Below are 57671 nucleotides of genomic sequence, written 5' to 3'. Positions count from 1 at the left end.
GGAGTTCCCGAGCGGGCACACGTGCTGTGGCTCTCCGGTTTCCTGGCCCTGGTGCAAGGAGACCTGCCCGCTCACCGGTGCATGCTGGAGCGGGCGGCCGTCGAAGCCGAGACCAGCGGTGACGAACTCGCCGCCGCGTACGTGCTCCACGTCCGCGCCTACGCCGCGCTGATCGGCAACGACATGGCCGAGGCGGCCCGCCTCTTCGGCACGGCCATCGACCTGTTCCGCGCACACGGCGACCAAGGCGGGGACCTCTGGGCGAGTTACAACCACGGGCTGGCCATCTGGCTGAACGGCGACATCGACCGCGGCCGGGCGGTGCTCGCGGAAGCCGTCGAACGCTGCGAGCGGCAGGGCGAGGTCTTTTGGCGAGGCTGGGCCCTGTGGTCGCGCGCCGCCGCCGAATACCTCCAGGGTGATCTCGCGGTGGCGAGCCGCTGCTGTGAACAGGTCCTGCGCCTGCACGCCCGCGTGGACGACCGGGTCGTCGTCGGGTTCACGCTCACCGTGCTGGCGGGCTGCGCCGCCCGCACCGGACGGCCCAACCGGGCCGCGATCCTGCAGGGCGCGTCGATGAACGTCTGGCGGACGGTGGGCGCGTGGCCGACGCGCTACGAGGCGTTCACCGAACCGCTGCTCGCCGACACCGAGGTCGTGACGGCGGCGCTGGGCTGGGAGGTCGCGGTCAAGGAGTTCGCCGACGGCGCCGCGATGCCCACCCGGGACGCCATCGCGTACGCCCTCGAAGAACGGTCGCCCGAACCGCGGAACCAGGCCGCGCGGGTGCTCACCAAACGCGAGACCGAGATCGCGCACGTGGTCGCCGAGGGGCTGACGAACCAGGAGATCGCCGACCGGCTCGGCATCGCCCGGCGGACGGTGGACACCCATATCGACCACATCCTCACCAAGCTCGGCTACTCCAACCGCGTCCAGGTCGCCACGTGGGTGACCCGGTCCGCGGAATCCGCCTGACGCTCACGCCACCTTCATCCCGGGCGCCTGGCGTCCCGGTTCGGGCGTGAGCAGCTCCGCGCGCAAGGCGATCCTCAGGTCCAGCCGCGCCTGCGGGTCGTCGAGCCGGGCGCCGAACAGGCCCCGGAGACGGCGCAGGCGGTTGCGGACCGTCTGCGGGTGGACGCCGAGGTTGTCCGCGATCTCCGGTGCCCCGCCACGGGCGGAGAGCATGGCGTCGAGGGTTTCGGCGAGCTTGGCGCGCTCGTTCGCGGGCAGGCCGTCGATCGGGGCGAGGCTGCGCTCGACGAGCGCGGTCGTCAGCACCTCGTCGGCGAAAAGCCAGTGCGTGGTCAGGTGGTCCGACCAGCGCACGAGCGGGCCTTCCTCGATCACCTCGCGCCGGACCAGCTCGAGCGTCCGGCGCGCCCACCGCAGGGAAACGGCGGCCTCGGCGGGAGCCACCGCGGGGCCGACCGCCGCCCTCGCCCCCGCCAGGACACCACCGATCTCGACGTCGTCCGGAACGAGCAGGTGCGGATACTCGCCGGTGAGGTCGGCCAGCACCTCCGGGCCGAACGAGGCGCGGACCGCGCCCGGCTCCGCGGCGACGGCCACCACCCGGGCGGGCGGCACCCAGCCCGCCTCCGCCGCGAGGCTCGCCCATTTCGACGGCGGACGGCCACTCAAGATCTCCCTCAGGAGTTCTTGACGTACTTCGGCGATCGACGGAGTGTGCGCCGCGCGGTAGGCGGCGGTGGACAGCCTGATCAGGACGTCCGCGCAGCGGAGCAGCGCCTCCACCCCGGTGTCCATCAAAGCCGACCCGGCCCCCGGCTGGCGGGACAGCGAGGCCAGCGCGGGCAGGGCGGCCCGGCCCGCCGAGTGGTAGGCGCGAGTGAGCCGTTCCAGCTCCTTGCCTGCCACGTACTCGGCCACGCCGACCTGGCGGAAGGCGTCCGCACCCGCCGCGATGCCCAGGTTCATCCCGTCGTGCTCCAGTACCGAGGCGACGAACTCCGTGGCTCGCGCGTCGAACAGCGGCGCGTGCTCCGGCAGCGAGTGCCGGATCCCGTCGACGACCACGCGGGCGATCACGAGGGCGGCGGTACGGGCTGGGGCGTGGGACGCGGTCAGGGTCATCATCGACCTCCGGAGCAGCGGGAATCGTCGGGCCGCCGAGTCTGCTACTCCGGAGTAGCGGGGCACATCGGGTGAATTACGTACTCGGGCCTCTCCGCCCTACGCATCACCCGTTCGTGGGGGGCTGAAGGGGCCCTTCGCCGCATGCGATTCGACGAAGGGGCCCTTCACCGCGTCGCACGCGGTGAAGGGCCCCTTCAGCCCACGGGGCAAGGGCTGGTGCCTACTCGCAGACGGCTCCGTGCGCGGCGCTGCGGACGACCTTGGCGTACTTCCCGAGAACTCCCCGCGTGTACGCCGGCGGCTTGGGGGTCCAGCCCTCCTTGCGCGCCTCGATGTCGTCGATCTCGACTTCCAGCGTCCGGTTCGCGACGTCGAGGGTGATCGGGTCGCCGTCGCGCACGAACGCGATCGGGCCCGCGTCGACGGCCTCCGGGGCGATGTGGCCGACGCAGAGCCCGGTCGTACCGCCGCTGAAGCGCCCGTCGGTGATCAGCAGGACGTCCTTCCCGAGCCCGGCACCCTTGATCGCGCCGGTGATGGCGAGCATCTCCCGCATCCCCGGCCCGCCCTTGGGGCCTTCGTACCGGATGACGACGACGTCCCCGGCGACGATCCGGCCCTCGGCGAGCGCGTCGAGAGCGGCCCGCTCGCCGTCGAACACCCGCGCGGTGCCGGTGAACGTCGATTCGTCGAAGCCCGCCGACTTCACCACGGCGCCCTCGGGCGCCAGCGATCCCTTGAGGATGGTCAGCCCGCCGGTTCGGTGGATCGGGCGGTCGAGCGGACGGATGATCTCGCCGTCGACCCCGGCGGGGGCGATGCCTTCGAGGTTCTCCGCCATGGTCTTGCCGGTCACGGTGAGCACGTCGCCGTGCATGAGCCCGGCGTCGAGCAGCGCCTTCATCACCACGGGGATGCCGCCGACCTTGTCGACGTCGTTCATCACGTACTTCCCGAACGGCTTGAGGTCGCCGAGGTGCGGGACCTTGTCCCCGATCCGGTTGAAGTCGTCGATGCGCAGATCGACCTCCGCCTCGCGCGCGATCGCGAGCAGGTGGAGGACGGCGTTGGTCGAACCGCCCAGCGCCATCACGACGGCGATGGCGTTCTCGAACGCTTCCATGGTCATGACCTGCCGCGCGGTGATGCCTTGGCGGAGCATCCCGACGACGGCCTCCCCCGACCGGTGGGCGAAGCCGTCACGGCGCCTGTCGACCGCCGGCGGAGCGGCCGATCCGGGCAGCGACATGCCGAGCGCCTCCGCGACGGACGCCATCGTGTTGGCGGTGTACATCCCGCCGCAGGCGCCTTCGCCGGGACAGATCGCGCGTTCGATCCTGTCCACTTCGGCGCGGGTGATCTTGCCCGCCAGGCAGGCGCCGACGGCTTCGAAGGCGTCGATGATCGTGACGTCCTGGCCGTCCACCTGACCGGGCATGATCGAGCCCGCGTAAAGGAAGACCGAAGCGAGATCGAGCCGCGCCGCCGCCATCAGCATGCCCGGCAGGGATTTGTCGCAGCCCGCCAGCAGCACGGAGCCGTCCAGCCGCTCGGCCATCATCACCGTCTCGACCGAATCGGCGATCACCTCACGGGACACCAGCGAGAAGTGCATTCCCTCGTGTCCCATGGAAATGCCGTCGGACACCGAGATCGTGCCGAACTCCAGCGGGTAGCCACCGGCCGCGTGCACACCGTTCTTGACCGCCTTGGCCAGCCGGTCGAGGGACAGGTTGCACGGCGTGATCTCGTTCCACGAGGACGCCACCCCGATCTGCGGTTTGGCGAAGTCGTCGTCGCCCATCCCGACCGCGCGGAGCATGCCGCGGGCCGCCGCACGCTCCAGGCCGTCGGTCACGTCGCGCGAACGAGGTTTCAAATCCGGCTGGTCTTGCGGCATCGGGGGCACCTTCCTTCGTGGCGGGACACCGGGCACGCTGCCAACCCGGCGCGCCCCGCGCAACTCACCGCTCCGCGACGACCGCGGCCGCTGGCTACTGACACGTCGTTCCGATACCTTCGAGGGGGAACCCGCACGGACGGAGTCCTGATGTTCGCTCTCAAGACCGCCCCCTTCCGGCACAAGGCGCAGGCGATCGCCAAACCGGTCACCCGCTGGAGCATCGGCCACGCCATCCCCCGCGTCGCCCTGCGGGCCGCGGCGCGCCGGGGCGATCTCCAGGGCAGGCTGTCCGTCGAGGCGAGCGGCGGGGCGGATCTGAGCGCGCTGTTCGACGAGATCCGCGCGCACGGCGCCATCGCCACCACCCGGGTCGGCCATGTCAGTACCCGGCACGCGGCGTGCAAGGAGGTGCTGTCCAGCGACGCGTTCAAGACCGTGCGGTTCGTCCCGGACCACCCGCTGCTCAACCGGCTGGTCGCGTGGTCGTCGTCGGGTTTGATCCATCCGATCGAACCGCCCTCGCTGCTCGCCAGCGAACCGCCCGACCACACGCGGTACCGGAAGCTGGTCACCCGCGTCTTCACCGCCCGCGCCGTCGAGCAGCTGCGGGAGCGCACGCAGGCGATCACCGACGAACTGCTCGACGGCCTCGACCCGGCGAACCCCGTCGACCTCATCGAGCGGTACTGCGGGCTCCTGCCGGTCACCGTGATCAGCCAGATCCTCGGCGTCCCGCCGGAAGAACGCGACAAGGTGCTCGCACTGGGCGGCGCCGCGGCCCCGAGTCTCGACCTCGGCCTGCCATGGCGGACGTTCCGGACGGTGGAGGCGACGCTGGCCGAGTTCGACTCGTGGCTCACGCTGCATCTGGAGAAACTGCGGAAGAACCCCGGCGACAATCTGCTGAGCAAACTGATCGCCGCCCGCGAGGACGGCGTCGGCCTGACCGAGCGGGAGCTCAAGGCCACGGCGGGGCTGGTGCTGGCGGCAGGCTTCGAAACGACCGTCAACCTCCTCGGCAACGGCATCGCCCTGCTCACCCGGCATCCGGGCGAACTCGCGAAACTACGGGCGAATCCGGACCTGTGGAGCAACGCCGTCGACGAGGTCCTCCGCTACGACCCGCCGGTGCTGCTCACCGGCAGGCTGTCCGCGCGGGACACCGAGATCGGCGGGACCCGCATCGAGCGCGGCGCGATCGTCACCACCGTGCTCGCGGGCGCCAACCGGGACCCGGAGATCTTCGACGACCCGGCCACCTTCGACGTCGAGCGGGCGAACGCGCGGGATCACGTGTCGTTCGGCGCGGGACGGCACTACTGTCTCGGCGCTTCGCTGGCGAGGATGGAAGGCGAGATCGGGCTGCGGTCGATCTTCGAGCGCTTTCCGGACCTGCGGCTGCTCGGCGGGGCGCGCCGGCGCGAGACCCGGATCCTGCGCGGCTTCGAGACACTTCCCGCCGCACTCGCCTGACCGCCTCGTGAGTGGTAGGGACGGTTATTGAGCCGTAGGGCAAAGGTGTCCCTGTCGGGTGGCGAGTCCGTGAAGGCCTACCCTCAAGGTAGGGAAGGAGGTCTTCACGGACCGGCGCTCGGGGGTGCTCGGCGAGGTGAAGGGAGCTTTCCCCTCATCGCACGCGAGGAAAGTCCCCTTCACACAGGTGGTGCGGTCCTTATGGGCGACGGAAGGCTCGGTCACGTCGCGAAAGCCACTTTCGCGACGTCACATGTCCCGAAAGTGGCTTTCGCGACACCGAAGCCCCATCCAGCAAGGACCCGAACACGCCATAATTGCCTTACAGGTCAATAACCGTCTTTACCACTCACGAGAGGCGACGGGATGGCTTCCGCGGCTCTGTCGGTCCTGGACACCTCCCCCATCGTCGAGGGCTCGACACCGCGCCAGGCGTTGCTCAACACGGTCGACCTCGCGCGGCTCGCCGAAGAACTCGGCTACCACCGTTACTGGGTTCCCGAGCATCACGGCATGCGCGGCGTCGCCAGTTCCGCGCCGGCGGTCCTCATCTCCCACCTCGCGAACGCCACGAAACGCCTGAGGGTCGGCGCGGGCGGTGTCCTGCTGCCGAATCACCCGCCGCTCGTGATCGCGGAACAGTTCGGGACGCTGGCCGCCTTGCATCCGGGGCGGATCGATCTCGGGATCGGCCGCGCGCCGGGTGGTTCGAAGGCCGCCTCCGCCGCGATTCGTCCACAAAGGACGAAGGATTTCGGCGAGCAGCTGGCCGAACTCCGGCACTACCTGAACCCGCCCGAGGACGCCGAGGTGAAGGCGATCCCCGTCCTCGGCGGCAATGTCCCGGCGCTCTGGCTGCTCGGCCGCTCTCCCGAAAGTGCCGCGCTGGCGGCGGAACACGGGCTCGAGTACGCCTTCGCCCACCATCTGGCGCCGGTCGCGCCGGTCGAGGCCGACCTGGTCAGCGTTTCCGTCATCGCGGCCGAGGACGACGAACGCGCCGAGTGGCTCGCGGGTTCGACCCGGCTGAAAGTACTCAGCCGGATCCGCGGCCACCGCATCCGGCTGCCCAGCCCCGAGGACGCGGCGGCTTTTCCTTACACCGCCGACGATCGCGCCGAGATCGCGAAACGTTCCGGCGCCGTGCTCACCGGCAGCCCGGACACGCTGGTCCCGAAACTCCAGCGGATCCTCGACGAGACGGGTTCCGGCGAACTCATGGTGACCACGCCGCTCTACCACCACACCGACCGCCGTCGCTCCTACGAGCTGGTCGCCTCGCTGGCCGGACGGCTCATGGCGTGTTCGAACAGGTCGGCCAGCTCGCGCGCGTAGGCCGCCACCTCGGTGTCCGGCCGGGCCATCAGCTCGGCGGGAGCGGCTTCCATCGCGGCGATCACGGACACGGCCATCACCCGCGGGGAGAATTCCCGCAGCTCCCCCGCCTTCTGGCCTTCGCGGAACATGTCCTCCAGTTCGGCCAGCGTCTTCGCGTTCTGCTCTTCGAACCAGCTTCGCGCGGCCTCGGCGTCCCTTGACGCCGAGGCGATCTGGCCGATCGCGATGATCTCTTCGGGCCGCTCGGCGGAATAGAGCACGAACCCCTCGATCAAGGCGCGCAGGGCGGCGGCGCAGCTCTCGGCGCCCTCGGCTCGCGCCCCGAGTGCCTGGTCGATCGAGGTGTACACGGTCAGCATGACCTGTTTCATCAGCTCTTCGCGTTTGGTGAAGTGATACGTGATCAGCCCCGGGCTGATCCCCGCCCGCCGCGCGATCCGCACGAACGACGCCTTCGCGTAACCGATCTCGGCGATGGTCCCGATGGTCGCCGAGACGATCTGCGCGCGCCGCGCCTCCTCGATGAACGAGCGCCGCTCCTGGCCGCCCGGCTCATTTTCTGGTTGCATGAACAGTATTCTAGTCGAGCAACTAGCGAGGACAGTCATGATCACTCGCAAGACGTTCTTGAAATCGGTCGCGGGAGCGGTGGCGGTCACGAGCCTCGGCGGGGGCATGGCCGAGGCGGCGGGCAGGCCCCGGCGGCTGCGAGGCGGGGTCGCGTACGACGTCGGCGTCCTGCACGCCGCGGGCGACCCGCTCAGCCGGGTGCGCTGGAGCGGAAGGCAGCTGGAGCACGAGATCGGGGTGATCGCCGACCACCTGCGCTGCCCGTCGATCACCGCGTTCGGCACCGACGTCGGCAGGCTCGCCGAGACGACGGCCGTCGCGTCGCGCCGCGGATTGGAGGTCTACGTCCAGCCCCGGCTCTACGATCACCCCCAGGATCAGGTCCTCGACCATCTGGCCGAGTCCGCCCGCCAGGCGGAGCGGCTGCGCCACGGGGACGACGTCAAGTTCGTGGCCGGCTGCGAACACCTCCTCTTCACTCCGGGCATCGTGCCCGGCGAGACCTATCTGGACCGGATCGCGAACATGGCCACGATCCCGCCTGGCGAATGGCCGAAGATCATGGACCGGCTGGCCGATTTCCTCGCGCGGGCGGCCGAGGTCGCGCGCCGGAACTTCCGCGGCCGGATCACCTACGCCTCGATCGGCGGAGCGGAGCCGGTCGACTGGACCCTCTTCGACATCGTCGGAATCGACTACTACCCGTACTTCGCCACGGATGCCGAGTACACAAAGGACCTCGCGCAATACCGGCGGTGGAACAAACCCGTGACGGTGCTGGAGTTCGGCTCGTGCACGTTCACCGGCGCCGCCCAGGCCGGCGGGATGGGCTGGGACATCGTCGACTACGAGCAGGTCCCGCCCAGGATCAAGCCCGGCCACGTGCGCGACGAACGCGAACAGGCCGACCATCTCGCCCGCCTGCTGCGCGTGTTCGACGCGGCCGGCCTGCGAGGCGCGCACGTGTACACCTTCATCGCGCCGAACCTGCCGCATCATCCGGCCCGGCCGGAGTTCGATCTCGACCTGGCCTCGTACAGCCTGGTGAAAACCTTGCGGGCGAGGCACGAGGACGAGACCTCGCCGTATCGGTTCGAGCGCAAGCTGTCCTTCGACGCGCTGGCCCGGCACAACCGCGGGTAAGCGGGGATTTTTACCGGACCGGCGACGGAAACCGGCCGGTAACCTCACGCCCCGTGAGGACGGACCGCGAAGGCAAGGAAGCACCGGAGCTGCCCGCCTTCACCGTCATCGGCTGCCTTCTGGGCTTCTTCATGACCGTCCTGGTCCTGATCGGCCCGGCCCTGCTCTGGGTCGGCACCCGCTTCGCTCCCGGCGACGACGACCGTCTGGTCGCCATGGTCATGGGCGCCGTGTTCACGCTCGGCGGGCTGGGCACCGTCGGATCGCATCTCCGCCGGAACGCCAAGGCCCGCGAGGTCCACCGCGGTCTCGACCGGCAAGGCGTCCGCGCGAACGCCGAAGTCGTTTCCAGGAAACGCATCTGGGTCGGCGAAGTGAGCACTCCCGCGGACGACGTCGACCTCGTCGTCACCGGCCCGGGAGTGACCCCGTTCAGCGCGCGCGTCCTCACCGAAGACGTCGGCCGCTACGAAACGGGCACGACGGTGCCCGTCGACGTGGACCCGAGAACCCTCCTGTTCCGCCTCGCCGACTGACCTCGTCACGATCATTGCCCGGCAGCATCGTATCGCTTATCGTATATGAAATTCACCCCCCGATGCTGCGAGGTGACCCCGTGACCACCGCCACCGCCGACCCGACCACCACCACGGTCGCGCGAGATTTCACCGATTTCCGCACGGTGGTGTCGCAATCCTTCGTGCCGCTGCACGTGACGAGCGAGCACCGGGACCACTTCCGCGGCCGCATCCGCTCCTGCGGCGCGGACGACGTCCAGCTGACCGAGGTGACCGCGTCGGCGCACGTGGTCGAACGGACACCCGAGCTCATCGCCAGGGCCGACAGGCACTATTACAAGCTGAGCCTGATCCTGTCCGGGACCGGGCTCCTGGTGCAGGACAACCGCGAGGCGATGCTCCGCCCCGGGGACGTGGCGTTGTACGACACGCACCGGCCGTACACCTTGGCGTTCGAAGAGGATTTCCGCACGCTCGTGGTGATGTTCCCGCAGCGGCTCATCGATCTCCCCCGTGACCTGGTCGGCCAGCTGACCGCGGTGCCCATGTCGGGCAAGCGGGGCATGGGCAACGTGGTGGTGCCCTTCCTCGCGCAGCTCGGCAGCAACCTCGACCAGCTCGGCGGGCCGGCGGGTGTCCGGCTCGCGCATACCGCGGTCGATCTGCTCGCCACGCTGTTCGCCAGCGAACTCGACCTCGCCCGTTCGACCGCCGGGCCGCATCACGAACTGATGCGCCGGGTCCTCGCCTACATCGACGCGAACCTCTCCTCCACCGACCTCGGCCCGGCGCAGATCGCCGCCGAGCACTACATCTCCACCCGGCATCTGCACGGCCTCTTCCACGAACAGGGCACGACCGTCTCCGGCTGGATCCGCACCCGCCGGCTCGAACACTGCCGCCGCGAATTGCTGGACCCGGTGCACACTTCGCGACCCGTCGCGGCCATCGCGGCGAAGTGGGGTTTCGTCGACGCGCCCCATTTCAGCCGGGTGTTCAAGACGGAATTCGGCTGCTCGCCGAGCGAACTGCGCCGTGGCTTGACCGTGAGCGACCGGTTGTTGCCGCCCAGCGCGTGACGGCTTCCCCTGTCAGGGCGGTCGCCTCGACGATGACCGCATGCCCGAAGCACCCGAGGAACAGTGGCGCACCTATGACGAGTTCGCCGCCGGAATAGCCACCTACCGTCTGCCGAACGCCGACCTGTCCGGACGCGAGCTCACCGTCACCCTCGACGACGGGAAGACACTCGCATTGCGGTTCGAAGACGCTGAAACCGTCACCTGCAACGGCATCAAGGATCCGTACGACGCGGTCGCCGTCCGGGAAGACGTCATCTTCGTGAATCTCCCCCACACCAGCGTCGAAGGTGAAGCGCTCACCGTCGTCTTCTCCACCACGACGCATCGCGCGCTCGCCGTGCGTTCGGTGATCGGCGCCGAAGACGTCGAAGGCGTTCCCCGTGTCTCCCAGACGTTCTGGTCCGGCATGACCGACGCGGGCACGCCGACCGGCGAGGTACCGGGCCCGTCGCGCGACCTGATCGGCAAACGCAACGTCTACCGCTACAGCCCCGAACACCTCTACGAGCACGTGTACGTGTCTTCGCAGCGCTATGCCTGGCAATGCCTCGAAGGCGTGCAGCGCGGCCACGGTGACATGGACTTGTCGACGGTGTGGAAGTTCCAGGACGGGCTCTACCTGTTCTGTTTCCGCGAGTTCCGCATCGCCGTGGCCAGTGTGTGGTTGCACGACCTCGGGTACGCGCTGAAGACCACCGGCGTCTTCCTCGGCTTGACCGGCGACGGCCGGTCGGAACACTCCCGCGCGGGCGGGCACATCTACCCACTCGGCGCCGTCGCCTATCCCGACGCGCAACCGGTTTAAGGAGTCCCAGTGTCCAATCTAGACATCATCGCCGCGCACTACGCCGCGAGCGACCGGGGTGATCTGGCGGGCATGCTGGCCCCGCTCGGTCCCGCGACCACCTGGACGGAGGCCGCCGGTTTCCCTTACGCCGGCACCTACACCGGCCCGGAAGAGGTGCGTGACAACGTCTTCGGTGCGATCGCGAAGGACTGGGACGGCTACACGTTCACCCTCGGCGAGCTTCTCGACGCCGGTGACACGGTGGTCGGTATCGGGACCTACCAGGGCAAGCACCGTGAGACCGGCCGTTCGTTCACCGCCCGCGTCGCGCACGTGTGGAAGTTCGACGGCGGCGAGGTGACGTCGTTCGAGCAGATCGTCGACTCGGCGCCGGTCGTGAACGCCCTGGAGAACCGGTGAAACCGGGGCGGCGCCTCGTCGCCGTCGCCGCGGCCGTCCTGCTCGCCTCCGCGGGCTGCGCCGGAGCCGGCAGCGGTTCGAGCGGACCGATCGTGGTCGGTTCGGTCAACGCGCTGAGCGGCGCGGCGACGTTCCCCGAGGCCTCGCAAGCGGCCAAGGCGGTCTTCGACGCGGCCAACGCGAACGGCGGCGTGAACGGCAGGCAGATCCAGTACAAGGCCCTCGACGACAAGGGCGACCCGGCTGCCGCGGCGGCCGCCGCCCGCGAGGTCGTCGGCCGGGACGAGGCGGTGGCACTCGTCGGCTCGTCCAGCCTCATCGAGTGCGAGATCAACAACAAGTACTACGAACAGCAGAAGATCCTGTCCATGCAGGGTATCGGCGTGGACCCGGCCTGTTTCTCCAGCCCGAACATCGCCCCGGTCAACGTCGGGCCGTACCACGACATGACGCTGACCCTGCTCTACGGCTCGGAAACGCTGAAGCTGAACGACATCTGCGCGCTGCTGGAGATCGCGGGCAACACCCTGCCGTCGTACCAGGCGGCGATCGACGAATGGTCGGCCATCACCGGCAAGAAGCTCAAGTACCTCGACGCCACCGTGCCCTACGGCGGATCCGACTACACGTCCTACATCGTCAAGGGCGCGCAACGCCGGGTGCAAGGCGATCACGGTGAACCCGGTCGAGCCGGATTCCATCGGCCAGCTGAAGGCCGCCGCGGCGCAGGGCTGGAACGACGTCACCTGGCTGCTGCTCACCAGCGTCTACAGCGAGAACTACGCCAAGGCCATCACCAACGCGGGCGCCGGGGTGTACGTGCCCGCCGAGTTCTACCCGTTCACCGACGCGACCAGCCCGCAGAACAAGGACTGGCGCGAGCTGATGACCAAGAACAACATCCCGCTGACCTCGTTCAGCCAGGGCGGTTATCTGGCGGCGAAGTACTTCCTCGACGTGATCCGCGGGATCCAGGGTGACATCACCCGCGAATCGGTGACCAAGGCACTGCGCGAGATGAAGCCGATCACCGATCCGATGGTCGGCACGCCGTATGTCTTCGGCCCCGGCCAGACGCACCACGACAACACCGCGGGCTGGCCGATCAAGCTCGCCTCCGGCACCAACAAATGGGAGCTCGTCGCCGACGACTGGCTGCGGATTCCGAAGAAGTAGGTCGTAATGGCCGGGTCTCGTGAGTGGTAAGGACGGTTCTAACCGTCCTTACCACTCACGAGCCTCCCTCACACAGGAGGAAACATGCTGCAGGGAGCGCTGGCAGGCCTGGCCGCCGGCGGACTGTACGCGGTGCTGGCGGTGTGCCTGACGCTGATGTCGCGCCTGGTGCGGGTGGTGAACTTCGCCCAGTCGGCCACCGGGATGTTCGGCTGCTACGTGGCGGTGTTCCTGTCCGTCGATCTGGGCCTGCCGATGTGGCTCGCCACCGTCGCCGGGATCGTGCTCGGCGGGCTGCTCAGCGCGCTGCTCGGCTGGATCGTGTCCACCTGGCTCGCCGAGGCGGACACCGGCACGCGCTCGGCGGTGACCGTGGCTGTGCTGCTCCTGCTGATCTCGTTGTCGTTCATCCTGTTCGGCAACAAACCGCAGCCGTTCCACCCGATCCTGGACGGTCCGGCGGTCACCGTCGGCGGTGTGGTGATCAGCCAGGTCACCGTGGTCACGGTCGCGTTGGCCGTCCTCGTGGCGCTGGCCAGCCGGATCGTGCTGAGCCGGACCGCGGCCGGTGTCCAGCTCAGGGCGCTGTCGGAACGCCCGACGACGGCGGAACTGCTGGGCATCCCGGCGAAGCGGCTCAGCGTCGCGGTCTGGGCGGTCACCGGGGTGGTCAGCACGCTGGTCATCTCGATCGTGGCGCCGTCGCAGTCCAACGACGCGACGTCGCTGGCGATGCTGGTGGTCCCCGCGGCCGCGGCGGCCCTGCTCGGCGGATTCCGCCGGCTCGACCTCGCGGTCGGGGGCGGGCTCGGCCTCGGCCTGATCCAGGGCGCGGCCGCGCAGGTCGACGGCCTTTCGGTGGTGCGGTACTTCCTGCCGTTCGCAGTGATCGTCGCGCTGCTGCTGTGGTCGCAGCGCAAGGAGGTGTGGGATGCGGCTCGCTGAACGCGGGATTCCGTTCGCGGTCGCCATCGTGGCGATCGCCGTCGGTTACGGCCTGAGCGTCGGGCTCGACGGGTACTTCGTCTACCTCGGCATGAGCGCCGTCGTCGCCGGGATCTCCTTGCTCGGGCTCGGCGTGGTCACCGGCAGCGCGGGCATGATCTCCCTGTGCCAGCTGACTTTCGGCGCCGTCGGTGCCTGGACCGTGTCGGCGCTGAACGAGGCACAGGCGCCGGGTGGGTTCCTCACCTGGCTGGTGCTCGGCGGTCTCGCCGCCGGGGTGGTCGGGGTGCTCGTCGGGCTGCCGGCGCTGCGGCTGCGCGGGATCAACCTCGCCGTCGTCACGCTGGGGCTCGCCGCGGCGGCCGACCTCGCGCTGGTCCAGCTCCAGTTCCCCGGTGTCTCCGGCGGGATCTCGGTCGAACGGCCGGACGCCTTCTCCGACGACCGGTCCTACTTCCAGCTCGCCGTCGTGGTGCTGGTGCTGTGCTGTCTCGCCGTGTACTTCCTGCGCCGTGGACGCTGGGGCAGCGCCTGGCAGGCGGTGGCGTTCTCCGAACGCGGCACGGCGGCAGCGGGCACGAGCGTGCGGATGTCGAAGCTGACCGCGTTCGCGGTGAGCGCCACCCTCGGCGGGATCAGCGGCGGCCTGCTCACCGGGCAGGTCGGGCTCGCCTTCCCGGCGAGTTTCACCGCGATCCAATCGCTGGCGCTGTACGTGCTGGCGATCATGTCGGGCGCGCATCTGATCGACATGGCGGTGTTCGGCGCGGTGCTGTGGGTCGGGGTGCCGGAACTGCTCAAACGCTGGGGAATCCCCCAGGACTGGGGTTTCGTGGTGTTCGGCGTGCTCGGTGTCCAGGCGCTGGCCGGTGGCGGGAACCTGGGCACCACGGTGCGGCAGGTCTGGTACCGGCGGGCCAAGAAGGAACCGGCGAAACTCGATCTCGCCACCAAGACCACGGAGATCGAGGCCAGGTCGCCCGGCCCACCGGTCCTGACCGTTCGTGGCCTGAGCGTGAACTTCGGGCACGTCGCCGCACTGTCCTCAGTGGACATATCGGTCCCCGAACACGGGGTGCTCGGCGTCATCGGGCCGAACGGCGCGGGCAAGTCGACGCTGGTCGACGCGATCAGCGGCTTCCTGCCCAACGCCGAGGGCTCCGTCGAGCTCGGGGGCGGCCCGCTGACCGGATCGCCGTCGGACCGGGCCCGCGCCGGACTGCGCCGGACGTTCCAGCAGGACCGTGTCCCGCCGGGGCTGACGGTCGGGGCGTACCTGAAGTTCCTCGCCAGGCGGCGGCTCACCGCCGACGAGATCGGTGACGCGCTGGACTTCTTCGGCTGCCCCGCCGCCCGCACCCCACTGTCGCAAGTGGACGTCGGCGCGCGGAGGCTGGTCGAGGTGGTCGGGCATCTGCTGGCGCGGCCGCGCGTCCTGCTGCTCGACGAGCCGGCCGCGGGTCTCCCGCACGAAGAACACGTCGCCTTCGGGGAACGGCTGCGCCAGGTTCCCGCCCGGTTCGGGGTGTCGGTGCTGCTCATCGAGCACGACCTCGACCTGGTTCGCTCGGTCTGCGACACGATCACCGTCCTCGACTTCGGCCGCGTGCTGGCCTCCGGCCCCCAGGCCGAAGTGCTCGCCGATCCCGCCGTGCTCAAGGCGTACATGGGTGAAACGGAGATGCTGTGAACGCGTTGCGGATAGCGGGGCTGACGGTCACCCGCGGTGCGGGGCCGGTGATCCGCGACGTCGACCTGACCCTGGAACCGGGCCGGATCACGGCGCTCGTCGGCCCGAACGGCGCGGGGAAGACCAGCCTGCTGGAAGCCGTCTCCGGCGTGGTGCCCGCCGCGTCGGGGACCGTCCACATCGGATCCGACGAGATCACGAAACAGTCGCGGGTGGCCCGCGCGCGGCGGGGTCTGGCGCATATCGAGCAGGGACGCGCGGTGTTCGGCGGCCTGACCGTGCTGGAGAACCTGATGCTGACCGCCCGCACCCGCGCGCGGACCGACGAGCTGTTCGAGCTGTTCCCGGAACTCGAGAAACGCCGCGACTCACCGGCCGCGCTGCTCAGCGGCGGCGAGCAGCAGATGGTGGTGCTGGCCCGCGCGTTCGCCGCGCGGCCGTCGTTCCTGCTGATCGACGAGATGTCGCTGGGGCTCGCGCCCGTGGTGTTCACTCGGCTGCTGCCGATGGTGACCCGGTTCGCCGAGGAGGGCGCGGCGATCCTGCTGGTCGAGCAGTTCACGCAGCTGGCCCTCGGGGTGGCGAGCGACGCTTTGGTGGTGTCTTCGGGGCGGGTCACCTACGCGGGTTCGGCTCAGGAACTGCTGGCCTCCCCCGGCACCCTGCATTCGGCCTACCTCGGGGAATCCTGACCGGGTCGGAAGGTCGCCTTCGCGGCTGCCCGGATGTCATGAAAGGGGCGTTCAGGACACATTCCGTCCTGAACGCCCCTTTCATGACATCCGGTACCGGACAATCACCCTCCCAACTCGCGTGAAGGCCTCCTTCCCTCGGCTCAGCCGAGGGAAGGAGGCCTTCACGCGCAACACCGCGCTAAGAACCCATCCCCGCCCGTTCGAACGCCAGCGTCGGCAGATCGACGGCGTGCGCGCCGCCGTCCGCCACGATCACCGCACCGGTGATGTACGAAGACTCCGAAGACCCCAGGAACCGCACGATCGACGCGATCTCCTCCGGTTCGGCGGGACGCCGCAGCGGGACCTCGGCGGTGACCCGCCGGTAGCCCTCGTCGTGGCCGCCGTCGAAGCCCGCGGCCTCGGCGAACTGGTCCATTTCGCCGTCCGCCATCGGGGTCCGCACCCAGCCGGGGCAGACCGCGTTCGCGCGCACACCCTTCGGTCCGTAGTCGCGGGCGATCGAGCGCGTCAGTCCGATCAGCGCGTGCTTCGCGACGGTGTAGCCGGCGACGTTCGGCCCGGCGAACAGCCCGGCCAGCGACGACACGATGACGACCTGTCCACCGGTTTCGACCAGTGAGGGCAGCGTGGCCCGGCAGAACACGAAAGCACTCGACAGGTTCGAGCGCAGCGCCAGTTCCCATTCCTCGTCACCGGTGTCGACCACCGAGGACAGCCCGTGCCCGCCGGCGTTGGCCACCACGACGTCCAGCCTGCCGAACTTGCCGACGATCTCCGCCACGGCGTTCTCGGCGGCCTCGCGATCGCTGGCGTCGCACGAGACGACGTGCGCGCCGGTTTCGGCGGCCACCTTCTCCAGTGGCTCGAGCCGCCGTCCGAGCACCACCACCTGGGCACCCTCGTCGGCGTACCGGCGGGCGACCGCGGCACCGATGCCGGTACCGCCACCCGTGATCGCGACAACCTTCTTCACTTGCGGAGTCCTTTCTAAGCGGGAAAACCGGACCGGGCCGAGACGCCGAAGTCGGCGAGCACCGCCTGGCCGTTGACGGACCGCGAACGTGCGGACGCGAGGTGGAGCACCTGCCAGGCGACCTCTTCGGGAGCCTGCACCGGGAACGCGGGATCGTCGAGCACGTCGCCGAGATCGCCGCGCGCCATCGGGGTGTCGACCACCGAGGGGCAGACGCAGTTCACCCGGACGCCGGGCAGATCGACCGCGAGTGCCCTGGTCATCGCGACCACGGCGCCTTTCGAAGCGCAGTACGGCACCATGCCGGGCGCGCTGGTGAACGCCGAGTCACTGGCCAGCAGCACGACCGAGCCACCCGACGCGGTGAGCCACGGAGCGGCGTGTTTGACCAGCAGGAACTGACCGGTCACGTTGACCGCCATCAGCGCGGCGAATTCCGCCGCGGAGGTTTCGGTGACCGGCGTCCCCACCGGACCGGAGATCCCGGCGCAGCCGACCACGACGTCGAGCACGCCGAAGCGGCTCACGACGGTGTCAATCGCGGCGGCCACCGACGGCTCGTCGGTCACGTCGGCCCGCACGGCCAGGAGACCGTCGGCCAGCGTGGGTACGGGCGCCCGGTCGAGGGCGCCGACCCGCGCGCCCTCGGCGAGGAAGGCCTGGACGCAGGCAAGGCCGATACCGGACGCCGCGCCGGTCACCAGCACGGCCTTGCCCGCGAGCTCCAGTCCCATGGCGTCATCCTCCGGTCCGGACCTTTCACGGAGCTTGGCCGTCAGTGCAGCCTTCTTGTCGGCAGCCGCACGACGGCCTTTCCAGTCCCGGCCGGACCGGCAAGACTGCGAACCATGACCAGGCCGCACCCACTCGACCCGCTGACCGCCGACGAACTCACCGCAGGCCGCGGGATCCTGGCCGCCGAAGGCCTGCTCACCGCGACGACGCGGTTCCCGGCCGTGCTGCCGGTCGAGCCCGAGAAGGGCGACGCCGCCCCCGACCGCCGTGTCCAGTACACGCTGCTCGACACGGCGACCGGCCAGGCCCGCGACGTGGTCGTCTCGCTGCCGAAGCGCGAAGTGGTCTCCGCCGAGGACTGTGGCCCAGGCCAGCCCGCGTACCTGTTCGAGGAGTACGACCTCGCCGCGTCGATCACCAAGGCGTCACCCGAATGGCAGGCCGCGATGGAGCGGCGCGGGCTCGGCGACCGGATCGGGCACGCCTTCTGCGCTCCCCTGGCGCCCGGGTTCTTCGCCAGGCCGGACGAGACCGGCCGGGTCATCCGCTCGCTGACCTTCCTGCGCGATGACTTGTCCGACAGCCCGTGGGCGCATCCCGTCGAGGGCCTGATCGTCCACATCGACCTGACCGAGCAGCGTGTCCTCCGCGTCGAGGACGAGGGCGACGTCCCCGTGCCGCCGGAGCACGGCCGCTACGACGGTGTCCCGGCCCGCACCACGCTGAAGCCGATCGAGATCACCCAGCCGGAGGGTCCGAGCTTCGCCGTCGACGGCAACGAGGTCACCTGGGAGGGCTGGAAACTCCGCGTCGGCTTCAACGCCCGCGAAGGCCTGACGCTGCACGAAATCGGCTTCCAGGGCCGGTCGGTGCTGCACCGCGCGTCGGTACCGGAGATGGTGGTGCCCTACGGCGACACCGCGCCCGGCCGGTTCTGGATCAGCTACTTCGACGCGGGCGAATACCTGCTCGGCAAGAACGCGAACGACCTGCGGCTGGGCTGCGACTGCCTCGGCGTCATCCACTACTTCCCCGCGTTCGTCGCCGACGACCACGGCCACCCGGTCGAGATCCCGCGTGCGATCTGCATGCACGAGGAGGACTACGGGATCCTCTGGAAGCACACGGATCTCGACGGCCGCGCCGAGGTCCGCCGGTCGCGGCGGCTGGTGATCTCGTCGATCTCCACCATCGGCAACTACGACTACGGTTTCTTCTGGTACCTCTACCTCGACGGCACCGTGGAACTGGAGGCGAAGGCCACCGGAATCGTGTTCGCCGGCGCCGCGCATCCGGGCACGGATCACCCGCACGCCAACGAGATCGCGCCAGGCCTGTTCGCGCCGGTGCACCAGCACCTGTTCTGCGCGCGGCTGGACGTGGCGATCGACGGCGAACGCAACTCGCTCGTCGAGGTCGACGTCGAACGGATCCCCGTGGGCGAACAGAACCCGTACGGGAACGCGTTCACCTGGAAGGAAACCCCGCTGCGGACCGAGCAGCAGGCTCAGCGGCTCGCGGATCCGGCCAAGGCGCGCGTCTGGGAGATCCGCAGCTCGGAGCGGACGAACCGGCTCGGCTCCCCCACCGCGTACCAGCTCGTGCCGCGTCCGTCCGCGACCCTGATGGCACAGCCGGAATCGACCGTCCACCAGCGGGCGACGTTCGCCACCCGCCATCTGTGGGCGACGCCGTACCGCGCCGACGAGCGGTTCCCGGCGGGCGACCGCCCGAACGCGCATCCGGGCGGCGCGGGGCTGCCCGCCTGGACCGCCGCCGACCGCGACCTCACCGACACCGATCTCGTGCTGTGGCACGTGTTCGGGCCGACCCACATCCCGCGTCCGGAGGACTGGCCGGTCATGCCGGTCGATTATTCCGGTTTCTCCCTGCGTCCCTACGGCTTCCTGGACCGAAACCCGGCCCTCGACCTGCCTTCCGGCGCCGCCGACAATCACTGTTCCGCCCACGAGCACTAGGAGCCTGTCGGCGGAGCGCGAAACCGGCCAACACGGGAAACCCGCCTGGCCGAAGGCCCCGCCATCGCGGTGGCAGGGCGCCTGACCCGACAACTTGAGATGGATGCCGACCGCCCTGCCGACGCCGATCGCGGACGCGGGGTTCACTACCAGACCTTAGGACTGCACCGATGCCCGAACTGACCCTGTCCGACACCTCCACCTGGCTGCCGCTGGACGGACTCGCCCCCGGCTTCGACGCGAACAAGGCACCCACGGTCGGCGATCTGCACGGCCGCGCCTTCGAGCTCGCCTGCGAAGACGGCACCACCTTCACCGCCGCCTTCTCCGGCACCCGCATCGAGTGGGCCTACCACGGCACGGGCACCGACCGCTGCGAGACCTTCCTGGTCGACGACGACCTGTACTACGTCCAGTTCCATCCGCAGGCCCGGCAGGACGAGGCGTTCACCCTGCTGCTGGATCTGCGCCGCGGCCGGGCCCTGCTGGTGCTGAGCAAGATCGGCGACACCTCGCCCCGGGTCACCCAGTCCTTCGTGGCCGCCACGATCGGCGGTATCGAGCCGACCGGGGAATCGCTCGCCCCGACGACGTCGCTGGTCGGGCGCCGGGTGCTGTGGGTGTACAGCACCGAGCACGCGTACGAGCACGTGTACCTCAGCCCGCACTGGTACACGTGGCAGTGCCTGGCCGGTCCGGAACGGGGACTGGCGGACACCGACGAGAACTCGGTCTACGAGCTGCGGCCGGGGATCTACGTCTTCGCCTGGCGGGAGAAGGTGATCCCGTGCGCGTCGGTGACCGTCGCCGACCACCGGGACGCGAAGCGGCTGCGCTCGCACGGTGTCCTTTTCGGACTCGACGCCACCGGCAGCACTCCGACCCACTTCACCTTCGGCGCGCACGGCAAGCTGCTCAGCACCACCGTGCACCCCGAGGCCTACGACCCGGCCGGGAGCTGAGCCTTGACCGCCGACATCGTCCTCACCAACGCCACGGTGTACACAGTGGACGGTCACCGGCCCTGGGCGTCGTCACTGGCGATCAAGGACGGGAAGGTGCTGTCGCTGGAGGACATCGAACGCGGGCCGAGCACCGAGGTCGTCGACCTCGACGGCGCGTTCGTCATGCCCGGTCTGGTCGACGTGCACAACCATCACGCCCTGGCCGGGCGCGCGGCCCTGTTCGAACTGAACTTCGGCCTCGACGCGGGCCTGGACGACATCCTCGCCGCGGTCCGCGAGCGGGCCGCGGGGCTGGGACCGGACGAGTGGGTCGTGGGCGGCGCTTGGGCGTCCACCCTGGTCGGCACACTGTCGCGGGCTTCGGCCCGGCACGCGCTCGACGAGGCCGCCGGCGGACGTCCGGTCATGCTTTCGGACGACAGCAGGCACAACCGCTGGGTGAGCAGCCGCGCCTTGGAACTCGCGGGGGTCTCCGCCGCGACACCTGATCCGGCGGGCGGGGAGATCGTCCGTGATCCCGCCACCGGGGAACCCGTCGGCGTCCTGCTCGAAGCGGCGGGCGTCGCCGTCGAGCGGGCGCTCAGCGAGACCCGGAAGCTCACCGCCGAGCAGCATGTGGCGGCGTCGCGGCACGGGATCGGCACCTTGCATTCGTACGGGGTCACCGCGTTCCAGGACGCCGGGGTCTCCGCGGACATCCTGGGCGCGCTCAAGGCGCTCGACGACGCGGGCGAACTGCACGCCTGGGTGGTTTCGTCGCTGCTGATCAACGACCCGATCTTCGGGTTCGACCCGATCGGGGCACCGTTGCTGGAGGTCGCCGGGCAGTACCGGAGCGAGCATCACCGGCCGGACTTCGTGAAGATCTTCCTCGACGGGGTCCCGCCGACGCGGACCGCGGCCTTCCTGGAGCCGTACCTGCCGGACGCCGCGCACGGAGCCTGCCACCACGGCGCCACCACCATGCCGGGTGACGAACTCGTCGGCTGGTTGCGCACGGCGGCCGCGGCGGGGCTCTCGGCGAAGGTGCACTGCACCGGGGACGCGTCGGTACGCGCGACGCTCGACGCCGTCGAGAAGGTGCGTGCCGAGGGCTTCGCCGACGCGCGGTTCCAGGTCGCGCACGGCCAGTTCGTGCATCCCGACGATCTCCCGCGCTTCGCCGCGCTGGGGGTCGCCGCGGACATCTCGCCGTTCCTGTGGGTCCCCGGTGTCATCCCGGCGGCGATCGCCGAGGTGCTGCCCGGCGAGCGTGCCGGGCGGATGCAGCCGAACCGGTCGCTGCTGGACGAGGGCGCGCTGGTCGCGGGCGGTTCGGACTGGCCGGTCAGCGAGTCGCCGAACGCGTGGGAGGGCATCCACGGCCTGGTCACGCGCCAGGATCCGACCGGCACGTTCCCCGGCGCGTTGTGGCCCGAGCAGGCGATCACCCTGGCCGAGGCGATCGAGGTCTTCACCCTGGCCGCCGCCCGCGCGATGGGGCTGGGCGACGTCACCGGCTCGCTGGTCCCCGGGAAGTCGGCGGATTTCGTCGTCCTGGACCGCGATCCGTTCAAGACCGATCCGTCGGCGCTCGTCAAGACAAAGGTGACGCAAACGTGGTTCGCCGGGCACCGCGTGTATCACCAGGCCTGATCTCCTACACTGGTAGAAGAACCAGTGCGGGAGGTCTGCCGATGCCGAAGATCATCGACCACGACGAGCGGCGCAGTCACATCGTCGACGTCACCTGGGATTTGATCACCCAGGGCGGGATCGAGGCCGCCACCATGCGCGAGATCGCGGCGGCCGCCGGCTTCGCCAACGGCGCGCTCAAGCTGTACTTCCCGAGCAAGGAAGACATCATCCAGGCCACCTACGAACGCGCGCTCGGCATGATGCGCGAGTACGTGGAACTGGACGAACTACGCGGGCTGACCGCGCTCCGCGAGCTGTGCGTCTCGTCGATGCCCATCGACGAGGACCGCATCGCCGCGGGGCGCGTCCTGCTCACCTTCTGGCAGCTGTCGCTGACCAATCCGAAACTGCAGGACAAGTACCTCGAGCACATCCGCTCGTGGCGGGGCCTGCTCCACCGGTATCTCACCGAGGGCCGGGAGGACGGCGACATCGTCACCGAAACGCCCGACGAGCAACTGGTCGACGAGGTCGTGCTGATCAACGCCGGGGCGAACGTGATGAGCCTGGTCGCCGGGGAGTTCTCGACGATCGCCCTGCAGCGGCAACATCTGGAGTCCTTCTTCGCGCGCCTGACCCGCCCCTGACCCCTACGTACTACCGCATTTCGTCCTCTGAATGCGGTAGTACGTAGTGCGAACAGGCGCATTTAGAGGACTAAACGCGGGGGGCGAAGGTCCGGGTCAGGAAGCTCGCCACGTGCCGGTGCGAGCGCGGCGAAGCGGGAAGATCCGTGTAGAGCCCGTAGAAGCCGTGGATCTGGCCCGAGTAGCGCGTCATCTCCACCTGGGTCCCGGCGTCGGTCAGCCGCCGAGCGAACTCCTCCCCTTCGTCCCGAAGGACGTCGTACTCGGCCGTGAGCACCAGCGCCGGCGGAAGCCCGGTCAGGTCGTCGGCACGCAGCGGCAGCAGGTACGGGTCGTTCAGCTGCGCCGGATCCGACACGTACTGCTCGAAGAAGAACCGCATCGCCCCCGCCGTCATGCCGAAGCCCTCGGCGAAGTCCACATAGGACCGGAAGCCGTCGTCCGGGTGCCCGAAGACCGGGCAGATCAGCACCTGCGCGGCCAACGACGGACCACCACGGTCACGGGACATCATCGAGACCACCGTCGACAGGTTGCCGCCCGCGCTTTCGCCGCCGATGGCGATCCGCGCGCCGTCCACCAAAGGACCGGCACCGCCCGCGGCGAGCCACTCGACGACGGCGTAGCAGTCGTCCGGGGCCGCCGGGTACGGGTGCTCGGGCGCGAGCCGGTAGTCGACCGCGACGACGGCGACCCCGGCCGCGTTGCACACCGCCCGCGACGCGACCTCGTTCTCGTCGATCGAGCCGATCGTCCATCCCCCGCCGTGGATCCAGACGAACGCGGGCACCGGCGCCGTGGCCTCCGGCAGATAGATCCGCACCCGAACACCGGAAGGCAGGACATGGTCGGTCACCGAAGCGACCTCCTCGACCGACTCAGGACGTCGCCACGAAGCGGCGAATGCGGCTCGCAACTCGGGAGCCGTCAACGGTCCGGCCGGCGCCTCCGACGGAGCGCTCCGCGCCAGCAGTTCCTTGACCGCGGGATCGAGGGTCACGGTCACACCGCTTCCGCGACGAGCACCCGCGGGCTGCCCGGCAGCGCGAGCCGGTCGGTGACCCGCCAGCCCGCCGCGCTGAGCCATTCCCGGACCTCCGCCTCCGGGTAGACGACCGTCCCGTCGATCACCAGGTACTCCCCCGCGTGCAGCGCGTCGATCGGCCGCTGGACGGCGTCGTCGTCGAGGAAGAAGTCGAGCAGCAGCAACGTCGCCCCCGGCGCGGCGGCGGCACGGGCGTTGCGCAGGATCTCCGCGTTCTGCTTCGCGTCGAAACGGTGGACGACGTGGTTGACCATCACCAGGTCGAACTCGCCCTCGGGACGCGCGGTGGGCGTCTCCGCCCCGATGACGGTCGTGCGGTCGGCAAGCCCGGCTTCGGCCGCCGCGGTGGTGACCGACTCGGTGAAACCCGGATCGAAGACGAACGTGGTGTGCAGTCCGTCGTTGGTCTTCATGGCTTCCACCGCGAACGCGCTCGACAGGCCGCCGAGGTCCAGCACCTTTCGATGGGAGCCGAAATCGTAGGCGCCGGCCAGCATCTTGGCGTGGAGGGCGTTGTACGTCATGACGCCCGCCATGAACGTGCCCCAGCGCGCGTCGTCCATCTCCAGCTTGCCCGGCTCGCCAGTGTCGGCCGTGTGGCCGAACTGCAGCCAGTGCGGATAGCTGATCGAGTCCAGGAACGTCAGGAACGGGGCCAGATCGAGATCTCCGCCGCCCAGGTACGCCGCGGCGTCTTCGGCCAGCGCGTAGCGTCCGTCCACACGGGACAGCAGGCCGAGGGATGACATGGCGTCACCGAGAATGCGGGTGATCTTCGCCGGCTTGCCGGTCTTCTCCGCCAGTTCCGCGGCGGTCAGCGGTCCGTCGGCGAGCGCGGTGAACAGGCCGGTCCGGCTCGCCGCGAAGAGTTGCTTGGCCGCCATGTAGCCCACGGCGATGTCCACGATCCGCTCGGGACCGGCAGTCTTGGTCGACCCGCTCACGGGTGCCCTCCTTAGCTCGTTTCCGCCGAGAGTCTACAGGTGTAGACAAAAGAATCCAGTGCAAGTTTTCGCCCACTGCCAGGGAAAACCCGCCGGATATCAACTTCCTACATTCGTAGAATATACCCATTGACAGCACACTCCCCCAGTGTCAACATGCGTAGAACTACCCCCGCCGGAGGTCCGTTCCCCGGCAGTGCGGTCCGCTCCGGGCGGGCTCGGGAAAGGGGATTCATGACCCTGCTCGAATTACGAGAACTCACCGTCGGCGTCATCGCCGACGAGACCGAACGCGAACTGGTCCGCGAACTTTCGTTCGATCTCGACCAAGGCCGGACACTCTGCGTGGTCGGCGAATCCGGTAGCGGTAAAACGGTGACGGCCTTGTCGATCATCCGGTTACTGGAGTTCGTCGCGCCGGTGTTCACGCGCGGCGGGATCGCCGTCGACGGCGTGGACGTCACCCGGCTTTCCGCCGACGAGATGCGCGCGTACCGCGGCCCGCGGATCGGCATGATCTTCCAGGAGGCGCTGGATTCGCTCAATCCCAGCCAGCGGGTCGGCAAACAGCTGATCGAGGCCTACCGGAAGCCCGGCTCCCTGCCGCGCCAGGCCGCGCGCAAGGGAACGCCGTTGCACCGCGAGGCCGAGGCGAAGGCCCGAGGCCTTTTGAAGGAGGTCGGCCTCACCGACACCGACCGCGTGCTTTCCCTGTACCCGCACCAGATGTCGGGCGGGATGCAGCAGCGCGTGATGATCGCGCTGGCCTTGATGGCCGACCCGAGCCTGCTGATCGCCGACGAGCCGACCACGGCGCTGGACGTGACCACCCAGGCGGAGATCCTCACGCTGCTCGACCGGGTCCGCCGCGACCACGGCACCGCGTGCGTCTTCATCACGCACGACATGGGCGTGGCCGCGCAGGTGGCGGACCGGATCGCGGTGATGTACCGGGGCGAACTGGTCGAGCTCGGGTCCACAGAGGACATTCTTCACGCGCCGAAGCATCCCTACACCAAGGCGTTGCTCGACTGCGTGCCGCAGCTCGGGGTCAGCAGGCGTGACGGCTTCCCCACCATCTCCGAGACCCTGCTCCAAGCCGCGATGAACGGCGAATCGGCCGTCGCGACCGAGACCAGGTCGTTGAGCCGTCCGCAGACCGAAGCCACCGGCGAGGGCACCACGCTCGTCATCGATTCGGTGTCCAAAGTGTACGGACGACGCGGCCGGTTCTCGCTGAGCCGCGAGCCCGAGGTGCAGGCGGTCAAGGACGTCTCGCTGGAGATCGCACCGGGTGAGTTCTTCGGTCTGGTCGGGGAATCCGGTTCGGGCAAGACCACGCTCGGCCGGCTGGTGAGCGCACTGGAGCCGCCGACCGCGGGCAGCATCGCCTTCGGTGCGCACCGGTGCACGCCGTCCGGTCTCGAAGGCGACGAGCGCGCGTTCCGTCGTCGCGCGCAGCTCATCTTCCAGGATCCGCAGAGCTCGCTCGATCCCCGGCACACCGCCGCCAGGATCATCGCCGAGCCGCTGCGGGAGCTCACCGGCCTCCGCGGCGCGGAACTCGACCGCCGCGTCACCGAATTGATCGACGAGGTCGGGCTTCCCTCCGACACCGCGAAGAAGCTGCCTTCCCAGCTCTCCGGGGGTCAACGGCAGCGCGTCTCGATCGCCCGCGCGATCGCGGCCGAACCCGACCTCATCGTCGCCGACGAGCCGACCTCCGCGCTCGACGTCTCGGTGCAGGGACAGGTGATGAACCTGCTGCTCGACCTTCGGCGTACCCGCGCGCTCAGCTTCCTGTTCATCACGCACAACCTCAGCCTCGTGCTGTCGGTCGCCGACCGGGTCGGCGTCATGTACCGGGGCGAGCTGATCGAAATCGGCGAACCGGACGAGATCCGGCTCCACGCCCGGCACGAGTACACCCGCCGTCTCCTCGCGGCGAACCCCGAAATTGGAGTGCGGAACCCATGAGACGAACCCTGACCAAGGCCGCGCTCGGCCTGGCGACCGTCCTGATGCTCAGCTCGTGCATGGGAAGCCAAGCGGGTGGCGGGGCGGCCGACGGGCCACCGAAGCCCGGCGGCAACCTGAACGTCGCCGTGCCGACCGATCCGCAGTCGCTCGACATGGTCGCCAATCCCGGCCAGGTGACCGCGCATATCGGCAACATGATGTACGAGAAGCTGTTCGAGGTGGACCGCGGGTTCACCGCCCGGCCCATGCTGGTCGAGGACTACACCACCAGCCCGGACAGGCTCACCTACACCTTCAAGCTCCGCCAGGGCGTCACCTTCCACGACGGCAACCCGCTGACGTCCGAGGACGTCGTGGCGAGCCTGAAGCGGTGGCAGCAGGTGCACCGCACCGGTCAGCTGGTCACGCCGGACATCGAGGCGATCACGCCGGCCGACCCGGCGACGGTGACCATCAAGCTCAAGCAGCCGCGCTATCCGCTGATCAACGAACTCGCCGGCGCGGGCACGGAGATCTACGAGGCGAAGAACCTCACCGGTGTCGCGCCGACCGGGTTCGCCCAGGACAAGGCGATCGGGACCGGACCGTACAAGCTGAAGAGCTGGGATATCGGCCGTGAACTGGTGCTGGAGCGGTACACCGGCTACAAGTCCCGGTCCGAAGAGGACTGGGGCGGGCAGGCGGGCGCCAAGCACGCGTACCTCGACACCGTGACCTACAAGGTGGTCTCCGACCAGGACGCGCTGATCAACGGCCTGCAGACCGGCCAGTGGGACCACATCATGCCCACGAACGACCAGTACGAACCCCTGCGCAACAACCCGGCCGTGGTCGTGCACAACCTGCCCGGCGGCAACGACAACGTGGTGATCCCGAACTTCAACACCGGTTCGAAGTTCGCCGACCCCCGTGCCCGCGAGGCGCTGAACCTCCTGCTGGACAAGCCCGCGATCAACGCGGCCACCGGCGGCAGCAAGGACCTCACCGTCGAGACCGGCGCCTTCGCCTCGCCGGACAACAAGCAGTTCTATTCCACCGCGGGCGAAGAGGTCTACAAGGCGCACGACCCGGAGAAGGCCAAGCAGCTGCTGGCCGCGGCGGGGATCACCGCCGGCGCGACCATCCGCATCGTCACCACGAACTCGTACCCGGAGTTCGGCAAATGGGCAGTGCTGATCCAGGACAGCCTCTCGAAGATCGGCATCAACACCAAGATCGACACCTTCGACTTCGCCACCATGCTCGGCACGCTCACCAAGGAGCCGGGCGGCTGGGACATCACCACCCTGTTCTTCGACTCGGCGCTGACCTCGCCCGCGCAGATGCCCGCGCTCACCCTGGGCACCCTGAACGGTTCGACGTCGCCCGAGCTGGACGGGCTCATGGCGGAGTTCAACGCCTCGACCACCCCCGAGCAGGCGAAGGCGGTGGTGGACAAGCTGCAGGCGTTCACCTGGAAGCAGCTTTCGGTGATCACCCTGAGCCAGTCGAAGCTGTACGCCGCCTACTCCCCCAAGCTCAAGGGCTACGGCGATTTCTACCGCGTCTTCTGGAACACCTGGCTGGCGTCATGACCGGTCTGCTGCTGCGCAGGCTGCGCGATCTGGTCATCATCCTGGTGATCGTCGGGACGATGATGTTCTTCGTCATCCGGCTGATCCCCGGCGACCCGGCGCAGGCCATCCTCGGCCCGACCGCGCGACCGTCCGATGTGGACGCCCTGCGGGAGAGCATGGGACTGAACGGGACACTCTGGGAGCAGTACTTCAGCTGGGCCGGGAACGTGCTGCAAGGCGACTTCGGCACGTCGATCACCTATCACGCGCCGGTGCTCGGCGTGGTCGCCGACCACATCCTGCCGACGCTCACGCTGGCCGTGCTGTCGACGGTGATCAGCTTCTTCCTCTCGGTCGCGATCACCTCGTGGCAGGCGGTGTCGCCGCGCAACCCGGTGGCGCGGGCGCTGGACCGGCTCTCCGCGCTCGGCATGGCGATGCCGGACTTCTGGATCTCGCTGATGCTCGTGCTCGTCTTCTCGGTGACCCTGCGCTGGTTCCCCTCCAGCGGCTACGAGAACCTCTTCACCGATCCGGCGACGGCGGTGCCCGCACTGGTGCTTCCGCTGACCGTGCTGGTCATCGGGCAGACCGCGTTGTTCGTGCTCACCCTGCGGGAAAGCCTGCTCGGCGAGCTGCCGCTGGCGTATCTGCGCACCGCGCGGGTCAAGGGCCTGTCGGAACGACAGGTCATGACCAAACACGTCCTGCCGAACGCGTTGATGCCGCTGATCACCCAGCTGGGCAGCAACTTCGCCATGCTGGTCGGCGGGATCGTGATCATCGAGTCCATCTTCGTCGTGCCGGGGCTCGGCCATCTGCTGATGGGCGCGGTGTCCACCCGTGACTTCCCGCTGATCCAAGGTGTGACGCTGTTCGTCGCGGTGCTGTTCGTACTGGTCAACCTGCTGGTCGACCTGTCGTACGCGCTGCTCGACCCGAAGGTGCGTGTCTCGTGAGCGTCGCTCTCGTGGAAAAGACTTCGCAGGCGCGCGAAAAGCCGGCGTCCGGCCGCGCGGCCCGGGTGTTCCGGCGCAACCGGATGCTGGTGATCACCACGGCGATCCTGGCGGTGATCGTCCTGGCCGTGATCGTGCTGCCGTTCTTCCTGCCGAGTGTCAGCGCGACCGACCCGGTGAACCGGCTGCTGCCGCCGTCGGCCGCGCATCCCCTCGGCACGGACTCGTTCGGCCGCGACGTGCTCGCCCGCCTGGTCTCCGGCGGGCGGGCGTCGCTCGGGCTGTCCGCCCTGATCACCCTGTGCGCGGCCTTCACCGGCCTGGCGATCGGGCTGATCAGCGGGTTCTTCCGGGCGGCCGACGCGGTGCTGATGCGGGTGATGGACGCCTGGATGTCGTTCCCGGCGATCATCCTCGCGATGGCGCTGGCGATCTCGCTCGGCGCGAGCATCTGGACCGAGCTGATCGCGCTGACGGTGATCTTCACGCCGTTCACCGCCCGCGTCATCCGCAGCCGCGTGCTCGGCATCGCCGGCCGTGCCTACATCGGCGCCGCCCGGGTCTCCGGGATGAGCCGGTGGAAGATCCTCGTCGTGCACGTGTTCCCGAACGTGCTGCCGCTCGCGCTGGTGCAGGTGGTGATCCTGTCCGCCGCGGCGATGCTGGTCGACGGGGCGATGAGCTTCCTCGGCCTCGGCATCGCTCCCCCGACCCCGACCTGGGGCAACATGATCGCCGAAGGCCGGTCGTACCTGGTGCAGGCGCCCTGGCTGGTGATCGCGCCCGGCGTGACGATCATGGTGTGCGTCTTCCTGCTGAACCTCGTCGGATCGTCGCTGCGGATCGCCGTCGACGCCCGCGCTCGGACGCTGAGCGAGATGCAGCGCCTCCGCACCCGCCGCCCCTCCGGCAGCTGAGAAAGGATCCCGTTGTCTGCCACTACTTCCCTGGCCGTGCGCCGATTCGCTCCCGAAACCGTCTCGGGACCGCCGGTCCTGCTGGTCCACGGCTTCGCTTCCGACGGGCACACCGACTGGATCACCACCGGGTGGCCGGCCGCGCTGACCGCCGCTGGCCGCGAGGTGCTGATACCGGACCTCCCCGCGCACGGCTCCAGCCCGGCGCCCTCGGGTTCGCTCGGTGCCGCCGCGATCTCCGCCGAACTGTCGCGGCTCGTCGCCGATCTGTCCGAAGTGGACGTCGTCGGGTATTCGCTGGGCGCGCGGCTTTCCTGGGAACTGCCCGTCCAGGCTCCGGTGCGGCGGCTCGTGCTCGCCGGGGTGAGCCCGTTCGAACCGTTCGGCGCCGTCGATGTGGCGGCCGCGCTGGCCTTCGCCGGTGGCGGTAAGGCTCCGTCGGATCCGCTGACCGGGATGATCGCGCAGATGATCACCGCTCCGGGCCGGAACCCCACCGCGCTCGCGCGGTGCATCGAGGATCTGCGGGCCGAGCCTTTCGCGCCGGTTCTCGGTGCGGTGTCCGTGCCCACCCGGTTCGTGGCGGGGGTGGAGGATCCGGTGAGCCAAGGCATCGAGACATTGGTGGAGCTGGTGCCGGGTTCCTCGCTGGTGCGGGTGCCCGGGGATCACGGCGGTGCCCTGCGGAGCGCGGAGTTCAAGGCGGCCGTGCTCGATTTCCTCGGCTGAGGATTGCGCTTGTGTCATGAAAGGGTCGTTCAGGACATCTTTCGTCCTGAACGACCCTTTCATGACATCTGGAGCGTGGCGCGGGCGGCCCCGTCGCGTTGCGAAAGCCACTTTCGCAACGTTGAAGGTTGCGAAAGTGGCTTTCGCAACGTCTCCCCTCACGACGCTCCCTTCCCCTCCCCCGCGACGCTCCCTTCCCCTCCCCCGCGACGCTTCCCGAGACAAGACCGACGCCATGAACGGTCCGTTCCTGGCGAATTTCGCAAGGAACGGACCGTTCATGGCATTCCTTCCTGGCCCACGCTCCCCAGAGCACGTCGCAAAAGTGGCTTTCGGGACACCACCGGGAGATCAGAACGTCCCATCGGCGGCGACCGAGCGGTCCAGCCAGAGATCCTCCAGAGCCGCCCGCACCTCGGCACCGCGGGAAGCGGCCAACGCGACAGCACCCAGGTTGTCCTCCAGCTGGGCCATCCGGCTCACCCCGAACAACACGTTCGCCACCGGCTCGTAAGCGAGACAGAACGCGAGAGCCAGCTGCGACGAGCTCGCCCCGAAGTCCCCGGCGACAGTGGCGACACGCGCGGCGGCGTCGCGGATCGAGTCCCGGATCTCACCCGGATCCGCCCCGATCTTCCGTGACGGGGTCTTCCCGAGCAGCACACCGCCCTCGAACACGTCCGACGCCTGCAACGTCAAGGTTCCAGCCGAAAAATGCTTGCCGTAGAAGGAACCTTCGGCCATCGATCGACGTGCGATGCTGTACTTCAACTGGGCGAAACGAGGCGCCGGAAGCCCTTCACTCGCGGCGAATTCCAGCGCCAGGTCGAGATCCGCGACACGCCAATTGTTCACGCCCCAGACATCGAAGCGGCCGAGGCGGATCTGTTCGGCCACCTCGGTGACGATACGTGGAATGTCGGGCCGCTCGAAGTAGTCGCCGACCACGACGGCCTCGGCGCGCTCGACACCGACGCGGTCGAACGAAGTGGCGAGCTGCTGGGCGAAACCGGTGTTCGGGTAGTCCCACAGCCAGAGTTTGCCGCACAGCTGGTACTCGTCACGCTGGATTCCGGCGGCGCGGACCGCCTCGCCGAACAGGAGATCCGTGCGCGACTGTTCGGCATGCGGCCCCATGTCGTAGTGGGCCACGTCGAACAGCGTGACGCCGGAATCGACGGCGTGCCGGATCAGGCGTACCGCGTCGTCGAAGTCCATGCGGTCCCACGTGTTCCAGGATCCCAGGCTCAGCGCCGAAGTGGCGAAGCCCAGTCCGTTCTGTTTCTCGTCCACGAGATTTCCTTTCACTGGCAACGGAAACAAGTTTTAGTCTACGATCGTAGAATGAACAAGAGACTCGTAGTGGTGACCGGCGGTGCCAGTGGCATCGGCCGCGGAGTCGCCGAAGCGTTCCAGTCCGCGGGCGACCGCGTGGTCATCGCCGACGTCGACGTCCGCGCGGCGCACGACCTGGCCGGCGAGCTCGGCGCGGAGCATGTCGAACTCGACATCTCCGACCCCGGATCGGTCGACGCGGCGCTCGCGCTCGTCACCGATCGGTTCGGCCCGGTCGAGGTCCTGGTCAACAACGCCGGTCTCGCCGGCGGCGGCGGACCGTTGGTGGGGCTGGACATCGGCGTCTTCGATCTGTGCATGCGGGTGAACTTCCGCGGCACCTTCCTGATGACCCGCGCGGTCGGCGCGCACATGCTGGAAACCGGCACCCGGGGCGCCATCGTCAACATCACCTCCATCGGCGCCCGCCAGCCGACCCCGGGGCTCGGGCACTACGAGGCCACCAAGGCCGCCGTCGAGGCGCTCACCCGCTCGGCCGCGCTCGAACTGGCGCCGCACGGTATCCGCGTCAACGCCGTCGCGCCGGGCCCGGTACTCACTCCGATGACCGCCGGTTTCGCCTCGGACACCGCCGCCCGCGCGGCGTGGGAAGCGAGGATCCCTTTGGGCACCATCGCTTCCGTCGCCGACGTGGTGCCGTCAGTCCTGTTCCTCGCCTCCGCCGACGCCGGCCATCTCACCGGGGTGAGCCTCCAGGTCGACGGCGGGCAACTGCTCACCTGAGTACACGACGCGGCCGCCGGACACGGTGAGTTCCACATCGACGTCCGGCAGGTCCGCGAACGCGACCTCGAGCGGATTCGCCGCCAGCACAAAGAAGTCTGCGACACGGCCGACGGTCAGCGATCCCTTCCAGTCCGCCGCGCCGTCCTGTTCGGCGGCCGCGACCGTGTAGCAGCGCAACAGCCGGGTCATCAACACGGGGTCCACTTCGGACGCTTTCAGCATCCGCGCGGCCGCCGCGATGTGCACCCGCCAGTCGGGGGTCACCACCGGCGCGTCGCTGCTCAAGGTCAACGGAACACCCGACGCGAGCATTTCCGCCAGCGGCCAGGCGCGGGCGCCGACCTCGGCACCGAGCGCGTCCGTCAGCATTCCCCGCATCTCCACCGCGATCGCGGGCTGCGTGGTCAGTCCGACACCCGTCGACGCCATCCGTGCCAGCTGATCCGGCGTCACCAGATCGCCGTGCACCAGGTGGTCCCCGCGGCGAAGCGATCCGAGCGCGGCTTCGATGCTGCGATCCCCCGTGGCGTGCACGGCGACCGTCATCCCAGCGTCATGGGCGAGCCGGATCATCGCGGCCAGGTTGCCCGCGCGGCCCGGATCGTCGTCGCCGTCGACGAGGAGCGCGCCGTGCGAACCGTCGGCGTAGCAATGATGTGTCCACGCGGATCGCATCGGCGGGATGCCGTCGGCGAAGATTTTCACGCCGGGCACGGTGAGCCACAACGGATCAGCGGACGGAGCCGGGGTCGCCAATCCTCGCTGGAAATCCGCCAGTGAACTGGCACCGTCGAGCAGGCCGAACAACCGCAGCGCGGTCACCCTCGCGCGCAGCAAGCCTTCCTCGGCCAGCGCCGCGTACTCCTCCAGCACTTCGGCGCCGAAACAGCCCGTCTCGCCGGGACCCAGACCGGGTTCGGTGTAGCTCGTGATTCCCAGTGACGCGCACAGCTCGCCCGCGCGCAGGATGGCGGCCCGCCGTTCGGCCGCGGTCCGCACCGTTTTCTCTTCTCCGCCGGTGAATCCGGAACCGCCGATGAGCGTGTCCGGCCACCGTGCGCCGAGCCAGGTCGCGTGCAGGTGCGCATCGTTGATCCCGGGCAGAACGGTTCTCCCCGCGAGATCGATCACCTCGGTGTCCGGGCCGATGTGGTCCAGCGCGACGTCACCGAGGGCGACGATCCGGTCTCCTCGCACGGCCATCGCCCGCACGACGGTGCCCGCCGGGTCGAAGGTGAGCACAGGACCGCCGCGAACCACGAGCGAAGCGGGACGAATACGTTGCGACGGCATGGTTTCCTCCAGGATCTGGACTTTTTCTCCTACGACTGTAGACTAAAAAGATGGTCAACAGAACCGAAGCGGCGGTGCTCACCGAACACGGCTCCGCGCTCACCTTGCGGGAACTACCGCTGCCCGAGGTGCCGGAACCGGGTGCCGCGCTGGTCCGGATCACCTGCACCACGCTGTGCGGCACCGACGTGCACCTCTGGTCCGGCCAGATGACCTTCCCCGGCATGCTCCCGATGGTGCTGGGACACGAAATGGTCGGCGAGGTGGTGGCCGTCGGACCAGGTACCACCGACACCCTCGGCCGTGAGATCGCCGAGGGCGACCGCATCGGCTGGTCCGAGTCGACCTGCGGAAAGTGTTACGGCTGCACGATCTTGCGCGAACCGGTCGCCTGCGAGAAGCGCGGCTACGGATTCCTCCAGCGCTCCGACGTCTTCCCGTACGCCACCGGCGGGCTCGTGCGGTACTGCTACGTGACTCCCGGTGCGGCCAAACTCCTGCTTCCCGGCGACGTCAAGGACACCTGGGCGTCGATGTCGGGCTGTGCGGGCAAAACCGTCCTGCGCGCCGTCTCGCGTTCGGGCGGGATCCGTCCCGGTGCGACGGTCGTGGTCCAGGGCGCGGGCGCGCTGGGCGTGTTCGCCACCGCGGTCGCGCGGATCTCCGGCGCAGGCGACGTGATCACCATCGGCGGGCCCGGCGACCGGTTGAAGACCGCCGAGAATTTCGGGGCGACGGCGACGATCCCGGTCGACGGCACCGTCGAAGACCGCATCGAACGGGTCAAGGAACTCACCGACGGCCGGGGCGCCGATCACGTCTTCGACTTCGCGGGCGGGCCGACCATCGGCGAGGAGGCCGTCGCCTTCGCCGCCCAGCGCGGCACGATCGCGATCGTCGGCTCCACCGGCCCCGTGCCCTCCCCCGTGGCGCTGGGCACGGTGATGGGCAAGGAACTCACGGTCGTCGGTTCGCTCAACGGCGACATCGCAGACTACCACCGCTCGGTGGACTTCTTCCGCACCTTCGCCGATCGGCTGCCGTGGGACGAACTGTTCAGCGAACCGGTCGGTCTTTCCGAAGCCTCCCAACGTGTCGAGTCGATGTCGCGGCTCGGCGAACTCAAAGCCGTCATCGATCCCCGCCTCCCCTAGGAGACCTGAATGACCATCCCCCAGCGTCGCATCGGCCGCGACGGCCCGCTCACCGGCGTCCTCTCGCTCGGCTCCTGGCACACCTACGACCGGATGGACTTCCGCGAGGCGGTCGACCTCGTCCGCACGGCGGTCGATTCCGGCATCACGCTCTTCGACGTCGGCGTGTACGGCTTCCCCGGCGCCACACCGGTCTTCACCGACGTGCTGTTCTCCGCGATGGTCCGCGCCGCCGGCCTCCGCCGCGAGGACTACCTGCTTTCGGCCAAGCTCTGGCTGGAGGGCTACCCGGAGCACAACCTCCGCGACCAGCTGGACAACGCGTTGTTCCGCGCGGGCGTCGAACACGCGGATCTCGTGGTACTGGGCGATCTCCGGCGCGACGACACCGACCTGCACCGGCTCGTGCTGGATCTGAACGAGCTCCGCGAGGCCGGGCTCATCCGGCACTGGGGCGTCAACAACTGGTCCGCCACCGCGATCCGGGCCCTGCACGATTTCGCCGCGGCCGAGAACGTGCCCGGTCCCGCGATCGCGCAGCTGAAGTACAGCGTCGCGCGACGGTCCATTCCGGACGGTGAACCGTTCGCGAAGGTCTTCGGCGAGCTCGGCGTCACGCTCCAGTCTTCGGACATCTTCGAGGGCGGGATCCTGCTGGGCAAGAACAGCGGCGCGCGCCAGGTCGGCCGCGACCCCGGCGACATCCGCGAGCGCATCGCCGCCTCCGCCCCGGCGCTGGCGAAGATCGCGGCCGAGCTGGACGCGACACCGGCGCAGCTGTGTCTCGCGTTCACCCTCACCCACCCGGCCAACACGACCACCCTCTTCGGTGCGACGAGCACCCAGCAGCTCAAGGACAACCTGGGCGCGGTCGAACTCGTCGAGCGCGTGGGCGCGGAACGGCTCCGCGAGCTCGTCGAGCCGTACTGGGCGGACCGGGGCGTCGTCGATCCGGAGGGACCGTGACGGACTTCGATCCCGAGCTCGCCGAAGCCTTGACCGGACTGCCCTCCGGGCCGGCACTGGGCGCCGGATCCCTGGCGGAGATCCGGCGGGCGATGGCCGACGGGAACCTGACCTGCGCCGAGGCGATCGGCGACCGGGATCTCGTCTGGGAAGATCGCGAGGTGCCCGGCACCGACGTGGTCGTCACGGTCGTCAAGCCGCGCGAGACCAGGAACGCGCCGGGGTTCTACAACATCCACGGCGGCGGGATGGTGCTGGACGACCGGTTCGCCGACCTGCCCCGGATGGTCGCGCTGGTCGAGGAATTCGGCTTCGTCGCGGTGACCGTGGACTACCGGCTCTCCCCCGAGCATCCGCATCCGGCGCCGATCGAAGACTGCTACGCGGGCCTGACCTGGATGGTCGAGCACGCGAACGAACTCGGCTTCGATCCGGCGCGGCTGATCGTCGGCGGTGGCAGCGCGGGAGGCGGACTCAGCGCCGGAATCGCCCTGCTCGCCAGGGACCGCGGCGGCCCGGCGCTGGCCGGGCAGCTTCTGCTGTGCCCGATGATCGACAGCCGCAACGACTCGGCGTCCACAGTGGAATTCGCGGAACGCGGCGTGTGGGGACGCGAGGCCAACGAGTTCGGCTGGCGTTCACTCCTCAAAGGACAGACATCGCCATACGCGGTCCCCGCCACCGCGGAAGATCTCACCGGGCTCCCGCCCGCGTTCATCGAGGTCGGCGCGGCCGAGATCTTCCGCGACGAGGACGTCGACTACGCGCGGCGGCTCTGGCGGTCAGGGGTGCCCACCGAACTGCACGTCTGGGCGGGCGCGTACCACGGTTTCGACCGGATCGCCCCGGACAGCGAGGTGACCCGGGCCGCGCTCGCCGCCCGGGCCTCCTGGCTGCGCCGCACTATCGGCCGAGCATGAACCTGGCGGCCTGTTCGCCGACCAGTACCGCCGGCGCGTTGGTGTTGCCCGTGGTCACCCGCGGCAGCACCGACGCGTCGGCGATCCGGAGCCCGCTCAGCCCGTGCACGGCCAGCTTCGGGTCAACCACCGAGTCCGCGTCGGTGCCCATCCGGCAGGTCCCGACCTGGTGGTGGTAGGTGATCGCGGTCCGGCGGACGTACTCGCGGACATCGGCCTCCGGCCCCGGATACAGCTCACGGGCACCCCACTCTTCGGCCAGCGCGGACGCGCGGCCGATCTCCCGGCACTGCTCGACCGACGCGACCAGGCTCTCGAAGTCGGCTGGATCCTCCAGCGCGGCGAGATCGATCAGCGGTTCGTCGAGCGGGCTCGGCCCCGAAAGCCGCAGGCTGCCCCGGCTGCGCGGCGTGACCATGCCCGCCATCAGCGAGAACCCGGTCTCCGGGCCGGTCATCCACTCCTCGTACATCGGCACACTGAAGTGGATCGGCTGGGTGTCGGGCACCGGCAGGCCGGGGCGGCTGCGCCAGAACAGGTGGGTCTGGGTGACCGATCGGCCGGGTGCGGGTGGATCGACCTGGCGGCGATCGGTCGCGAAGATGACCGGCGAGAGCAGATGGTCGTGCAGGTTCTTCCCGACGCCCGGCAGTTCCGCGACGACGTCGATGCCGTGCACCTCCAGCTCGTCGACCGGGCCGACGCCGCTGCGCAGCAGGATCGCCGGGGACGCCAGCGCGCCGGCGGCGAGCACGACCTCGTCGGCGAAGACCTTGCGCAGTTCGCCGTCGACCTCGGCCAGGACACCGGTCACCTTGTCGCCCTCGAACAGCAGCCGGTGGACCAGTGCTCCCGTGTGGACGGTCATCCGTTCGGCGGCGGGCTGTCCGTAGGCGAGCCAGGTGTTGAGGCGTTTGCCGTCGCGGGTCGTGACCCGCTGCACGGACACGCCGTCGAGTTCGTCGCCGTTGTAGTCCGGGTTGAACGGCAGCCCGATCTCCACCGCAGCGTCCACAATGGACTTCTGGATCGGGTGCAGCGGCTCGTTCGGCACGACGTCGAGCAGATCCTTCTCGATCCGTTCGAACACCGGGCGTACGTCGTCCCAGCGCCAGCCGGGCAGGTCCCAGCCGTCGTAGTCGGCCGGGGCGCCGCGCACCCAGATCATCGCGTTGAGCGAATGCGACCCGCCGAGCACCTTGCCGCGCGGCAGATGCAGCCGCCGGTTCGCCGCGTGCGGCTGCGGCACGGTGTAGTAGTCCCAATCCTCCGGCCCGTGCCACAGCTCACCGGCCCGCGAAGGGTCGTGAATGGCCGGATTCGTGTCCGGCCCGCCCGCTTCGAGCAGGGTGACCCACGCCCCGGAGTCGGCCAGTCTCCTGGCGACCACCGAACCGGCCGAACCCGCTCCCACCACGATGACGTCCATGTCCACCACCCTCGCAAGGCGCGACGGCGTCCGGCGGATTCGGTTCGCTGGCCGACAATCGGCGTGCCCTGGCGGGCAAGACCGGAGCCCTCACGGCGCCCGATACTCGATCACACACCGGTCGAGGAGGAGCTAGCCATGGCCACACGCCTGTTCATCGACGGACAGTGGACCGCCGCGGGAGGCGGGTCCCTGCCGACGTACGATCCGGCCACCGGCCAGGTGATCGAGGAGGTCGGCACCGCGTCGGCCGCCGACGTCGACGCCGCCGTCGGTGCCGCACGGAAGGCACTGAACGACCCCGCCTGGGCGGGACTGCTGCCGGTCCAGCGGGCGGCGCTGCTGTTCAAGCTGGCGTCGCTGGTCGAAGAGCACCACGAGGAGCTGGCCGCGCTCGAAACCCGCGACCAGGGTCAGCCGATCGGGATCTCCCGTCAGGTCAGCGTCACCGGCGCGGCCGAGCACCTGCGGTACTTCGCGGGCTGGGTCACCAAGATCCAGGGCACCACCAACCCGGTGTCCTTCCCGGACACGTTGCACTACACCCGCCGCGAGCCGGTCGGGGTGAACGCGCTGATCACGCCGTGGAACTTCCCGCTGATGATCCTGGTGTGGAAGCTCGCGCCCGCACTGGCCACCGGCAACACCGTGGTGATCAAGCCCAGCGAGGTCACCCCGCTGACCAGCGTCCGGCTGGTCGAACTGGTGGAACAGGCCGGATTCCCGCCCGGGGTGGTCAACCTGGTCACCGGCGACGGCGCCGTGGGGGCGCTGCTGAGCAGGCACGACGACGTCGATCACCTGTCCTACACCGGATCCACCGCGGTCGGGAAGCTGATCACGGCGGCCAGCGCGGAGTCCAATCTCAAACGCCTCACCCTCGAACTCGGCGGCAAGGCGCCCAGCATCATCTCGGGCGACGCCGACATCGACGCCGCCGTCGCCGGCAACCTCGCGGGAGCGACGCTGAACAGCGGCCAGGTCTGTGCCGCGTACACCCGGTTCTTCGTGGACCGCAAGCGGGAACAGGAGTTCGTCGCGAAGCTCGCCGCCGGGCTCGAAGGTCTCAAGGTCGGTCCGGGGCTGGACGAGTCGACGCAGCTCGGGCCCCTCGTGTCCGCCAAGCATCGCGAGCACGTGGACTTCCTCGTCTCCACCGGCAGCGAGCAGGGCGCGGAGCTGGTCACCGGCGGCAAACCCGTCGACCGCGACGGTTACTTCTACACTCCGACGCTGTTCGCCGGCGTGGCCGACGACATGACGATCATGCGCGAGGAGATCTTCGGCCCGGTCCTCGCCGTGACCGCCTACGACGATCCGGACGAGTTGCTGGCACGGGCGAACGACACCGAATACGGGCTCGCGGCCACCGTGTGGACTCGCGACCTGGGCGTCGCGCAGCGGTTCGCCAACGGTATCCGCGCGGGCGCCGTGTTCGTCAACATGCCGCCGATCCCCGACATGGCCGCGCCGTGGGGCGGGTACAAGGCGTCGGGCTGGGGCCGTGAGATGGGTCCGTGGGCGATCGACGCGTACACCGAGACCAAATCCGTCTGGCTGCACTACTCGTGACCACGGGTGACGCGGTCAACTCGACCGCGATGAGCAAGTCGCAGATCGCCTACCACTGGATCAAGGCGAGGATCGACGACGGCACCTTCTCCCCCGGTTACCGCCTCGTGTTCGGGCAGATCGCCCAGGAACTCGGGGTCAGTACCGTGCCCGTGCGCGAGGCGGTCCGGCGGCTGGAGGCCGAGGGCCTGGTGACCTACGAGCACAACATCGGCGCGCAGGTCGCGATGGCCGACGAGAGCGACTACCAGCACACCATGCAGACGCTCGCGCTGGTCGAGGGCTACGCCGCCGCGCTGGCGGCACCGTCCCTGCCCGGCGAGGCGCTCGACGAGGCCAAGGGACTCAACGCGGAGCTGACCGCGTGCCTCGACAACTTCGAGCCGTCCCGGTTCACCGCGCTGAACCGGGACTTCCACCGCGTGCTGTTCGGCACCTGCCCCAACCCGCAGGTGCTCGATCTGGTCAACCGCGGCTGGAACCGGCTGGCCGGATTGCGCACCTCGACGTTCAGCTTCGTCCCCGGACGCGCGCACGAATCCGTGCAGGAGCACCAGAAGATCCTCGACCTGTTCGACCGGAACGCGCCGGCCGGGGAGATCGAACTGGCCGTGCGGGAGCATCGGCTGACCACTTTGGAGACGTTCCTCGCCTGGCGGCATCCTTAGGCCGGGCCCGCTCGGTGCCGCCCCGATTGGTCACGCGGCCCCCGCCCCACCGCCATAACCGTGTCGCGAAAGCCACTTTCGGGACGTCTGATGTCCCGAAAGTGGCTTTCGCGACACCACCGCCCCAGCCCAGACCGAACCGGCCGGGAAACCGGGCCGGACGGTCTCCGTCACACCATGATCACGCCGCTGGAGAGGGGCGGTATCCGGGATTCTCCTGGTCAGGCTCGGGGTCCGCCGACCGGACCAACTTCCGCGAAACCCGCGCGGCGCACGGCCCGCCTGGTCAGAATCGGTCCATGCGATCGAAGACGCTCGTTCTCGCCGCCGTCCTCGCGTGTACCGCCGGGCTCGCCGGGCCGGCCGCCGCTTCGACCGCGGGACCTCGGCTGCGCGACGCGCACACCTGCGCGCACGACGCGCGGTTCACCTGTTCGACGCTGACCGTGCCGCTCGACCACCGCGGCCGGACACCGGGCACGCTCAAGCTCCAGGTCGCCACCGCGGACAACGCGAACGCGGCCAAGGGGGTGCTGCTGTTCCTCACCGGCGGGCCGGGACAGCCCGGCGTCCCGTTCAGTACCAAGCTCCTCGACCGGATGCCGGAAGTGTTCGCCGACCACCGGCTGGTGATGATCGACCAACGGGGCACCGGCGCGAACGCCCTCGACTGCCCGGACCTGCAAGCCCAGGTGGGCAGCTCCGACATCGAGCCGCCGACTCGTGAAGCGGTCACGCGCTGTGCCGCGATTCTCGGCGACAAGGCCGAGTTCTACGGCAGTGACGCGACGGTCGCCGACCTCGATCTGCTTCGCCGGGCACTGGGCGTGCCGAAAATGGTGGTGGACGGGGTTTCCTACGGTTCGTTCACCGCGGCGCGGTACGCCATCGCGCATCCTCGCAACGTCTCGAAGCTGATCCTCGATTCGGTGCTTCCCCACCACGCGACGGCCGACCAATCGCTGTACCTCGAGGCGCTGAAGGCGACCGCGCGCGTCCTGCGTGACGCCTGCGCCAAGCCACCGGCCTGCGGCTCCGACCCGGCGGAGGACCTCGCATGGCTGGTCCGGAACCGGGACGCCGCGGCCGGTGTCGCGCTGTTCGACATGATCGTCACCTACGAATTCGTCGACCCGAGCTATCGGGACCCGTCGGCGCTGGGCACGGATCTGATCACCGCGCTGCGGTCCGCACGCGGCGGGGACACCGCGAAACTCGATTCACTGCTGCGGAATCTCGCGGCCGGCGGCGACCCGCTCACGTCGTTCAGCTCGGGCCTGCACGCGGCGACACTGTGCGCGGACATGCGTTTTCCTTGGGGTGACGCCGGAACCCCGGGTTTCGTCCGCGAGCCGCTGCTGCAGGTGACCGAGAAGCGGCTGACCGCGCGGGACACGTGGCCGTTCAGCCCGGCCGTCGCGACCGGCGTCGGGTTCGTCCGGACGTGCCTGTCGTGGCCCGTCGTCCCTCCGAACTCGAACCCCGGCGGGAAACTTCCGGACGTCCCGGTGTTGCTGCTCAACGGCGACCACGACCTGTCGACCCCGTTGGAGTGGGCGTACGCGGAGGCGAAAGCCGCGCCGCGGGGCGAGGTCGTGATCGTCGAAGGCGCGGCGCATTCCATTCAGAACCGGGAGCCGGGCGAGGCCGGGCGGAAGGCGGTGGCGTCGTTCCTCGCCAGATGAGCGGGCCTTGAGTCTCCACCCACTGGAGCCTTTACCGTCGCTCCCATGACGATCACCGTTCTCGACACCTACCCCGCGATGCGAGCGATCCTGCGCGCGCCACGAGCGGACCGCGCCGCGATACTCAAGGCGATGGTCGAACCCGCCGCCGGGATGTACCGCTACTTCCCCGGCGAGGTGGATCTCGTCGCGATGCACGCGATGGGGTCCGGATTCCCGCTCGACCGCGACGAGGAACGCTGCCTGGAGGCGCTCGAAGCCCTCCATGAAGCAGACGCCTGGAACCGGATCCGGCGGGCGCTCGACGACGCCGTCACCACACAGCTCGCCGCGACGCCCGGGCTGACGGTCCCGGACATCACCGTGCTCACCGTGCTGGGTGATCCCGGCGACGAGCACTTCATGGGCCCGAACCTGGGGATGACGGCCAACGGCAGCGTGTCCGGCTACATCTACCTCAACTTCTGGCCGTATCCGGAGAATCTGGCGCGGCTGGAGGCCACCGCGGTCCACGAACTGAACCACAACCTGCGCTACAGCCCCGGAGGGGTGATCTGGGATCCGGCGACCGTCACCGTCGGCGAGCAAATCGTGTCCGAGGGCCTGGCCGACGCGTTCGCCCGCCAGTTGTACGGCGACGAACTCGGCTACGCCCGCATCGGCGTGCCGCATCTGCACGACGACGCCGTGTTCGCGAAGGTCGTCTCCGGGCTGGAGATCACCGGCATGCAGAACTTCGCGGCCTGGGTGCACGGCGACGAGACGGCCGCCCGCTACGGCGGCACTCCCGTCGGCCTGCCGACCGGCGCCGGGTACGCGGTCGGCAACCGGCTCGTCGACGCCTACCTCGCCGCGACCGGCCGGACCGCCGCGGAGGCCCTGCTGGTGGACCGCCGCGACGTCATCGACACCGCCCTCAGGACTCGCGGCGCCTCGACCGGATCGTGAGCGCCACCAGCGCGCCACCGACGAGCAGCAGGAACAGGCCGGAAACCAGCAGACCCCGGACCTCGCTGCCGGTCGAGGCCAACGGGCCGCTGTCGGACGGGCCGCCGCCCGGTGCGGTCCCGCCGGGCTGTCCGGGGGTGGTGGTCACCGTGACCCCGGGGCCGGGAGTCGTGGTCGACGTACTGCTGCTGGTGGTCGGCGAGGTACTGCTCGCGCTGGAGGACGACGGGGCGCTGCTGCTCGGCTGGCTCGACGAGGTCGCGCTGCTGGAGGAGCTACTCGTCGAGCTCGACGAGGTCGCACTGGAACTGCTGCTCGACTGACTCGAAGACGTCGCGCTGCTGGAGCTGCTCGGCCGGCTCGAAGACGTCGGCGCCGTCGACGTGGAAGTGACCGACGTGGTCGTGGTCGAGGTGGGGCTGGTCGACGTGGACGTGGTCGAAGTCGGGCTGCTCGTAGTGGTGCTGCTGGTAGTGGTGCCGCTGCTCGTGGTGGTCGAGCTGCTGCTCGTCGGCGAACTGCTCGTCGGGCTCGTCGAAGACGACGACGAAGACGACGTGGACGTGGACGTGCTCGGCGTGGTGGTCGGCGTGCTGACGCATTCGGGCAGGTCGCCGTCGAACGGATACGCGTGGAACTCCTGCCCGCCACCGCCGGTCGCCTCGGAGCTGTGCACCAGCGAGCCCGTGGTGAAGAAGCGGCCGTTCATCCCGGACGCGGTCACGGTCGCGGTGCTTCCCGGCTCACCGATCAGCACACTCCCCTGGAACTGGGCGCCTCCGGCGATCTTCACCGCGGTGGCGTCCGGAAAGTTCCACAGCAGCCGCTCGCGCAGCTTGTTCAGCGGGTCCTGGTCGTTGAGGTCGCCGGTGTAGGTGTTGATGGTCCGGTTGGCTCCCACCATGTTGACCAGGATCGTCGCCCCGGCCGGAATGCCCTCGAACTCGATTCCCTGCATCCCGCCGGTGGCGCCGGTCAGGTCGAAGTCCACAGTGAACACCTGCAGCGCGGACTTCCCGTCCCCGGTGAACAGCGTGCGGTATCCCTGGTTGGCCGCCGTGCCGGTGGCCGGGCGCGGCGTGGTGCCTTCCCGCGCGTAGCACTTGCTGGCGACGCGAAGATCCTCGCGCAGGCCCACATAGGGTTTCGCCGCGTCGGGGTCCTTTTCGAGCTTGCCGGTCACCGTCCCGGTGACGGTCCCCGCGTGCCGGACGACGCCGCCGTCGGCGAGCAGCCGCTGGTCCGCCGCGACACTGACGTTCCCCCCGGTGGTGAGGAAGTCGGCGCCGTCCGGTGGCGGGACGCGAGACCCGACACCGGCGATGCCGACGTTGTAGACGGACGACGCGCCCGCTCGTTTCGCCATGTCGAAATCACCGAGGACGACCACCCGTCCTTCGGCTTCCGCGGCGGCCTCCCGTACCTGGAATTCGCCGCCGACATAGACGTTGATGCCGTTGTCCCGGCCCGCGTAGTCCTTGTTGTTCACCGGCGGGTACTTGCCGGGACAGGCCGGTCCGACGCACGGCCCCAGACCGCCCGGCAACGGGGCGGCGACCGCGCCGTCGGTGACCACGAGCGCCGCCACGCACACCGCGGCGGCGGCACCGGCCGATAGAGACGCGAATCGCCTTGCACGCATGCGGCGATTCTTGTGCCCCTCGACCGTTCGAACACAATCGGAATCGGGAAATACCCCCGACCGGGCGAGGCGGGTGACCCACCCATTCGTGGCCTTCCCGTGTTGTCCAGACAAGGAAATTCCAGGTGGAACGCGAAATCCCCGGATTCTTGGCCGACGGTGGGAGGTTCGCCACAGGCGCACCGGTTCGGTGTTATCCGCGAGTGAGACGACAAACGAGATGGTCTTCGTTTCGATCGTGCCGCGGGCCGTTCCTTTTCTCGTCTTCTGGGCGAATCCTGGCCGTTTCCACGGTCGTCGGTGGGCGGGAACGAATCCCTGACCTGACGGGTACCGGACCTGCGCGCCCGAGGCATCTGCTTGACTGCTGCCGTGCCATCCGATCGTGAGACCTCCGTCGAAGCGGAGTTCTCCCGGGTGGTCGGCCGGTTCGCCGGCCCGGCCAGGGGTGTCGGGCTGCTGGTGATCAGCGTTTTCGGGGTGCTCGCCACGCCGTCCGGGGCGCTCCCTCTCTCGTTCGGTCTGCTCACGCTGGCCCTGGTCACCGCCGTGGCCGAGTACCTCGTGGGGAAGACGGGCCGGGGCAGGCCGCTGGCGTTCGCGCTGACACTGGTGCGCGCGGCGGCGATCTGCGGCACCCAGTTCCTGACCGCGCCCGAAGCGGCCGAGCTGAACCAGTGGGCGCTCAACGTCCTCACCATCACCGCGATCACCCTCCAATGGGAATGGCCGCCGAAGATCACCGTGCCCGCCATCGCCTGCCTGCTGGCGATCGAGGTGGTACCGCTCGGATTCGAGGACGGTTTGTGGGTGGTGGTGCGGGTGCTCATCGAAGCCACCCTCGCCCGGGTCGCCTTCCTGCTGCTGTCACGGACCACCCGCCGGATCGATGATCTGCGCGAGCGCCAGGCCCGGCTGACCCGCGAGGAATCCCTCGCCGTGCAACGACGCCTGCAGGAACGCGAGTATCTGGCCGTCCTGCACGACACGGCCGCGGCCACCTTTCTCACGGTGGCCCAGCGCGGCGAAACGACCGAGCCGTCCGAGGTCGCCGGCTATGCCCGCCGCGATCTCGCGATCCTCACCGGCGAATCGGGTCCCGGCAGCGTCGTCGATCTCGAGACGTCACTGCGCGGCGTGCTCGCGCAGAGCCCGGTGAAGGTCGAGGCACGCTGGTCTCCGGTGGCGCCGATCCCGGCGTCCGCGGCGCTCGCGATGGTCCGCGCGGTGCGCGAGGCGCTGGTGAACGTCGACCGCCACGCGGGTGTCGGCGAGGCCATCCTGACGGTGGAAGACGGGGTCCGCGTGACCGTCCGGGACGAAGGCCGCGGTTTCGACCCGGCGAAGACCCCGGCCCAGCGGCGAGGTGTCCGGGGTTCGCTCGTCGAACGCATGGCCGCGGCGGGCGGACGGGCCGAGGTGACCTCCGCGCCCGGCGCGGGGACCACGGTGGAACTGGTGTGGCCGCATGAATGAGACCGCGGACCGGGTGCTCGGCGGCTGCCGGATCGCGGTACTGCTCGCGACGGCGGCGATCCAGCTCGGGCTCAGCCTGACCCGGCTGGACGACACCCCCGGCAAGATCGCGTTCGCCACGCTCGCCGGTGTGCTCGTCGTCGCGGCGTGGTGGGTGCTGCGCTGGAAGCCGGTCCCCTTGGCCGTCGCGCTCGCGGGGGCGGTCGTGGTCCTCGCCGCGTCCGCGGTCGCCATCTGGACCCTGCCCCCGGACCGGCTCCTCGGCGACTCGGACTGGGCGTCCGGTCTCGCGGGCTGGCATCTGCTGGTGTTGCTGCTGGACCGCCCCGCGGTCGCGATGGCCGCGCTCGTCCTGCAGATGACGCTCACCTTCGTCCGGCAGATCGGCGCCGTGCCCACCGATCGAGGCGAGATCGGCAGCGTGGTGATCGCCGGGCTCAGCGTGCTCACCTTCCAGGCCGCGACGCTGGCGCTGATCAGGGTCGTCAACCGGCGGGCGGGCGAAGCCGCCGAGGCCTCGGCCGAACGCGACCGGCAGGCCCACCGCAAAGCGCTCGCCCAGCAGCGGGAGGCCGACCAGCGCAGCCGGTTCGCCGGGCAACTCGGCGCCACCCTGCCGCTGCTGGCCGGGCTGGCCGACCGCACCCTGGATCCGCGTGACGACGCCGTCCGGCAGCGCTGCGCGCTCGCCGCCACGCAACTGCGGCGGCTGTTCGCGGAGAACGACGACGTTCCCGACCCGCTGCTGCACGAGGTCTCGGCCTGCGTCGACATCGCCGAGCGGCGCGGTTTGGCGGTGACGCTGGCGGTCAGCGGCGAGGCGGCGCCCGTCCCGACCGCGGTCCGCCGCGAACTGACCGGTCCGCTGATGACCGCGCTGGCCGCCGCACGGACACAGGCACGCGTCAGCGTCCTGCGTACCGACGACGAGATCCGCGTCGCGGCGATCACGGACGGTGAACCCGGGCGGACGGCGAACGGATCGGGCGCCGTCGACGTCGAATGGCACGCACTGGGAGAACGATCGTGGATGGAGGCGAAATGGCGTTCGCGACCGAATTGACCGCGGTGGTCGTCGACGATCATCCGGCCGTACGGGCGGGGGTCGTGCACTGGCTGTCGTCGGGCACACCGCCGGTGACCGTCGTGGCCGAGGGCGAAGACGTGCGGGCCGCGTGGATCGGCGAAGGCGCGTTAGCCGACGTCGTCATCCTCGACCTGCACCTCAACAGCACGACTCCGGCGATGGGCGATCTGCGGCGGCTCACCGAGGCCGGCCGTCGCGTCGTCGTCTACTCGATGCGAGCCGACGACGAGACCGTCCTGCAGTGTCTCGAACTCGGCGCGCTCAGCTTCATCACCAAATCCGAAGGCGCGGAACACATCCTCGAAGCCGTGCGCGCGGCGGCGGCCGACCGGTCGTACACGCCGCCGTCGCTGGCGGGCGCGATGGCCGGGGACCGCTCCGAGCGCCGCCCCGCCCTCTCCGCGCGGGAGACCGAGGTCCTCATCGAGTGGTTCCAGTCCGAGTCGAAGGATTTCGTCGCGCACCGGCTCGGGATCTCGCCGAACACGGTCAACTCGCATCTCGAGCGGATCCGGGTCAAGTACGCGCAGATGGGCAGGGACGCCCCGACCAAGGCCGCGCTCGTCGCGCGGGCGATCCAGGACGGGCTGATCGGCGTAAGCGATTTGTGACCGGTTGTGGTGCGAACGGACCACTCTCACCTCCTCCTTTACCGACTACGTTGCGTGACGAGCCACGAGTCCGAGGAGATCCATGAAATCCGCCCTGATCGCCACCTGCTGCGCCGCCGCGCTCCTGCTTTCCGCCTGCGGCGGGGACGGCGGGAAGACCGTCAGGGCCGACGGCACCATGGCTCCCGGCAGCGAACTCAAGGTCGGCGAGCGCGCCGTCGTCCCGTTCAGTGACGCGCGCAAGACCGGCACGATCGCGATCACCGTGAAGTCGATCGACATCGGCCCGAAGGAGGATCTCGCCAAGTTCAAGAACAAGGGTGAGGGCATCCTTCCGGTCTACATCCGGCTGCTGGTCGAGAACGTCGGCGGCACGGATCTCGCCGGCACGTCGGTGTCGTCGTTGAAGGCGATGAACCCGGACGGCACGGGCACCAAGGTGCTCATGGCCAACAGCACCGCTGCCTGTCCAGGTGGGCCGGCGCCGGCCGAGTTCACCACGCCTGGCGCGACCTACGAGACCTGCAAGATCGACGGCGTCAAGGACGGCGACGAGGTCGGCGCCGTGAGGTTCAACGATGGCGAGTACAAGGACGAGCCGATCACCTGGAAGAAGTGAAAGCGCACCCATTAGGCCGATAAGCGTAATCGATTCGTGACCTGCTCTGGTGCGAATGGACCACACCGATGTACTCCGTCATCAACTACGGTGCGTGGCGAGAACGCCGGAGAAGGATTCGGCGGGGAGTCCGAGGAGATCCATGAAGTTCGACCGTATCGCTCTGTCCGCCGCCGGCTGCGCCGCCGCGCTGCTGCTTTCCGCCTGTGGCGGTGAAGAGAAGGGGGGCAGCCCGGCCCCCGCCCCGTCGCCCGCGCCGACGTCGGCCCCCGCGTCCTCGCCCGCGACCAGCGGCACGGTCCCGGTCTCGAACGCGGACGCCACCGCGCCCGGCACCGCCCTGAAGGTCGGCGAACGCGCCGTCGTCCCGTTCAAGTACGGCAACGACAAGAGCGGCACGATCGCGATCACCGTCAAGGCGATCGAGCTCGGCCCGAAGGAAGACCTCGCCTCCTACGGCGAGAAGGCCAAGGGCATGACTCCGGTGTACATCCGGATGACGGTGGAGAACGTCGGCGGCACGGACCTCACCTACAGCACGGTGCGGATGCGCGCGGTCGGCCCGGACAACAAGAGCACCGGCGTGATCATCACCGGCGAGACCCCGAGCTGCCAGTCCGAGTCGGCGAAGAAGGACTTCAAGACCGCCGGCGCGACCTATGAGACCTGCGAGCTGCAGGCCATCAGGGACGGTGGCGAGGTCGGCGGCGCCGAGTTCAACGACGGTGACGGGTACAAGGACGACCCGATCGTCTGGAAGAAGTAAGCCCATTCGCGCGTGAAGGCCCCCTTCCCTCGGCTGAGCCGAGGGAAGGGGGCCTTCACGCGCGTTCGCTGAGGCTGCGGGAGCCGGTTCTCCTGCGTAGCGTTGTCGTGATGGTCCACGTGCACCGGACGATCACCGTCCGCACCCCCGCCCAGACCGTCGTCGGCTACCTGCGGGACTTCGCGCACGCCGAGTCCTGGGACCCCGGCACCGTGTCCTGCACCCGCGCCGACACCGGCCCGATCGCCGTCGGCTCGCAATGGCACAACGTGTCCGAGTTCCGCGGCAAGAAGACGGAGCTGACCTACCGGCTCGACCGGCTCGAGCCGGGCCGGATCGTGTTCGTCGGCAGCAACAAGACCGCGACGTCCACCGACGACCTGACGATCTCCGAAGCGGACGGCACGACGACCGTCAGCTACCACGCCACGATCGAGTTCCACGGCCTGGCGAAACTCGCGGACCCGTTCCTCAAGCGGGAATTCGAGAAGATGGGCGACGACCTGGTCCCGGCGATGAAGGCGACTCTCGAAGCGCTTCCCGCCTCGTGAGTGTCGAGCCGTTCTCAACACTCACGAGACGTTCTCCGCCAGGCCACCGCTCCCTTTCTTCTTGCCCCTGAAGTACGTGAAGGCCCCCTTCACTGCGCCTAGCGCAATGAAGGGGGCCTTCACGTACTTGGGAAGAGGGCCTTCACGGACCTTCGACTCGCGAGGCGATCATTTCCGCGGGCTGCTCAGCCGCCGCACGGCGTTCGCGCAGGCGAGGGATTCCAGCAGCGGAACGGTCCGCTCCCAGCCCAGGCAGGCGTCCGTGATGCTCAGATCGGGCCGGGGGCGCACGGAGCCGACGTCCTGCCTGCCGTCGGAGAGGTACGACTCGATCATCACGCCGGCCAGCGCGTCGTTTCCCGCCGAGATCTGGTCCGCCAGGTCGGCGACGACCACGGGCTGCCGGTTGTGGTCCTTCCCGCTGTTGCCGTGCGAGGCGTCGACGACGAGCCGGTGCGGCAGACCGGCGGCGGTCAGCGCGTCGAGGGCGTCCGCGACGGCGTGCGCGTGATGGTTGGGTTTCGGGCCACCGCGCAGGACGAGGTGCGCGTCCGGGTTCCCGGCGCTGCGCTGGATCCGCGGGCGGCCGTCGGCGGCGGCGCCCGGGAACACGTGGGGCAGCGCGGCCGCCCGGACCGCGGCGACGGCCGTGTCCAGCCGTCCGGACACGCAGTTCTTCATGCCCACCGGCATCGGCAGCCACGACGCCAGCTGCCGGTGCGGCTGGCTCGCGACGGTCCGTGCGCCGATCGCGCCCCAGCTGACGGTGTCCGCGAAGTACGGCGCGAGGAACGGGTCGACGAACTCGTACGCGAGCGGCAGCCCGGTCGCGGCGGCGTCGTCCAGGAAACGCCGTCCGATCCGGACACCCGCCGCGAGATCACCCTTGCCGTCGAGGGTGGGGTCGGGCACCAAGCCGGTCCAGCCCGCGATCGTCCGCGGTTTCTCCAGGTAGGCGCGCAGGACCACGACGAGGTCGTCGGCGAACCGGCGCGACGCCTCCGCGAGCCGGTGCGCGTAGTCGAGCGCGCCGTCGGTGTCGTGCACCGAACACGGACCCACGACGACGAGCAGCCGCGAGTCGCGCCGCGAGAGGACGTCGGCGACGGTCTCCCGGTGCCGGGTGATCTCCTCCGGGACGAAGCCCGCCGTGGCCACCTCGGCCGGGCTGGGCAGCTGGTCAAGCATCCGCATGACCTTTCTCCTTGTCGGGGGCGGCCTGGGGCAGCCGCGTCGCACCGGCCACCGCCACGACGGCGAGGCCGAGAACACACCAGAAGGCGTCGGCGAAGGCCGCGGCGACGTACGGCCCGCGGGCGGCCAGCCGGGCCTGCAGCACCACGGCCAGCACCGCGGTGCCGAGCGAGCCGCCGAGCGTGTTGAGCAGGTTCAGTGCCCCGGCCGCGCGGGGCAGCCGGGCGGGTTCGACCCGGCGGTAGACGATCGTCATCACCGGCGCGCCGATCATCGCCGCGCCGAAACCGCGCAGCAGCAGGGAAACCACGATGACCCAGTCCGGAAGACCCGGGCCGAGCTGGGTGAACGGCGCGGTGCCCAGGGCGACCAGCCCGATCCCGCTCAGCACCAGTGTGCGCGGCGCGATCCGGTCGACCAGGCGATTCACCAGCACGGAACCGGCCGCCGCGCCGATACCCTGGGGCACCAGGAGCAACCCGGTGTCCCAAGTGGACAGTCCGGGACCGCGCTGAAGGTAGAGCGGGAGCAGGAACATGGTGCCGAACACCGACGCGCCGAGCAGGACCAGCGCCAGCGCGGCGACCCCGAACGGCGGCCGCGTGAACAGCCGCGGATCCAGCAAGGGCGCTTCGGCGCGCAGACCGTGCCGGACGAACGCCGCGAGCATCACGACACCGAGTGCGACGGCGAGCCCGGCGACCATCGGCGTTCCCTGCTCGAACCAGGTGAGGCCGAACACCAGGACGGCGAGACCCGGCGAAAGCAGCAGCGCGCCCCGGAAATCGAAGCGCTCCCCTTTGCCGCCGGGGTCACTCGCCGGCACCCAGCGCCGGGCCAGGATCACCGCCACCACACCGACCGGGAGGTTGACGTAGAACAGCCACGGCCAGTCCGCGACGGCGAGGATCGTGCCGCTCGCCATCGGGCCCAGCACCGGCGACAGCAACGGTACGAGACCGACGACGCTGATCACGCGCCCGATCCGGTCCGGTCCCGCCGCCCGCGCCAGGAGCGCCTGGCCGGTCGGCGGGAGCAGACCGCCCGCGAGCCCTTGCAGGACACGGAAGGCGATGAGCGCGGGCAGCGTCGGCGCCAGCGCGCACAGCAGGGACGCCAGCAGGAACACGACGACGGCGGTGATCCAGACCCGCCGTCCGCCGAACCGGTCGGCGAGCCAGCCGGACGCCGGAACCGCGGTGACCACGGCCAGCAGGTACGCCGTCGTCACCCAGTGGACGCCGGTCACCGGCGCGCCGAACTCGTCGGCGAGGGTGTCGACGCCGACCGACACGATCGTGCTGTCCAAGGTCGCCATGAACGTGCCGAGCACCAGCACGGCGGCCGTACGCCACAGGGCGGCGTCGATCGGGCGCGCGGTCACCGCTCCCCCACGAACCCGGCGGCGTCGCCGTCGAGCCAGGACGGCAGCTTCCGGAGATACCCGATCAGGTCCTCGGCCAGTGACCGGGCGGCGGCCTGTCTCGCGTACAGAACGCCTTCCCAGCCGTGCTCACCCGGGACGACGGTGACGCTCACCGGGTGGTGCGTGCGTTCGCGGAACCTCGTCCCGGTGACGGTCAGGCCGGGCGCGGGTTCGCGCAGCTTCGCCGGGTCCACCGGGTAGTTCTCGAACACCAGCAGGCTGTCGAAGAGGCGCTCCCGGCCGGCCAGCGACGCGAGCTCCGGCAGACCCATCCGGTGGTGCGCGGCCATCGCCTGCTGCCGTGCCTGCAGATCGGCGAGCGCCTCGGCGACCGTTCCGGTGAACCTGGCCCGGACCGGGACACTGTTGGCCAGCAGGCCGATGATGTCCTCGACACCGTCCACATCGGACGTCCGGTTGGACGTCATCACCCCGAAGCTGACGTCGTGCCGTCCGGCGTGGGTGGCGAGCACCGCCGCCCACGCCCCTTGCAGCAGCGTGTTGACGGTGAGCCCTCGTGCCGCGCCCAGCCGGGTCAGCTCCGCGACCAGGGCCGCGTCCACAGTGAACAGAGCCGGTTCGGCGGACCCGCCGGTGCGCGGCAGGTGGTCACCCTCGGGCAGGCCGTCGAGTTCCTTACGCCAGGCCCGGACATCGGCCGAGTGATCGGCCGCGGCGAGCAGGCGCGTGTACCGCGTCGGCGGCACCGGCTCCGGCAACGGCTTCCCCGCGTACAGCGCGAACAGTTCGCCGAGGATGCGCGGTGCGGACCAGCCGTCGGACAGCAGATGGTGACTGGTCAGCACGAGCGTCTGACTGCCGTGCCTCAGGACGGTGACCCGCCACAACGGACCGTGTGCCAGGTCGAACGGTTCCGCGAGCTCTTCGTCCAACGCCGCGTCCACTTCGGACACTTCGCGCACGCGGAAACCGGCTTGTGGCTCGGCTGGGACCACCTGGACCTCGTGCGAGGGCGGGAACACCGCGCCCAGGTTCGGCTGCCGCCGCACCAAGGCGTCCACCGCCGACCGGAGCGCCTCGACGTCCAGCTCACCGGACAGCGTGAACGCCGCCTGTACTCGATACGGATCTTCCTCCGCCGCCCGGGATTCGCGCAGGATCACCTCCTGCAACGGGGTCAGCGGCATGATCTCGCCGGGCCCCGGCACGTCGGCGGCGAGAGCGTCCAGCTCGCGCCGGAAGTGCTCACCCAGCACGGCGATCTCGTCGTCGGTGAACAGCGCGGACGGCCAGGTGAAACGGACACCGAGCGTGCCACCGTCGGGCACCATCGCGTTCACCGTCAACGCGTACGGCAACGGCATGTCCGGACCGCCTCCCGAACCGAGCGGATCGGCGTCCGGCGGGCGCTGCCACAAGGTCTCCTCGACCGGTGCCGCGGGGAAGCGGCCGAGATAGTTCCAGGCGATCTCCGGCCGCGGCCCCTCGACCCCGAGAATCCCGTGGCCAAGTCCATCGCCCGCCGCGCGCAGATGATCACGCACCGCCCGCAGCGCGTCCGGCAGCGGCCCCGGCGGCGGGGTGATCCGCGCCGGATGCACGGCGGTGAACCAGCCTGCGGTCTGGGCCAGATCGACCTTGCCCGTGAAGTCCGGTGTGTGTCCCGGACGTCCGTGGTTTTCGACGGCGACGACCAGATCGGCACCGGTCCCCCGCCAGGCGGCGACCGCGCGGGCGAGCGCGGTCAGCAGCACGGCGTCCGGACCGGTGCGATAGGCCGTGGGCAGCGCGGTGAGCACGGCGTGGGTGGTGTCCTCGCCGAGGTCGATCCGGTGATGCCGCGCGGTCGCCACGGTGTCACGCGCCGGATCGAGCCTCGTCCGCCCGAGGGTGCGCACCGGCGCCGCCGCGACACCCTGCCAATGCCGCGTTTCGTCCTCTCGGTACGGGGCGGCCGCGTGCAGCGACCGCGCCCAGCCCAGGAACGACTGCCCGCGCCGGTGCAGGGTGGTGCCATGGAAGGCTTGTTCGACGTCGTCGAGCAGGACGCGCCAGGTCACCGCGTCGGCGACCAGGTGGTGCGCCACCAGCAGCAACCGTCCGGGCCGGTCGCCGGCGTCCACCAGCACCGCCCGCAGGAGCGGTCCGGTGCGCGGGTCCATCCGCGCGACGATCTGCTCGACCTGCGCGTCCAGTACGGCGCGAACGTCGCCGGACTCGCGGACGGCGGTGAGCACGTCGCCACCGGTCACGGCACCGACGTCCGGAATCCGAAGGGCGTCTTCGATCAGATGCGCGCGCAGGACGTCGTGGCGGGCGAGGACGGCGTCGAGCACCGAGCGCCAGCGAGGGACGTCGTCCGCCGAAGGCACGCAGATCTCGACCCACTGGCAGAACCCGTCGGCCGCCTTTCCCGCGCGCCGCAACAGATCCCGCATGATCGGGGTGAGCGGCGCGTCACCGGCGGCGTGGGCCTCCTCGGCCCGTTCGGGTTCACCACAGCGCGCGGCGATCCCGGCGACCGTGCCGCCTTCGAGAACGTCACGCGCGGTCAGGTGCAGCCCCTCCCGGCGGGCGCGCGAGACGACTCGAAGCGAGGCGATGCTGTCGCCGCCCGCGTCCAGGAAGCCGTCGTCCAGGCCGACGTCGGCACCGAGCAGCTCGCGGACCACCCGCAGCAGCACGGCTTCCGCCGGGGTGGCGGGTTCCCGCCCACCGTCCGAGCGGGCTTCCGGCGCGGGCAGCGCGGCGCGGTCCAGCTTACCGCTGGGGCCGAGCGGTAGCCGGTGCAGCGGCACGAACGCGGCCGGCACCATGTACGCGGGCAGTTCCGCGGCGAGGTACTCGCGCAGCGCGGCCGGGTCCGGGTCGGCTCCGTCGACCGGGACGACATAGGCGACCAGCCGGTCTTCGCGGACGATCACGGCGGCGGCGCGCACGTCGTCGTGCGCGGTCAGCGCGGTCTCGATCTCGCCGAGTTCGATCCGGAATCCGCGCAGTTTGACCTGGTGGTCGGCGCGGCCGAGGAAGACGATCTGCCCGTCCGGCCGCCAGCGGACCAGATCGCCGGTGCGGTACATCCGCTCCCCCGGCGCGCCGAACGGATCGGCGACGAACCGTTCCGCGGTCAGCGCGGCGCGGCCGACGTAGCCCTGCGCGAGCTTCGGCCCGGCCAGGTACAGCTCGCCGGTGACGTTGGTCCCGACCGGGAGCAAGCCGCCGTCGAGCACGTACGCGCGGACCTCCGGGTCCGGGCGGCCGATCGGGAGCGGGCCGGGGTCGGCCGGGTCGTAGTGCCAGGTGACCGAGTTGATGGTGACCTCGGTCGGGCCGTAGGCGTTGAACAGCGCCCGCCGGTCGCCCCAGCGCCGTGCCAGTTCCGGGTCGAGACGTTCGGCGCCGACGACGAAGAACACGTCCGGGTCGACGGTCGCGTCGTCGGGCATGGCCGAGAGGAACGACGGCAGCAGGTTGAGCCCGGTGACGCGGTGTTCGGCGGCGTAGGCCAGCAGGTCGTCGCCGGAGGTCCGCACCTCCTCCGGCGCGATCACCGACGTGCCGCCGGACAGCAACGGCAGCATGAACTGCCAGAAGGCGACGTCGAAACTCGTCGAGGCGAAATGCAGGTACCGCTCGGCGCTCCCGATCCCGACAATGTCCTCCTGTAACGCGATCAGGCTCGGGACACCGCGATGCGGCACCGCCACGCCCTTCGGCTTGCCCGTGGTGCCGGAGGTGTAGATGACGTAAGCGATCGCGTCCGCACACGACGGCACGGCCGGATCCGAGTCCTCAGTGGACAAAGCGCCCGGGTGGACCACCGGAAGACCGTCGACGTCCGAAGTGGACACCACGGCGGCGGGCGCGATGTCGTCCAGCATGTAGGCGAGCCGGTCGGCCGGGTAGTCCGGGTCCATCGGCACGTGCACCGCGCCGGCCTTGATGACGCCGAACAGCGCGACGACGAGGTCCACGTCGCGCCGCAGGAGAACCGCGACCGGGTCCTGCGGTTTCACGCCGGTGTCGATCAGGGTGTTCGCGAGCCGGTTGGCGCGGCGGTCCAGTTCGGCGTAGGTCAGGCTCCGGTCGCGGCACACGACGGCCTCGGCGTCCGGGGTCTCCCGGACCCAGCGGCCGAACTCTTCCAGCATGCCGCCGCGTTCGCGCTTCGGTTCCGGCCCCTCACCGAGACGCAGCATCGCGCGTTCTTCCTCGGCGTCGAGCGCACGCAGCCGGGAGACCGGCCGCGCCGGATCGGCCACGATCTCGTGCAGCACGGCACGCAGCCACCGGCCGTAGGCCTCGGTTTCCTCGCGGGTGAACGCTTGGGGCTGGTAGCCGAGACCGACGGTGAACTCGTCACCGGGCAGCACGATCACCGTGAGCGGGTAGTGCGTGGCGTCGGTGATGTCGACGCCGACGAGGTCGAGTCCGGGCGCCAGTGTGGTGCGGGCGCGGCTGGAGAGCGGGAAGTTCTCCATCACCAGCATCGTGTCGAACAGGTCGCCGACGGCGGCCGCGCGCTGGATGTCCGGCAGCCCGGCGTGATGGTGCTCGGTGAGCCGGACGCTTTCGGTGTGCACGCGCTCCAGCACGGTGCTCGCGGTGTCGGCGGCGTCGAACCGCACACGCACCGGGATCGTGCTGCCCAACTGGCCGATCATGCGCTCGACGCCGGGGACGTCGGCCGGACGGCCCGAGACCGGGCAGCCGAAGACCACGTCGCGAC

General features: G+C 69.8%; 49 protein-coding genes and 1 pseudogene (2 of these 50 running past the window's edge). 36 read left to right on the top strand and 14 right to left on the bottom strand.

The features are described 5' to 3' along the window. Window positions 1-978, top strand: the final stretch of a protein-coding gene (locus tag ACOCEP_RS29610; RefSeq protein ID WP_482332360.1) for an ATP-binding protein. Its footprint begins 1335 nt before the window's first position; the window shows 978 of its 2313 coding nt (coding positions 1336-2313); the start codon falls outside the window, past its left edge; its stop codon occupies window positions 976-978. Window positions 979-981: 3 nt separating this feature from the next. Here ACOCEP_RS29610 and ACOCEP_RS29605 read toward each other — a convergent pair whose 3' ends face one another. Next, on the bottom strand, window positions 982-2103 hold the full coding sequence (locus ACOCEP_RS29605) for a helix-turn-helix domain-containing protein (RefSeq protein WP_482332359.1): 1122 nt from the start codon (window positions 2101-2103) through the stop codon (window positions 982-984). A 220-nt stretch (window positions 2104-2323) separates the two neighbouring features. Continuing rightward, window positions 2324-4003, bottom strand: coding sequence for a dihydroxy-acid dehydratase (gene ilvD / locus ACOCEP_RS29600; RefSeq protein ID WP_482332358.1), 1680 nt, complete (start codon window positions 4001-4003; stop codon window positions 2324-2326). 150 nt (window positions 4004-4153) lie between these two features. Between ilvD and ACOCEP_RS29595 the strand changes: the two genes are divergently transcribed. Both ACOCEP_RS29595 and ACOCEP_RS29590 read left to right on the top strand, forming a co-directional pair. After that, window positions 4154-5479, top strand: a complete 1326-nt coding sequence (locus ACOCEP_RS29595; protein WP_482332357.1) for a cytochrome P450 — start codon at window positions 4154-4156, stop codon at window positions 5477-5479. 366 nt (window positions 5480-5845) lie between these two features. Then, complete coding sequence (locus tag ACOCEP_RS29590; RefSeq protein WP_482332355.1) at window positions 5846-6814, top strand: LLM class flavin-dependent oxidoreductase; 969 nt, start codon at window positions 5846-5848, stop codon at window positions 6812-6814. Here ACOCEP_RS29590 and ACOCEP_RS29585 read toward each other — a convergent pair. After that, complete coding sequence (locus tag ACOCEP_RS29585) at window positions 6742-7386, bottom strand: TetR/AcrR family transcriptional regulator (protein WP_482332354.1); 645 nt, start codon at window positions 7384-7386, stop codon at window positions 6742-6744. The two genes, ACOCEP_RS29590 and ACOCEP_RS29585, sit on opposite strands and share 73 nt — an antisense overlap. Before the next feature lie 37 nt (window positions 7387-7423). On the opposite strand from ACOCEP_RS29585, the gene ACOCEP_RS29580 reads away from it, so the two are divergent. From ACOCEP_RS29580 to ACOCEP_RS29535, 10 genes and pseudogenes are all read left to right on the top strand, one after another. Beyond that, window positions 7424-8530 carry an abortive phage infection protein gene (locus ACOCEP_RS29580; protein WP_482332353.1) on the top strand — a complete coding sequence of 369 codons (1107 nt, stop codon included), beginning with the start codon at window positions 7424-7426 and terminating at the stop codon, window positions 8528-8530. Window positions 8531-8583: 53 nt separating this feature from the next. Beyond that, window positions 8584-9066 (top strand): hypothetical protein, encoded by a 483-nt coding sequence (locus ACOCEP_RS29575; protein ID WP_482332352.1) that lies wholly within the window; start codon window positions 8584-8586, stop codon window positions 9064-9066. Window positions 9067-9128: 62 nt separating this feature from the next. Further along, window positions 9129-10127, top strand: a complete 999-nt coding sequence (locus tag ACOCEP_RS29570; RefSeq protein WP_482332350.1) for an AraC-like ligand-binding domain-containing protein — start codon at window positions 9129-9131, stop codon at window positions 10125-10127. A gap of 40 nt (window positions 10128-10167) precedes the next feature. Then, on the top strand, window positions 10168-10935 hold the full coding sequence (locus tag ACOCEP_RS29565; RefSeq protein ID WP_482332349.1) for a MoaF C-terminal domain-containing protein: 768 nt from the start codon (window positions 10168-10170) through the stop codon (window positions 10933-10935). A gap of 9 nt (window positions 10936-10944) precedes the next feature. Next, a complete protein-coding gene (locus ACOCEP_RS29560; protein ID WP_482332348.1) occupies window positions 10945-11337 on the top strand; it encodes a nuclear transport factor 2 family protein in 393 nt (130 codons plus the stop codon). Continuing rightward, a pseudogene (locus ACOCEP_RS29555) lies at window positions 11253-11930 on the top strand (ABC transporter substrate-binding protein); the annotation flags it as partial. The gene ACOCEP_RS29560 and the pseudogene ACOCEP_RS29555, both read left to right, overlap by 85 nt. Window positions 11931-12012: 82 nt before the next feature. Beyond that, window positions 12013-12513 (top strand): ABC transporter substrate-binding protein, encoded by a 501-nt coding sequence (locus tag ACOCEP_RS29550; protein ID WP_482332347.1) that lies wholly within the window; start codon window positions 12013-12015, stop codon window positions 12511-12513. An 84-nt stretch (window positions 12514-12597) separates the two neighbouring features. Then, window positions 12598-13458, top strand: coding sequence for an ABC transporter permease subunit (locus tag ACOCEP_RS29545; RefSeq protein ID WP_482332346.1), 861 nt, complete (start codon window positions 12598-12600; stop codon window positions 13456-13458). Next, the gene (locus tag ACOCEP_RS29540; protein ID WP_482332345.1) at window positions 13445-15148 is read left to right on the top strand and encodes a branched-chain amino acid ABC transporter ATP-binding protein/permease; all 1704 of its coding nucleotides are present in this window, start codon (window positions 13445-13447) and stop codon (window positions 15146-15148) included. The genes ACOCEP_RS29545 and ACOCEP_RS29540 overlap by 14 nt, the downstream gene beginning before the upstream one ends. Further along, on the top strand, window positions 15145-15840 hold the full coding sequence (locus tag ACOCEP_RS29535; RefSeq protein ID WP_482332344.1) for an ABC transporter ATP-binding protein: 696 nt from the start codon (window positions 15145-15147) through the stop codon (window positions 15838-15840). Before ACOCEP_RS29540 ends, ACOCEP_RS29535 begins: the two co-directional genes overlap by 4 nt. 181 nt (window positions 15841-16021) lie before the next feature. Here the strand turns inward: ACOCEP_RS29535 and ACOCEP_RS29530 are convergent, their stop codons facing one another. Next, complete coding sequence (locus ACOCEP_RS29530) at window positions 16022-16819, bottom strand: SDR family NAD(P)-dependent oxidoreductase (RefSeq protein ID WP_482332343.1); 798 nt, start codon at window positions 16817-16819, stop codon at window positions 16022-16024. Window positions 16820-16833: 14 nt separating this feature from the next. Next, window positions 16834-17553: an SDR family NAD(P)-dependent oxidoreductase gene (locus ACOCEP_RS29525; RefSeq protein WP_482332342.1), complete on the bottom strand. Its 720-nt coding sequence runs from the start codon at window positions 17551-17553 to the stop codon at window positions 16834-16836. 114 nt (window positions 17554-17667) lie between these two features. On the opposite strand from ACOCEP_RS29525, the gene ACOCEP_RS29520 reads away from it, so the two are divergent. The 4 genes from ACOCEP_RS29520 to ACOCEP_RS29505 all read left to right on the top strand — a co-directional run bounded on the left by ACOCEP_RS29520 (window position 17668) and on the right by ACOCEP_RS29505 (window position 22762). Next, on the top strand, window positions 17668-19533 hold the full coding sequence (locus tag ACOCEP_RS29520; protein ID WP_482332341.1) for a primary-amine oxidase: 1866 nt from the start codon (window positions 17668-17670) through the stop codon (window positions 19531-19533). A gap of 170 nt (window positions 19534-19703) precedes the next feature. Continuing rightward, window positions 19704-20495 carry a molybdenum cofactor biosynthesis F family protein gene (locus tag ACOCEP_RS29515; RefSeq protein WP_482332340.1) on the top strand — a complete coding sequence of 264 codons (792 nt, stop codon included), beginning with the start codon at window positions 19704-19706 and terminating at the stop codon, window positions 20493-20495. A 3-nt stretch (window positions 20496-20498) separates the two neighbouring features. Continuing rightward, window positions 20499-22133 carry an amidohydrolase gene (locus tag ACOCEP_RS29510; RefSeq protein WP_482332339.1) on the top strand — a complete coding sequence of 545 codons (1635 nt, stop codon included), beginning with the start codon at window positions 20499-20501 and terminating at the stop codon, window positions 22131-22133. 41 nt (window positions 22134-22174) lie between these two features. Continuing rightward, window positions 22175-22762 carry a TetR/AcrR family transcriptional regulator gene (locus ACOCEP_RS29505; protein WP_016333932.1) on the top strand — a complete coding sequence of 196 codons (588 nt, stop codon included), beginning with the start codon at window positions 22175-22177 and terminating at the stop codon, window positions 22760-22762. A 70-nt stretch (window positions 22763-22832) separates the two neighbouring features. On the opposite strand, the gene ACOCEP_RS29500 is transcribed toward ACOCEP_RS29505, so the two are convergent. Beyond that, complete coding sequence (locus tag ACOCEP_RS29500) at window positions 22833-23768, bottom strand: alpha/beta hydrolase (RefSeq protein WP_482332338.1); 936 nt, start codon at window positions 23766-23768, stop codon at window positions 22833-22835. Continuing rightward, on the bottom strand, window positions 23765-24751 hold the full coding sequence (locus ACOCEP_RS29495) for a methyltransferase family protein (protein WP_482332337.1): 987 nt from the start codon (window positions 24749-24751) through the stop codon (window positions 23765-23767). Before ACOCEP_RS29495 ends, ACOCEP_RS29500 begins: the two co-directional genes overlap by 4 nt. Window positions 24752-24985: 234 nt before the next feature. On the opposite strand from ACOCEP_RS29495, the gene ACOCEP_RS29490 reads away from it, so the two are divergent. From ACOCEP_RS29490 to ACOCEP_RS29470, 5 genes are read left to right on the top strand one after another with little or no spacing between them, the layout of a single operon-like run. After that, on the top strand, window positions 24986-26728 hold the full coding sequence (locus ACOCEP_RS29490; RefSeq protein WP_482332336.1) for a dipeptide ABC transporter ATP-binding protein: 1743 nt from the start codon (window positions 24986-24988) through the stop codon (window positions 26726-26728). Next, window positions 26725-28305 carry an ABC transporter substrate-binding protein gene (locus ACOCEP_RS29485; RefSeq protein WP_482332335.1) on the top strand — a complete coding sequence of 527 codons (1581 nt, stop codon included), beginning with the start codon at window positions 26725-26727 and terminating at the stop codon, window positions 28303-28305. The genes ACOCEP_RS29490 and ACOCEP_RS29485 overlap by 4 nt, the downstream gene beginning before the upstream one ends. Then, window positions 28302-29246, top strand: coding sequence for an ABC transporter permease (locus ACOCEP_RS29480; protein WP_125678541.1), 945 nt, complete (start codon window positions 28302-28304; stop codon window positions 29244-29246). The genes ACOCEP_RS29485 and ACOCEP_RS29480 overlap by 4 nt, the downstream gene beginning before the upstream one ends. After that, entirely contained in the window at window positions 29243-30163 is a 921-nt protein-coding gene (locus tag ACOCEP_RS29475) for an ABC transporter permease (RefSeq protein ID WP_482332334.1), read from the top strand. Before ACOCEP_RS29480 ends, ACOCEP_RS29475 begins: the two co-directional genes overlap by 4 nt. Before the next feature lie 30 nt (window positions 30164-30193). After that, on the top strand, window positions 30194-30892 hold the full coding sequence (locus tag ACOCEP_RS29470; protein ID WP_482339844.1) for an alpha/beta fold hydrolase: 699 nt from the start codon (window positions 30194-30196) through the stop codon (window positions 30890-30892). Window positions 30893-31243: 351 nt separating this feature from the next. Here the strand turns inward: ACOCEP_RS29470 and ACOCEP_RS29465 are convergent, their stop codons facing one another. Further along, window positions 31244-32185 (bottom strand): aldo/keto reductase, encoded by a 942-nt coding sequence (locus ACOCEP_RS29465; RefSeq protein ID WP_482332333.1) that lies wholly within the window; start codon window positions 32183-32185, stop codon window positions 31244-31246. Between the two features lie 69 nt (window positions 32186-32254). Between ACOCEP_RS29465 and ACOCEP_RS29460 the strand changes: the two genes are divergently transcribed. Further along, window positions 32255-32971: an SDR family NAD(P)-dependent oxidoreductase gene (locus tag ACOCEP_RS29460; protein WP_482339843.1), complete on the top strand. Its 717-nt coding sequence runs from the start codon at window positions 32255-32257 to the stop codon at window positions 32969-32971. Here the strand turns inward: ACOCEP_RS29460 and ACOCEP_RS29455 are convergent. After that, complete coding sequence (locus tag ACOCEP_RS29455) at window positions 32888-34267, bottom strand: amidohydrolase (RefSeq protein ID WP_482332332.1); 1380 nt, start codon at window positions 34265-34267, stop codon at window positions 32888-32890. The two genes, ACOCEP_RS29460 and ACOCEP_RS29455, sit on opposite strands and share 84 nt — an antisense overlap. 50 nt (window positions 34268-34317) lie before the next feature. Here ACOCEP_RS29455 and ACOCEP_RS29450 point away from each other — a divergent pair, with 50 nt between their 5' ends. From ACOCEP_RS29450 to ACOCEP_RS29440, 3 genes are read left to right on the top strand one after another with little or no spacing between them, the layout of a single operon-like run. Next, window positions 34318-35421, top strand: coding sequence for a zinc-binding dehydrogenase (locus ACOCEP_RS29450; RefSeq protein ID WP_482332331.1), 1104 nt, complete (start codon window positions 34318-34320; stop codon window positions 35419-35421). Between the two features lie 9 nt (window positions 35422-35430). After that, window positions 35431-36387 carry an aldo/keto reductase gene (locus ACOCEP_RS29445; protein WP_482332330.1) on the top strand — a complete coding sequence of 319 codons (957 nt, stop codon included), beginning with the start codon at window positions 35431-35433 and terminating at the stop codon, window positions 36385-36387. Beyond that, a complete protein-coding gene (locus ACOCEP_RS29440; protein ID WP_482332329.1) occupies window positions 36384-37307 on the top strand; it encodes an alpha/beta hydrolase in 924 nt (307 codons plus the stop codon). Before ACOCEP_RS29445 ends, ACOCEP_RS29440 begins: the two co-directional genes overlap by 4 nt. Here ACOCEP_RS29440 and ACOCEP_RS29435 read toward each other — a convergent pair. After that, entirely contained in the window at window positions 37291-38736 is a 1446-nt protein-coding gene (locus tag ACOCEP_RS29435; RefSeq protein ID WP_482332328.1) for a GMC family oxidoreductase, read from the bottom strand. The two genes, ACOCEP_RS29440 and ACOCEP_RS29435, sit on opposite strands and share 17 nt — an antisense overlap. Before the next feature lie 138 nt (window positions 38737-38874). Here ACOCEP_RS29435 and ACOCEP_RS29430 point away from each other — a divergent pair, with 138 nt between their 5' ends. The 4 genes from ACOCEP_RS29430 to ACOCEP_RS29415 all read left to right on the top strand — a co-directional run bounded on the left by ACOCEP_RS29430 (window position 38875) and on the right by ACOCEP_RS29415 (window position 43609). Further along, the gene (locus tag ACOCEP_RS29430) at window positions 38875-40308 is read left to right on the top strand and encodes an aldehyde dehydrogenase family protein (RefSeq protein ID WP_482332326.1); all 1434 of its coding nucleotides are present in this window, start codon (window positions 38875-38877) and stop codon (window positions 40306-40308) included. After that, window positions 40305-40976 carry a GntR family transcriptional regulator gene (locus tag ACOCEP_RS29425; protein ID WP_482332325.1) on the top strand — a complete coding sequence of 224 codons (672 nt, stop codon included), beginning with the start codon at window positions 40305-40307 and terminating at the stop codon, window positions 40974-40976. Before ACOCEP_RS29430 ends, ACOCEP_RS29425 begins: the two co-directional genes overlap by 4 nt. Before the next feature lie 299 nt (window positions 40977-41275). Then, window positions 41276-42661, top strand: coding sequence for an alpha/beta fold hydrolase (locus tag ACOCEP_RS29420; protein ID WP_482332324.1), 1386 nt, complete (start codon window positions 41276-41278; stop codon window positions 42659-42661). Window positions 42662-42706: 45 nt separating this feature from the next. Then, the gene (locus tag ACOCEP_RS29415; protein WP_482332323.1) at window positions 42707-43609 is read left to right on the top strand and encodes a DUF2268 domain-containing putative Zn-dependent protease; all 903 of its coding nucleotides are present in this window, start codon (window positions 42707-42709) and stop codon (window positions 43607-43609) included. On the opposite strand, the gene ACOCEP_RS29410 is transcribed toward ACOCEP_RS29415, so the two are convergent. Next, a complete protein-coding gene (locus ACOCEP_RS29410; RefSeq protein ID WP_482332322.1) occupies window positions 43578-45251 on the bottom strand; it encodes a choice-of-anchor A family protein in 1674 nt (557 codons plus the stop codon). The two genes, ACOCEP_RS29415 and ACOCEP_RS29410, sit on opposite strands and share 32 nt — an antisense overlap. Before the next feature lie 372 nt (window positions 45252-45623). Here ACOCEP_RS29410 and ACOCEP_RS29405 point away from each other — a divergent pair, with 372 nt between their 5' ends. From ACOCEP_RS29405 to ACOCEP_RS29380, 6 genes are all read left to right on the top strand, one after another. Beyond that, window positions 45624-46727, top strand: a complete 1104-nt coding sequence (locus ACOCEP_RS29405; RefSeq protein WP_482332321.1) for a sensor histidine kinase — start codon at window positions 45624-45626, stop codon at window positions 46725-46727. Further along, entirely contained in the window at window positions 46720-47790 is a 1071-nt protein-coding gene (locus ACOCEP_RS29400; protein ID WP_482332320.1) for a histidine kinase, read from the top strand. Before ACOCEP_RS29405 ends, ACOCEP_RS29400 begins: the two co-directional genes overlap by 8 nt. Further along, window positions 47769-48425 carry a response regulator gene (locus ACOCEP_RS29395; RefSeq protein ID WP_482332319.1) on the top strand — a complete coding sequence of 219 codons (657 nt, stop codon included), beginning with the start codon at window positions 47769-47771 and terminating at the stop codon, window positions 48423-48425. Before ACOCEP_RS29400 ends, ACOCEP_RS29395 begins: the two co-directional genes overlap by 22 nt. Window positions 48426-48507: 82 nt before the next feature. Next, a complete protein-coding gene (locus ACOCEP_RS29390) occupies window positions 48508-49044 on the top strand; it encodes a hypothetical protein (protein ID WP_482332318.1) in 537 nt (178 codons plus the stop codon). A 142-nt stretch (window positions 49045-49186) separates the two neighbouring features. After that, on the top strand, window positions 49187-49810 hold the full coding sequence (locus ACOCEP_RS29385; protein WP_482332317.1) for a hypothetical protein: 624 nt from the start codon (window positions 49187-49189) through the stop codon (window positions 49808-49810). A 110-nt stretch (window positions 49811-49920) separates the two neighbouring features. After that, window positions 49921-50361 carry an SRPBCC family protein gene (locus ACOCEP_RS29380; RefSeq protein WP_482332316.1) on the top strand — a complete coding sequence of 147 codons (441 nt, stop codon included), beginning with the start codon at window positions 49921-49923 and terminating at the stop codon, window positions 50359-50361. Window positions 50362-50529: 168 nt separating this feature from the next. Here ACOCEP_RS29380 and ACOCEP_RS29375 read toward each other — a convergent pair whose 3' ends face one another. The 3 genes in view from ACOCEP_RS29375 to ACOCEP_RS29365 are tightly spaced (each overlapping or abutting the next) and all read right to left on the bottom strand, a layout consistent with a single transcriptional unit that may run on beyond the window. Continuing rightward, the gene (locus tag ACOCEP_RS29375) at window positions 50530-51555 is read right to left on the bottom strand and encodes a 3-deoxy-7-phosphoheptulonate synthase (protein WP_482332314.1); all 1026 of its coding nucleotides are present in this window, start codon (window positions 51553-51555) and stop codon (window positions 50530-50532) included. Then, window positions 51542-52939: a DHA2 family efflux MFS transporter permease subunit gene (locus ACOCEP_RS29370; RefSeq protein ID WP_482332313.1), complete on the bottom strand. Its 1398-nt coding sequence runs from the start codon at window positions 52937-52939 to the stop codon at window positions 51542-51544. Before ACOCEP_RS29370 ends, ACOCEP_RS29375 begins: the two co-directional genes overlap by 14 nt. Further along, window positions 52936-57671 carry the end of an amino acid adenylation domain-containing protein gene (locus ACOCEP_RS29365; protein ID WP_482332312.1) on the bottom strand. Its footprint extends 5170 nt past the window's final position, so only the last 4736 of its 9906 coding nucleotides appear in the window; its start codon lies off the right edge, out of view — the gene reads right to left on this strand; the stop codon is at window positions 52936-52938. The genes ACOCEP_RS29370 and ACOCEP_RS29365 overlap by 4 nt, the downstream gene beginning before the upstream one ends.

This window comes from Amycolatopsis sp. CA-211722, from assembly GCF_056828465.1.
Note: the sequence above shows the minus strand (reverse complement) of the source record. Positions and strands in the feature narration are given on the sequence as shown.

Bases quoted from the DNA above. Each gene is read 5' to 3' on its own strand.
- ACOCEP_RS29605 (WP_482332359.1), bottom strand. From the start codon at position 2,103: ATGATGACCCTGACCGCGTCCCACGCCCCAGCCCGTACCGCCGCCCTC.
- ilvD (WP_482332358.1), bottom strand. From the start codon at position 4,003: ATGCCGCAAGACCAGCCGGATTTGAAACCTCGTTCGCGCGACGTGACC.
- ACOCEP_RS29595 (WP_482332357.1), top strand. From the start codon at position 4,154: ATGTTCGCTCTCAAGACCGCCCCCTTCCGGCACAAGGCGCAGGCGATC.
- ACOCEP_RS29590 (WP_482332355.1), top strand. From the start codon at position 5,846: ATGGCTTCCGCGGCTCTGTCGGTCCTGGACACCTCCCCCATCGTCGAG.
- ACOCEP_RS29585 (WP_482332354.1), bottom strand. From the start codon at position 7,386: ATGCAACCAGAAAATGAGCCGGGCGGCCAGGAGCGGCGCTCGTTCATC.
- ACOCEP_RS29580 (WP_482332353.1), top strand. From the start codon at position 7,424: ATGATCACTCGCAAGACGTTCTTGAAATCGGTCGCGGGAGCGGTGGCG.
- ACOCEP_RS29570 (WP_482332350.1), top strand. From the start codon at position 9,129: ATGCTGCGAGGTGACCCCGTGACCACCGCCACCGCCGACCCGACCACC.
- ACOCEP_RS29565 (WP_482332349.1), top strand. From the start codon at position 10,168: ATGCCCGAAGCACCCGAGGAACAGTGGCGCACCTATGACGAGTTCGCC.
- ACOCEP_RS29545 (WP_482332346.1), top strand. From the start codon at position 12,598: ATGCTGCAGGGAGCGCTGGCAGGCCTGGCCGCCGGCGGACTGTACGCG.
- ACOCEP_RS29540 (WP_482332345.1), top strand. From the start codon at position 13,445: ATGCGGCTCGCTGAACGCGGGATTCCGTTCGCGGTCGCCATCGTGGCG.
- ACOCEP_RS29525 (WP_482332342.1), bottom strand. From the start codon at position 17,553: ATGGGACTGGAGCTCGCGGGCAAGGCCGTGCTGGTGACCGGCGCGGCG.
- ACOCEP_RS29520 (WP_482332341.1), top strand. From the start codon at position 17,668: ATGACCAGGCCGCACCCACTCGACCCGCTGACCGCCGACGAACTCACC.
- ACOCEP_RS29515 (WP_482332340.1), top strand. From the start codon at position 19,704: ATGCCCGAACTGACCCTGTCCGACACCTCCACCTGGCTGCCGCTGGAC.
- ACOCEP_RS29505 (WP_016333932.1), top strand. From the start codon at position 22,175: ATGCCGAAGATCATCGACCACGACGAGCGGCGCAGTCACATCGTCGAC.
- ACOCEP_RS29490 (WP_482332336.1), top strand. From the start codon at position 24,986: ATGACCCTGCTCGAATTACGAGAACTCACCGTCGGCGTCATCGCCGAC.
- ACOCEP_RS29485 (WP_482332335.1), top strand. From the start codon at position 26,725: ATGAGACGAACCCTGACCAAGGCCGCGCTCGGCCTGGCGACCGTCCTG.
- ACOCEP_RS29480 (WP_125678541.1), top strand. From the start codon at position 28,302: ATGACCGGTCTGCTGCTGCGCAGGCTGCGCGATCTGGTCATCATCCTG.
- ACOCEP_RS29455 (WP_482332332.1), bottom strand. From the start codon at position 34,267: ATGCCGTCGCAACGTATTCGTCCCGCTTCGCTCGTGGTTCGCGGCGGT.
- ACOCEP_RS29450 (WP_482332331.1), top strand. From the start codon at position 34,318: ATGGTCAACAGAACCGAAGCGGCGGTGCTCACCGAACACGGCTCCGCG.
- ACOCEP_RS29445 (WP_482332330.1), top strand. From the start codon at position 35,431: ATGACCATCCCCCAGCGTCGCATCGGCCGCGACGGCCCGCTCACCGGC.
- ACOCEP_RS29435 (WP_482332328.1), bottom strand. From the start codon at position 38,736: ATGGACGTCATCGTGGTGGGAGCGGGTTCGGCCGGTTCGGTGGTCGCC.
- ACOCEP_RS29430 (WP_482332326.1), top strand. From the start codon at position 38,875: ATGGCCACACGCCTGTTCATCGACGGACAGTGGACCGCCGCGGGAGGC.
- ACOCEP_RS29420 (WP_482332324.1), top strand. From the start codon at position 41,276: ATGCGATCGAAGACGCTCGTTCTCGCCGCCGTCCTCGCGTGTACCGCC.
- ACOCEP_RS29415 (WP_482332323.1), top strand. From the start codon at position 42,707: ATGACGATCACCGTTCTCGACACCTACCCCGCGATGCGAGCGATCCTG.
- ACOCEP_RS29410 (WP_482332322.1), bottom strand. From the start codon at position 45,251: ATGCGTGCAAGGCGATTCGCGTCTCTATCGGCCGGTGCCGCCGCCGCG.
- ACOCEP_RS29400 (WP_482332320.1), top strand. From the start codon at position 46,720: ATGAATGAGACCGCGGACCGGGTGCTCGGCGGCTGCCGGATCGCGGTA.
- ACOCEP_RS29395 (WP_482332319.1), top strand. From the start codon at position 47,769: ATGGCGTTCGCGACCGAATTGACCGCGGTGGTCGTCGACGATCATCCG.
- ACOCEP_RS29390 (WP_482332318.1), top strand. From the start codon at position 48,508: ATGAAATCCGCCCTGATCGCCACCTGCTGCGCCGCCGCGCTCCTGCTT.
- ACOCEP_RS29385 (WP_482332317.1), top strand. From the start codon at position 49,187: ATGAAGTTCGACCGTATCGCTCTGTCCGCCGCCGGCTGCGCCGCCGCG.
- ACOCEP_RS29380 (WP_482332316.1), top strand. From the start codon at position 49,921: ATGGTCCACGTGCACCGGACGATCACCGTCCGCACCCCCGCCCAGACC.
- ACOCEP_RS29375 (WP_482332314.1), bottom strand. From the start codon at position 51,555: ATGCGGATGCTTGACCAGCTGCCCAGCCCGGCCGAGGTGGCCACGGCG.